Source organism: Thermicanus aegyptius DSM 12793, assembly GCF_000510645.1.
GTDB lineage: Bacteria > Bacillota > Bacilli > Thermicanales > Thermicanaceae > Thermicanus > Thermicanus aegyptius.
Map to the genome: position 1 here is coordinate 3,586,102 of NZ_KI783301.1, position 57,123 is coordinate 3,643,224.

Sequence of the window (57,123 nt, forward strand, 5' to 3'; positions counted from 1 at the left end):
CATGGGAAAGGGGAAGAAATTTTCTTGAGGGAAACCTCAGCGTTCCTTGAAAACCGGATACAGGCAAGAAGCGAAGAAAGCGGTGAAGGTTTGTGAAGCGGGAGGAATCCTGAGAACACAAGCCGGGAGGTTAAGGTAGGAAGGGCGCACGGTGGATGCCTAGGCACTAGGAGCCGAAGAAGGACGGGACGAACACCGAAATGCCTCGGGGAGCGGTAAGTACGCGACGATCCGGGGATCTCCGAATGGGGCAACCCACCGCCCGTCATGGGGCGGTATCCGCACCTGAATCCATAGGGTGTGAGAAGGCAGACCAGGGGAACTGAAACATCTCAGTACCCTGAGGAAAAGAAAACAAGAGTGATTCCCTCAGTAGTGGCGAGCGAACGGGGAAGAGCCCAAACCGATGGGGGAACCCATCGGGGTAGAAGGACCTCGAGAGAAGGGAAGGAAGGTTTGTAGGCGAAGCGATCTGGAACGATCCGGCGGAGGAGGTAAGACCCCTGTAGCCGAAACGGACCTGAACCCGCGAGGGATCCTGAGTACCACGGGGCACGAGGAATCCCGTGGGAAGCAGGGAGGACCCCCTCCCAAGGCTAAATACTCCCTAGTGACCGATAGCGAAGCAGTACCGTGAGGGAAAGGTGAAAAGCACCCCGGGAGGGGAGTGAAAGAGAACCTGAAACCGTGTGCCTACAAGCAGTCGGAGGGCGTTTATCCACCCCAAAAAGTGTTACTTTTTGGGGGTCCTGGAAAGCCTGACGGCGTGCCTTTTGTAGAATGAACCGGCGAGTTACGTTTGCATGCGAGGTTAAGCGGGGAACGCGGAGCCGGAGCGAAAGCGAGTCTGAAAGATCCGGGCCCCGCGAAAGTGCTTGCACTTTTGCGGGTGAAGGTAGGGCGGGAAGTATGCAGGCGTAGACCCGAAACCGTGTGATCTACCCATGTCCAGGGTGAAGGCGGGGTAACACCCGCTGGAGGCCCGAACCCACTCCCGTTGAAAAGGTAGGGGATGAGGTGTGGGTAGGGGAGAAATTCCAATCGAACACGGAGATAGCTGGTTCTCCCCGAAATAGCTTTAGGGCTAGCCTCAAGGGAAGAAAGCCGGAGGTAGAGCACTGATCGGGCTAGGGGTCCACCTCGGATTACCGAACCCAGTCAAACTGCGAATGCCGGACTTTTGGTTCTTGGGAGTCAGACCACGAATGCTAAGATCCGTGGTCAAGAGGGAAACAGCCCAGACCATCGGCTAAGGTCCCGAAGTACGTGCTAAGTGGGAAACGATGTGGCGTTGCGAAGACAACCAGGATGTTGGCTTAGAAGCAGCCATCATTGAAAGAGTGCGTAATAGCTCACTGGTCGAGTGACGCTGCGCGGAAAATGTAACGGGGCTCAAGCACGGCACCGAAGCCATGGATGCCGGGAGGCATGGTAGGGGAGCGTTCTTATCGCAGGGAAGCAGGACCGGGAGGACCTGTGGAGGGATAAGAAGTGAGAATGCCGGTGTGAGTAACGAAAAGATCGGTGAGAATCCGATCCGCCGAAAGCCTAAGGGTTCCTGAGGAAGGTTCGTCCGCTCAGGGTAAGTCGGGACCTAAGGCGAGGCCGAAAGGCGTAGTCGATGGAGAACAGGTGGAAAATCCTGTACCACCGATTCCCGATTGAGCGAAGGGGGGACGCAGGAGGATAGGAAGAGCGCGCGGCTGGAAGAGCGCGTCCAAGCAGTGAGGGAGGCAAAGAGGGAAATCCGTTTGCCGGATCCTGGGCTGTGATGGGGAGGGAAGTAAGAGTACCGAAGCTTCCGAATTCAGACTGCCAAGAAAAGCCTCTAGCGAGGGGAAAGGTGCCCGTACCGGAAACCGACACAGGTAGGCGAGGAGAGAATCCTAAGGCGCGCGAGAGAACTCTTGCCAAGGAACTCGGCAAAATGACCCCGTAACTTCGGGAGAAGGGGTGCCTGCGGGAGCAGGCCGCAGAGAAGAGGCCCAAGCGACTGTTTAGCAAAAACACAGGTCTCTGCGAAGCCGGAAGGCGAAGTATAGGGGCTGACGCCTGCCCGGTGCTGGAAGGTTAAGGGGAAGGGTGAAAGCTCAGAACCGAAGCCCCAGTAAACGGCGGCCGTAACTATAACGGTCCTAAGGTAGCGAAATTCCTTGTCGGGTAAGTTCCGACCCGCACGAAAGGCGTAACGACTTGGGCGCTGTCTCGGCAAGAGACTCGGTGAAATCGTAATACCTGTGAAGATGCAGGTTACCCGCGACTAGACGGAAAGACCCCATGGAGCTTTACTGCAGCCTGATATTGGACCTTGGTATGTTCTGTACAGGATAGGTAGGAGCCTAAGAAGCCGGTCCGCCAGGATCGGTGGAGGCGGCGGTGGGATACTACCCTGAAGATAGCGGGGTTCTAACCTACGCCCCTAAGGCGGGGTGGGGGAGCGTGTCAGGTGGGCAGTTTGACTGGGGCGGTCGCCTCCTAAAGCGTAGCGGAGGCGCCCAAAGGTTCCCTCAGCGCGGATGGAAATCGCGCGGCGAGTGCAAAGGCAAAAGGGAGCTTGACTGCGAGAGGGACGTCTCGAGCAGGGACGAAAGTCGGGCTTAGTGATCCGGTGGTACCGAGAGGAAGGGCCATCGCTCAACGGATAAAAGCTACCCTGGGGATAACAGGCTTATCTCCCCCAAGAGTCCACATCGACGGGGAGGTTTGGCACCTCGATGTCGGCTCATCGCATCCTGGGGCTGTAGTCGGTCCCAAGGGTTGGGCTGTTCGCCCATTAAAGCGGTACGCGAGCTGGGTTCAGAACGTCGTGAGACAGTTCGGTCCCTATCTGTCGCGGGCGTAGGAAATTTGAGAGGAGCTGTCCTTAGTACGAGAGGACCGGGATGGACGTACCGCTGGTGAACCAGTTGTGCCGCCAGGCGCATCGCTGGGTAGCTAAGTACGGAAGGGATAAGCGCTGAAAGCATCTAAGCGTGAAGCCCCCCTCAAGATGAGATTTCCGGTAAGACCCCTTGAAGAAGACGAGGTAGATCGGTCCGGGGTGGAAGTGCAGCAATGCATGGAGCTGACGGATACGAATCGGTCGACCCCTTAACCATAGAGGAGCGATCTTCGCTTTTTCCTGATCCGGTTTTGAGGGAATGGAAAGTTCCCGAAAGAAGCCGAAAGGCGAAAGAGAGAAGTCTGGTGACGATGGCGAAGAGGACACACCCGTACCCATCCCGAACACGGAAGTTAAGCTCTTCAGCGCCGAGGGTACTTGGGGGGCGACCCCCTGGGAGAGTAGGACGTTGCCAGGCAAAAAGAAAGACCGATGGTTCAATCCGATGATCATCTGGATTAGACCATCGGTCTTTTTGTTTTTCACTACTATGGTTTTGCACACTTAAAAGAAGGGTGTTCATCCGGTTTCAAAAGGTACAAATGTGGATGGTTCCTCGTCTACATCTGGTACAAGAATCCCTTATACATGAAGGGAAATGAAATAAATATGATAGAATAAGATTGAAAAAGAATGATTATGATTGATTTTATGAAAGCGCTGTGATACACTTATACCATGAAGAGGACCAGAGGAGGTGAAATGAATGCTGAGTGTCGATCGGCAACAAATCATTTTCGATCAGATCCGACGAAAAGGTTCGGTGCGGATTTCCCAGCTCATGAAGTCGTTGGCGGCCTCGGAGTCGACGATTCGGAGAGATTTGGAAGAACTGGAGCGTCAGGGGTTGATCAAGCGGGTTCACGGAGGCGCCGTCCTGGTACAGCATATGGCAATTGAGGCTTCCAACTACGACAAACAAGATTTGTTTGCAGAGGAGAAAGAACGTATTGGAAAATTTGCGGCATCTTTGGTAGAGGAACATTCGTCGATTCTCATTGACGCAGGGACTACGACGGCTGCGTTGGCAAGGGCTTTGAATACGCCCAATGTAAAGATTATCACCAACGCATTGAATATAGCTGAGATTCTTAGCTCGAAGAAATACACGGTATTAGCGGCAGGCGGTGTGATAAAGACGAATACGTATGCGATGGTTGGCGAAATAACGATCGAAACCATCCGGAATTTCCACGCGGACATCTGTTTTTTGGGAATGAACGGGATATCCGAGGAAACGGGATTGACCACACCGGACATGCAAGAAGCATGGGTAAAACGCGCCATGATGCGCGCGGCGGAAAAGGTTGTACTGCTTGCCGATAGTTCGAAGTTTGGGAAAACCACATTGACCCATGTCGGGGAAGTCGGCGAAGTGGATATCTTAGTTACAGACGAGGGATTGTCCGTTGAAGACCGCAATTGGTTGGAATCGAATGGTGTGACCGTCTTTTGTGTTTAATCATCCATCGGTATGTGAGTAACGATCGAGTCACCATGCTGTCCCGATCTCTTTCGATAAGCAGTTTGGGAAGATCAGCAACGCTAGGAGGAAAAGAATTGAAGATCATCACCGTAACGGTCAATCCGGCATTGGATTTGACAGTATACACCGACTCGTTGCGTGTCGGTGATGTCCATGCTGTTTCTTTCATACGAAAAGACAGCGGCGGCAAAGGGATCAATGTATCCAAAGTGTTGCACCGTCTCGGGGTTTCCACCATTGCGACCGGGTTTCTTGGCGGTTCCGTCGGACATTGGATTCGTTCCGACCTTTCCAGACAATCGATCCAACATCGTTTTTTGGAGATCGATGGGGAGACACGGACAAACGTCAAAATTATTACCCCGACGGAAGAGACCCAATTAAACGGAACGGGGGGCCTGATAACCAATCACGATCTGGACCGATTGATAGAACAATTGCATTCGCTGGTGCAACCGGGGGATGCGGTCGTGATTGCCGGAAGTATTCCGGGCGATGCCGATTATACCATGTACCGAACCATCATTGAATCGTTTGGCAAGGCGGATGAGCGGAGCATATTCATCGCCCTTGACACTTCCGGTCAGGCATTGACGGAGGCGGTACAAGCAAGACCCAATTTTGTAAAACCAAATGTTGAGGAATTGGAGCAATGGTGGGGGAGTCCACTTCGTTTGGAATCAGAGATTGCACACGCCGCACGCGAGTTAAGGTCCCAAGGGGGAGAGATCGTCTGTGTTTCGATGGGCGACAAAGGAACACTGTTGGTTACCTCCGAAGGTTTGTATCGGGCGATCCCGCCGGTCATTACGCCGAAGAGTACCATTGGCGCAGGAGATTCGATCGTTGCCGGTTTTGTCTCGCAATTTCACAAGAATAGGAAACCGCATGAGGCTCTTGTCTATGCCACCGCATGTGGCACTGCGACCGTCATGCACGCCGGTTCTGAAGTCTGTACGAAGGAAGAAGCGGAAGCGATTTTGCCGCAAATTCAACTACATGTAATGGAGGGAGAAGAGAGATGAATCTGTATGATTTGCTCACACCGGGACGAATTATCCTCCATCTGAGAGGAACGGATAAAGAAGCCGTGTTCCATGAGTTGGCGGATGTTTTAGTTGAGGAAGGAATTGTTCTGGACAAACAAGGTTTTATGAAAGCGGTATTGGACCGGGAACGTCAAGGTACGACCGGAATCGGCGATGGGATTGCCATTCCGCATGGACGTTCGGCTTTTGTACGCAGGCCGGCTCTCGCATTGGGAGTAAGCCGTAGGGGTGTCGCTTTTGACTCACTCGACGGAAAACCGGTTCATCTCGTCTTTATGATAGCGGTACCTGATCAAGCGGACGAAGAACATTTGTACATTCTCGCCGAACTTTCGCGTATGTTGCTGCAAGAGGAAATTCGCAACGGGCTGATGGAAGCGGAAACAAAACAGGAAATACTGGATATTCTCAGAAAACAGAGAAATGAGAATTCCGAAACCGAGAATCGGATGGGGGAACAGACGAAAAAATTGGTTGCGATTACCGCTTGCCCGACTGGAATCGCTCACACGTATATGGCGGCGGAAGCTTTAGAAAAAGCGGCAAAGGAGTTAGGATACGCGATTCGTGTCGAAACACAGGGATCGGTCGGCGCGGAGCACACATTAACGTCGGAAGAAATCGAAGAGGCGGACGCGGTCATCATCGCAGCCGACAAAAAGGTGGATTTGCAGCGATTCGCAAACAAACGGGTGCTGGAAACGTCGGTCTCCTCGGCGATCAAAGATGCGAAACGTCTGATCGAAGCGGCTCTGCAGGCATCGGAGCGGCCTCCCTTGGAGTATCAGGAACAAGTTCAGCGGGCTAAAGAACAGAAAAAAGATTCTATGCCCAACTTTTACAAACACTTGATGAACGGCGTATCCCACATGATTCCTCTGGTAACGGCAGGGGGGTTGTTGATCGCCATTTCATTCGCGTTCGGGATAACGGCGTTTAATGATCCCTCATCGCCATATTATACGATCGCTAAGGCACTCATGGACATCGGCGGAGGCTCCGCATTTGCGTTGATGGTACCGATTTTGTCCGGATTTATCGCGATGTCGATCGCCGATCGACCCGGTTTGGCGCCGGGATTGGTTGGAGGGATTCTGGCTTCCACTCTAGGAGCGGGCTTCCTAGGCGGAATTATCTCAGGATTTTTGGCAGGCTATGTAGCCAAATGGATTCGTGACGGTATCCGATTGCCGAAAAATCTGCAAGGCTTAATGCCGGTCTTGATCATTCCGTTTCTCGCGACCGCCATCGTCGGATTGGTAATGATTTTTATCATCGGTACGCCGGTTAAAGAAATGATGACGGGTTTAACCGATGGCTTGAAGAATATGGGAACGTCTGCCTCCGTCGGACTTGGATTGTTACTAGGGGCGATGATGGCTTCCGATATGGGGGGGCCGATCAATAAAGTGGCCTATACGTTTGCGACCGGTATGTTGGGCAGTCAAACCGATGCGGGTTACATGATCATGGCTGCAGTCATGGCGGCCGGGATGGTTCCACCGATCGGCATGGCGTTGTCGACGTGGATTGCGCCGAAAAAATACACGAAAGAGGAGCAGGAAGCGGGCAAGGCGGCTGCCGTGCTTGGAATTTCCTTCATTACGGAGGGGGCGATTCCGTTTGCGGCGCGCGATCCGTTCCGCGTCATCCCATCGATCGTGATCGGTTCGGCTGTAACGGGGGGATTGTCCATGTTGTTCCGGGCGACGCTTAGAGCACCGCATGGCGGAATTTTTGTCCTGGCGGTACCGAATGCGGTTGGCCACGTATTGCTATACGCGTTGGCGATTCTGATCGGTGCGGTCGTGACGGCGTTGATCGTCACATTTCTGAAAAAACCGGTCGATCAAGCGTAAACGTAGGACGAACTTGCCCAATGAGTGAATCACGATGGGAGAGGAAGGGTCATAAGCTTCTGATGCGAGAATGAGTCGTGTCAGAAGCTTTTTTTATCAACGGGGTTTTCCGTTATACCAATACATGGCGAGGGGGATAAAAGGAGGATTTTGTACGCGAACAAGAGAATGAAAAAAGGAGAGAATGAATAGAAGAAAGGAAAAGAGAAGAAAGGAAGAAGAAGATGCTCTTCGTACGACATGAATCTCTTCCCCTGTACATCAAAAGGTACCCTATAAGCGCCCTTTTTATCGGAATGGTGTTACTTTCCATGCTCGTAAAAGAGATCCTTTTAACCATCGGTTATGGATGGGTCGTCGATCTCGCCGTCCTGTCCCCTTCCCATGTGGTAGAGGGAGAGGTCTGGAGGCTAATCACCTATGTTTTCCTCCATAATGGCATGTTTCACCTCTTATTTAATCTTTTTTTCTTTTATCTCTTTGCTCCACCTTTAGAACGGATCTATGGCAAGGTAGGTTTCATTTTTATCCTCCTCGTGACCGCGTTGACCGGATCGCTCACGATTCTTTTCTTCGATCCCGCTCCAACCATTGGGGCATCGGGGATCGATTTTGGACTGATGGGAGTTTATTTTCATTTTATCGTTCGGAAAAAACGATTCCTTGATGAGTCATCTAAGCAAACGGTTCTTGTGTTCTTAGTCATCGGTTTTCTCTCTTCCGTTTTCATCCCCAATATCAGCATTATGGGCCACCTTGGAGGTTTTATCGGAGGTTACCTCATCCCTTTTTTGCTCAAGAGTCGAAGAAGTATCGCCTAGTAAGGCTCCGGAGGGTATGGTACAATGATAGGGATCGCAAAAGAAAGATAGGTGGCATCATTTGAAACAAACGGTTATTTTTGATATGGATGGGACCTTATTTCAAACAGAGCCTGTTGCATTGGCTGCATTTCGTCACACCTTTGAAAAATTAATACGAGAAGGGCTTTATTATGGGAATATCCCACCCGATTCCCTCATGCTGACGCAACTTGGGAAAACCATGGATGAAATGTGGAAAACCTTGCTGCCCGATTGCAGCGTGGAAGTTCATCGGTTGGCGGACGGATGGATGTTTGAATATGAGCGGGAGCTTATTTTCTCCCGTTATGGAAAGTTATACCCAGGGGTGGAGGAAACCGTAAAGGAACTGTATCAAAGGGGGTATTCTCTTTTTATTGCGAGCAACGGCCGTCCCGACTACGTAGAGGCGATTTTAAACACCTTTGAAATACGCCCTTTTTTTACAGATCTTTATACGGCGGGGAAGTATAAGACAAAGACCAAAGCGGATCTGGTCCATCTTTTGCTGAAGAATTATCCTGCAGAAAGAGGGTTTATGGTAGGGGATCGCCTCTCCGATGTGGAAGCAGGGAAGAAGAATGGACTGATCGTGATTGGTTGTGTTTTTGGCTATGCGGACCCGCGAGAATTGGCCGATGCCGATTATGTGATTTCTTCTATGAAAGAATTAATCCCCTTGGTGACCCGTTAAAACATTTCGTAAGAAACCTCACTTCAAACCGAACCATGATCGATCGTACGGTTGTAATCGATCGAAAAAATCCGGATTAGATCCTAAGGGAGACCCTCTCCGAATAAAAGAGAGGCTTTTTTTTTATACTTTTGGATAGAACCTATTGCAAAATCCTTGAATTGGAGTATACTATAATTAGTCAAAGATAGTCAAAGTCAGAACGAGTTTGGAGGTGGTTCTTTGAAAAATATTACCAACATCATCGAAGAATACCTTAAACAGATTCTGATGAAGAGTAACACCGGTTTTATCGAAATCCAACGAAGTCAATTGGCAGAGGAATTTAACTGCGTTCCGTCCCAGATCAACTATGTGATTACCACGCGCTTTACCCTGGAAAAGGGATACATGGTGGAGAGCAAGCGGGGCGGGGGGGGGTTTATCCGGATCCGTAAACTAAGCACTGAAGATAAAGATCAATTGTTAATGGAGACTTTTTCGCTCGTCGGCGAGGAAATAAGTCAAGTCGGGGCGGAAGGCATTTTGGAACGATTGTTGGAGGAGGGTTTTATCACCCGGAGGGAGATGGAAATGATTAAGGGAATGGTATCCCGTAATGTTTTAAGACTACCCACGTCGGTTCGAGATGAGATCCGTGCTCGACTGATGAAAACCGTCATCGCCACGCTGATTCGTTTTAAGGATGGTGAAGAGGAATGATCTGCCAACAATGTGGAGTAAGGCCGGCCACTTTCCATTTCACAAAGATCGTCAACGGCCAGAAAACAGAGATGCATTTATGCGAAATATGCGCCAGAGAGAGGGGCGAAATGATGCCGGGCAATCCGGACGCCTTTTCGATCCATAATCTCCTCTCCGGCCTTCTATCTTACAACCAACCCCATGCCAGCCAGGTAACATCGAGGCCTCTTCAGTGCCCCACTTGTGGGCTAACCTATCAGCAGTTTACCCAGAGCGGCCGTTTTGGGTGCAGCGGATGTTATCATGCCTTTGAGGAACAGCTGGAACCTCTCTTCCGCCGCGTTCACGGAAATACGATACACCGGGGGAAGGTTCCTCGGAGATCGGAGCATAAATTAGGTTTAAAGAGGAAATTGGAGGATTTGAAGAGATTGTTGGCAAGGAAGGTGGAACGGGAGGAATTTGAAGAAGCGGCCAAAATAAGAGACCAAATCCGTGAATTGGAAAGCCAGTCCAACGAGTGAGGGAGGGAGTAAATTGTCCGTTGATAAATTCATCCAAAAACCTTTAAGTGAAAACATGAAACAGGAGGCCCCTGATCATGATATTGTGATGAGTACCCGCGTCAGGCTTGCCCGGAATCTGAAGGATCTTCCTTTCCAACTTTTAATCACGGATTCACAGGCGGAGGAAGTGATCAAGAGGATGGAAGAGACCTTAAGAAGGAAGCCTCCCGCCTTTATTAAGTCTCTCGAGTTAATTCGCATTGATCCGCTTTCTCCGCTGGAGAGAAAGGTGCTGGTGGAAAAACATTTAATCAGCCCGTTTTTGGCCGAGGAGGCGAGGAAGGGTGCGGTTATCCTCAGTGATAATGAAGAGGTTAGCATCATGCTTAATGAAGAGGATCATATCCGAATTCAAACTTTATTGCCCGGATTTCAATTAGAGGAAGCTTGGGAACATGCGAATCTGATCGACGACTGGATTGAAGAGGAGATGGATTACGCTTTTGATGATCGGAGAGGGTACTTAACCAGCTGCCCTACCAATACGGGGGCCGGGATCAGAGCTTCCGTTATGCTTCATCTTCCCGCCCTGGTCATGACGAAACAGATTAACCGGATCTTAGGAGCTGTGAATCAGGTAGGCCTCGTAGTCCGTGGGGTTTATGGGGAAGGAAGCGAAGCTCAAGGGAATTTGTTTCAGATATCGAATCAGATCACACTCGGTTTAGCGGAAGAGGAGATCATTGATAACTTACGAGGTGTGGTTCGCCAAATAATTGATCATGAACGGGCGGCCCGGGAGATGCTTAAGAATTCGATGCCCCTTCAGCTTGCGGATCGAATTTACCGCAGCTTTGGACTCCTTCGCTATGCGCGAAGCATGGAGACGAAGGAAGCCACCTCTCTTTTGTCGGACGTTCTTTTAGGGGTAGACTTAGGATTGATTGAAGGAATTCCATCCGCAGAATTGAATGAACTCTGGGTGATGATACAACCCGGCTACGTTCAGACGTATTTTGCCCAACCCATGACGGCAGAAGAGAGAGATGAAAAGAGGGCTACGTTAATCCGTGAACAATTGCAAAAATATTTTATTTAAAACAACCGATCCTGGAGGTGTTAAAAAATGATGTTTGGAAGATTTACGGAAAGGGCACAACGGGTTCTCTCCCTGGCCCAGGAAGAAGCGGTTCGCCTCGGTCATAACAGCATCGGGACGGAGCATATTCTCCTCGGCCTCATCCGAGAGGGAGATGGCATTGCGGCAAAAGCCTTGATGAGCCTGGGACTTAGCCTGGAGAAGATCCAGGATGAGGTCGAAGCGCTCATCGGCCGAGGGCATGAGAAACCGACCAATACCCCCTACACCCCCCGAGCAAAAAAGGTTATCGAACTCTCGATGGATGAAGCTCGGAAATTAGGCCATACCTATGTGGGGACGGAGCATATTCTCCTTGGCCTCATTCGGGAAGGAGAAGGGGTAGCCGCACGGGTCCTGAATAACTTGGGAATTAGTTTAAACAAGGCTCGCCAACAAGTCCTTCAACTACTTGGGAACAGTGAAATGCTGGCAGGAAATCCGCAAGGATCCGTCAATAAACATGCGAATACGCCGACGTTAGATAGCCTTGCGAGAGATTTGACTGCCATGGCTAAGGATGGGGCCCTTGACCCGGTCGTAGGAAGGGAAAAAGAGATCGAACGGGTGATTCAGGTATTAAGCCGACGCACCAAGAACAACCCGGTCCTCATCGGTGAGCCGGGGGTCGGAAAGACGGCCATCGCCGAAGGTTTAGCTCAACGGATTGTGAATAATGAGATACCGGAAACATTAAGGGATAAACGAGTCATGACCCTCGATATGGGAACGGTGGTAGCCGGGACAAAATATCGGGGTGAGTTTGAAGATCGGCTGAAGAAGATCATGGATGAAATCAGGCAAGCTGGAAACGTGATCCTGTTCATCGATGAATTGCATACATTAATTGGAGCGGGAGGAGCGGAAGGAGCGATCGATGCTTCCAACATTTTGAAACCTGCTTTAGCCCGGGGCGAATTGCAGTGCATCGGGGCAACCACTTTAGATGAATATCGGAAATATATTGAAAAAGATGCTGCATTGGAACGCCGTTTCCAACCTATTAAGGTAGAAGAACCGACACAAGAGGATACGATTCAGATCTTGAAAGGGCTTAGGGATCGTTACGAAGCCCATCATCGGGTAAAGATTACCGATGAAGCCATCGAAGCGGCTGTTCGCCTTTCGGATCGTTACATTACCGACCGTTTCCTTCCCGATAAAGCGATTGACTTGATCGATGAGGCTGCTTCCAGAGTTCGCCTCAATGCTTATACCATTCCACCCAATCTGAAACAGATTGAAAAAGAACTGGAGGAAGTGAAGAAGGAGAAGGACGCTGCGGTACAGAGCCAAGAGTTTGAAAAGGCGGCCGCGTTAAGGGATAAGGAACAGCGCTTGCGGGATTCGTTAGAGCAAACGAAGAAAGAATGGAAGGAGAAGCAGGGACAAACCGATTCAGAGGTGACCCCGGAAGATATCGCCCAAGTGGTGGCCAATTGGACCGGCATTCCTGTCGTTCAACTGCAACAGGAAGAAACGGAGCGCCTGCTTCATATGGAAGATATCTTGCATAAACGGGTGATCGGGCAGGAAGAGGCGGTACGGAGTGTGGCCCGTGCCATACGACGCGCTCGGGCCGGCCTTAAAGATCCGAAACGGCCGATCGGTTCCTTCATTTTCCTTGGACCTACCGGGGTGGGGAAGACGGAATTGGCCCGTGCGTTGGCGGAGGCCATGTTTGGGGATGAGGAAGCCATGATCCGGATCGACATGTCCGAATATATGGAGAAACATTCCACCTCCCGGCTTGTCGGCTCTCCTCCCGGATATGTAGGATATGAAGAAGGGGGACAATTGACGGAGAAGGTACGGCGCAAGCCTTATTCGGTCGTGCTCTTTGACGAGATTGAGAAAGCCCATCCGGAAGTATTTAATATTCTGCTGCAGGTATTGGAGGATGGACGTTTAACGGATGGAAAAGGTCGTACCGTAGATTTTCGCAACACGATTATCATCATGACATCAAATGTCGGCCAGGAGCTCATTCGCAAGAATACCACCCTCGGGTTTACGGTTCATCAGCAAGAGGCCAATTATGAAAACATGAAGACCAAGGTGATGGAAGAACTAAAGAGGACTTTTCGGCCTGAATTCCTGAACCGGATTGATGAGATCATTGTCTTCCATGCTCTGGAAGAGGCTCAGATTAAAGAGATCGTTCGCTTGATGGCGGAAGAGATCAGGGCCCGCTTAAAGGAGCAAGGCATAGACTTTACGTTATCTGAAGAGGTTGTTTCCTGGATCGCGAAGCAGGGATTTGATCCCCAATATGGGGCGCGGCCGATTCGCCGTTCTTTGCAGCGGCAAATTGAGGACCGTCTTTCCGAGGAATTACTGAAGGGAACCATTCACAAAGGAGATGTGGTGCACTTTGACCTTAAGGGGGATGAAATCGTCGTAGCCAGCACCGACCAACAGGCGGTTTCCTCCTGATCTAGCGTTTTACATCCGGCAACGGTCCATTGAGTAGGTAGGAGGGGGCGGGAGCCTCCTCCCTTTTCATGCCCTCCTTTTCTCCTTCCTCCTCATCGATGTAAACCGATACTTCTCTTTATTCCTTCGATTAACGAATCCTCCTTGGAATTACGATATTAAAGAATGAAACGTTGTGGAAAAAAATATAAGATAAAGATGAAAGAAAAAAATGAACAGGGAAGGTTTTTAAACAAATGGGGAAAACCAAAAGTAAATTTGTCTGCCAGCAGTGTGGTTATGAATCGGCGAAATGGATGGGGCGTTGTCCCGGTTGTTCCGAATGGAATACCATGGTGGAAGAGAGGGAGGAAAAAGAAGAAAAACGATGGCTCTCCCACAGGATGGAAAAGCCCATTCCTTTCAACGAAGTAAAAGGGGAAACCGCTCCTAGAATTCAGATAGGGTTTAGGGAACTGGACAGGGTATTGGGTGGAGGCATCGTCCCGGGTTCATTTACGCTAGTAGGCGGTGATCCAGGGATCGGGAAATCGACCCTTCTTTTGCAAGCCACCCATCAGTTTGCCCGGGAAGGGCGGAAGGTTCTCTATGTCTCCGGGGAAGAATCGCCGGCGCAGATCCGTCTCAGGGGAGAACGGTTAGGGATTAAAAATGAGAATCTCTTTCTCATGGCAGAAACGAACGTCGAAACCATTATTGAAGAGGCAAAAAAATTAAAACCAACCCTTGTGATTATTGATTCGATTCAGACGATGTTTCTCCCTGAAATCTCCTCCGCACCCGGAAGTGTCTCCCAGGTTCGGGAAACGGCGGCTGCCCTCCTTCGATTTACAAAACGTGAAGAAATTGCTACCATTTTAGTAGGCCACGTGACGAAACAGGGAGAGATTGCGGGGCCGCGTATTTTAGAACATATGGTGGATACGGTTCTCTATTTTGAAGGAGAGGCTCATCACACCTATCGAATTCTGAGAACGGTAAAAAATCGTTTCGGTCCCACCCATGAGATGGGCGTGTTTGAAATGAAAGAGAAAGGGCTTGTAGAAGTACAAAATCCCTCCGAATTATTTTTATCTGAGCGGTCTCTGGCGGCTGCAGGTGCAAGCATTACCGCCACCATGGAAGGGACAAGACCCATTTTAGTAGAGATCCAAGCTCTCCTTTCGCCCACCCTTTTCCCGACTCCCCGCAGGGTGGCTACAGGCCTTGACTACAATCGTGTCGCGATGATCCTTGCCGTATTGGAAAAAAGAGCAGGGATCCTTCTGGGTTCCCAGGACGCTTATGTTAATGTGGTTGGAGGCATGAGGTTAAATGACCCGGCTGCCGATCTCGCGATTGCATTAAGTTTAGTTTCTAGCTACCGAGATCGCCCCATTCCTTACCATGATCTTCTGATTGGGGAGGTGGGATTGACGGGGGAGATCAGAGGGGTGCCCCGTGTTGAGCAGCGAATACAAGAAGCCTATCAGATGGGCATAAAAAGGGTGATTCTCCCGCGTATTAATCTTCAGGGGATCGAATTTCCGGGGGAAATGAAGGTGAGCGCTGTTGAGACGCTGACAGAGGCAATCGATGAAGTTTTAGGAAGGTAGGGGTAGCGATGATCGAAGGGAAGGCGGAAATGAATAAGGTGGACCCATATAAAGCCGATTCAGCAAAAATAGGGCACGGTAAAGGGGAATCGGCAAAGCCGGATCTCATTAAACAGGAATTGGGAAAAGGAGAACCGGGGAGGGCAGAACCAAAAAGCGAGGAGATTATGAATCAAGTATTGGCCATGATTGCTCCAGGAACGGAATTACGGGAGGGGTTGGAGAATATCCTGCGGGCGAAGACCGGTGGCCTTATCGTGGTTGGCGACACACCGGAAGTTCTTTCCCTTTGCGATGGAGGGTTTAATCTTCAATGCGATTTTTCACCGTCGCACATTTATGAACTGGCGAAGATGGACGGAGCGATCGTATTAAGTGAAGACGCGAAACGAATCATCTATGCCAATACGCAGCTCATCCCCGATTCTTCGATTCCCTCTTTAGAGACGGGTACGAGGCATCGGACTGCAGAAAGGACTGCGAAGCAGACGGGAAAACTGGTCATCGCCATCTCGCAAAGGAGAAATGTAATTACCATCTACAAAGGGAATCTTCGCTACACGTTGAAGGAAATCAGCGTGATCCTGGCGAAAGCAAACCAGGCCTTACAAACCTTGGAGAAATACAAAGCGGTCCTAGACCAAACCTTAAGCAACCTTTCCGCCTTGGAATTTGAGGAACTGGTTACCCTCCAGGAAGTGGCGATCGTCTTGCAACGAATCGAATTGGTTCTCCGTATTAAAGGGGAAATTCTTCGGTATATTCGAGAACTGGGGGTAGAAGGGCGGCTGATTCAGATGCAATTGGAAGAACTGGTCGCCAATGTGGATGAGGAGGCCATCATGCTGATTCGAGACTACATACGGGAAACAGATCAAAGAAAGCCGGAAGAGATTCTCATGGCCATGAAACAACTTACCTCGGAGGAAATCCTGGATCGCCTCAACATACTCCGCGTCCTTGGATATTCCGGAAACAATACGATACTGGATGAACCCATTCAGGCGAGAGGATACAGGCTTCTCCATCGCATCCCCCGACTGCCCATGGCCATCATTCAGAATCTCATCGTTCATTTTCAGTCATTAACTCGAATCGTTTCTGCCTCCATTGAAGAGCTGGATGAAGTGGAGGGAATAGGAGAAATCCGGGCTCGGGCCATAAAGGAAGGGTTTAAAAGGATTCAACAACAAGTTTTTTTGGAACGCCATCTCTAATTTGCTACCTCTATGAAACCTTTTTTGAAGACTCTGCGTAATTTAGATAGAAGGATTCCCAACCGGCGCCAAAAAATAAAATAGATATTGACGAGAAATGAAAAATAGTGTAAAATGACTATTTCTGAATTTGACACGGCCTGGAGTTTATGATATCCTGTTTATGGATATTCTTTCATAAGGAGGCCCTCATGTTGTTCAATATTGGCGATAAAGTGGTTTATCCCATGCATGGAGCGGGCATCATCGAATCAATTGAGGAGAAGGAGATCTTAGGCGAGACGAGGCGCTATTATGTGATGCGCATCCCTGTTGGCAATATGAAAGTAATGATTCCTATGGATAATGTGGAAAGCATTGGCCTCAGGGAAGTTAGCGACCATGAATCGGTCTTAAGGGTGGAAGATATTCTTACCAGGGAAGAAACGCCGATGTCCACCAATTGGAACCAGCGTTATCGTGCCAATATGGATAAGGTAAAAAGCGGAGACATTCTCGAAGTGGCAGAAGTTGTAAAAAACCTGACACTCCGCGAAAGACAGAAGGGTCTCTCAACGGGTGAAAGAAAGATGCTGGATAATGCGAGACAGATTCTCGTAAGTGAGCTGGTATTGGCGAAGGAGATGGATGCAGAACAGGCGTACCAATGGTTAGAAGATAAAATTCTTCACCGAAATGCGTCCCTGTGACGCGTTTTTTCCTTCTCTTTTTGGTCAATACTAGATGAGGAGGTGAACCAATGTGATTGTCAGAAGAACTGTCCAATTATTTTTCTTGATCTTAGGTGGTGTGCTGGGGTATCATCTGATTCCTCCCCTTTTTAAGATACTAAATCCATGGCTTAATCTCGGAGATCTGATGTATCAGGAATATATCGGAGCGGCCATTGGGGCTCTTATTTTTCTGGCGGCCGTTGTTTGGCTCTCAGATTCCTTTGTCCAGGCCTTTAAGTGGGTAGAGGATCGGATCATTCGAATTCACGTCTCGGATCTTCTCTTTGGGACATTAGGTCTAATCCTTGGCCTTATTATAGCCTTTTTATTATTTCTTCCTTTACAACAAATCCCCTATGTGAATACCTTCCTTCCTGTTTTTATTTCCGTGCTCCTCGGTTATCTTGGCTTCCAAGTAGGCTATAAGAAAAAGGATGAAATTCTCACCTTTTTATCCATGCCGAAGGGGAAAGATAAAGGGGAGGGAAAAGAGCGTCAGACGGAACTAAAGCTTCTCGATACGAGCGTCATCATTGACGGGCGGATTGCCGACATTTGCCATACCGGTTTCCTGGAAGGGACCTTGGTCATTCCCCAATTTGTTCTGGAAGAGTTACAGCATATTGCGGATTCTTCGGATGTATTGAAGCGGAATCGAGGTCGCCGGGGACTAGATATCTTAAATCGCATTCAAAAGGAAAAAAATGTTAAAGTAATCATCTACGAACAAGATTTTGAAGAGATACAGGAAGTGGACAGCAAGCTGGTTAAGCTTGCCAAAGTTTTGTCCGGCAAAGTCTTAACCAATGATTTTAACCTAAATAAAGTGTGCGAGCTACAGGGAATTCCCGTATTAAATATAAACGATTTAGCCAACGCTGTGAAACCCATCGTCTTGCCGGGAGAGGAGCTAACGGTTCAAGTGATCAAAGACGGGAAAGAACATGGGCAAGGCGTAGCATATCTGGATGATGGAACCATGATCGTCGTCGAAGGGGGAAAGGACTTCATCGGCGAACATGTGGATGTAATGGTAACCTCCGTTTTGCAAACCTCCGCAGGGAGAATGGTTTTTGCCAAACCGAAGTTGTTGGAGAAGGCTCTCTAAGCCCGATTTCGTTTTCAATAAAAGTGAGGGGTATTTTTGACAAAGAGAGAAGAAGAGCGGGAGAGAAAGAATGGGGAAGAGTTTTTAAACTCCGATCAGCATAGAACGGGTCTCGTGGTGGTGGCGGCAGGGAACAGCCGCAGGATGGGAGAAGGAATAAGGAAACCTTACTTGCCCCTTGGGCCCCATCCTCTCCTCATTCATACCCTGCGGGCATTTCAAGAGACTCAGGAGCTTACCAAGAAGGTGCTGGTCATACACCCGGAGGAGCGGGAACGGACGGAGAAACTCCTCCTGAAATACGGCATAGATGACTACGAACTTGCTGTCGGTGGTGAACTACGGCAGGAAAGTGTACAAAGAGGTCTTTCCTTACTCGGAGATGGGGTAGAATACGTCTTAATCCACGATGGAGCCAGGCCTTTTGTTTCCCCATCCCTTCTCAGGCGAATATTGAACCAGGTATGGTTGAGGGGAGCGGTGATCCCGGTCATCCCGGTCTTGGATACGGTGAAGAAGGTGGACGCTGAAGGAAGAGTGATTCATTCCGTCGACCGGGAGCTCTTAAGGGCTGCCCAGACTCCCCAGGCTTTTTCTCTCCCCCTCCTCAAAGAGGTGATGGAGAAAGTGGCGAAGACGGGAGAGATCTACACCGATGAAGCCTCGATGATGGAGAGCATGGGAATTCCTGTCTACACTGTAGAGGGAGAGAAGATCAATTTTAAGATTACCACACCGGAAGACCTCCTTGTTGCAGAAGCATGGGTGAAAGAAAGGTGGGGAAACTCTTGAGAATTGGCCACGGCTTTGACGTTCACGCCTTTTCACCCCGTCGCCCACTCATTCTAGGAGGGATCGAGATTCCCCATGAAAAAGGGCTGATCGGCCATTCCGATGCCGATGTTCTTCTACACGCCATTGCCGATGCGATTTTGGGCGCCCTGGCCATGGGAGATATCGGCAAGTTCTTTCCAGACACCGATCCTGCCTATAAGGGGGCGGATAGCAAGGAACTATTGCGACATGTTTGGAAGATGGCCAGGGAAAGGGGATATGTGTTAGGCAATCTGGATTGTACCATCCTAGCACAAAAACCTCGCATCGCTCCTTATATTCCAGCCATGAAACGTACCATAGCCGACATTCTTCAAGGGACTGAGGAGGAGATTAACGTAAAGGCGACGACGACCGAAAGGCTTGGTTTTGTGGGCAGAGAGGAAGGAATTGCCGCCGAGGCCGTCCTCCTTCTTCGCAGAGAAGGCACGTAAGGAATAAACCGAAAAAGATGCGGGTTTTTGTTGTGAAGGTTCGCACGTCTGAAAGCACCTCCTTCGTTTTTATGTAGGCGGTGCTTTTTCCTTATTCCAACGTTTACTTTTGCATGAGAAAGAGGTTAAATAGAGTAAGGATCCAGGGATATGACTTAAAGTAAAATCAGTCGCAGAACGTTGATCAGGGAAATCCACATCTTTGGGGGGATAAAGATTGGCGAATAACGTGCGAGTCAGATATGCTCCCAGCCCAACCGGGCATTTACATATTGGAGGAGCGCGTACGGCATTATTTAATTATCTTTTTGCGAAACGGTACGGGGGAAAATTTATCATCCGCATAGAAGATACCGATATGAAACGGCATGTGGCCGATGCGGAACGAAGTCAGTTGGACAACCTTCGTTGGCTGGGGATCGAATGGGATGAGAGCGTGGATAAAGATGGGGGGTATGGTCCTTACCGTTCCATGGAGCGTCTACATCTCTACCAACCCTTCTTGGAACGATTATTGGCTGAGGGAAAGGCGTATCCATGTTTTTGTAGCGAAGAGGAATTACTGGCGGAAAGGGAGGCGCAGCGAGCCGCTGGGGAAACACCCCGTTATTCCGGGAAGTGCAGTCTCCTTTCCCCAGAGGAAAGGGAGCGAAGAATGGCCGAAGGAATCCCCTACGCGATCCGTTTCCGTGTTCCTAAAGGGGTGGAGCTTTCTTTCACCGATTTGATCCGGGGGTTTGTTTCTTTTCGCTCCGATGATATCGGTGATTTTGTCATTGTAAAACAGGATGGAGCGCCGACGTATAATTTTGCCGTTACCATAGACGATATGCTGATGGAGATCTCCCACGTGATACGGGGTGAAGAACACCTTTCCAACACACCTCGCCAGCTTCTCATCTATCGGGCGCTCGGGGCAAAAGCGCCTGAATTCGCCCACCTGCCTCTCATCCTAAACCAAGATCGCCAGAAGATGAGTAAGCGGGATGAATCGATCATACAATTCGTGGAACAGTATCGGGAGATGGGGTATCTGCCCGAGGCCATCATTAACTTCTTAAGCCTCCTGGGTTGGTCTCCGGAGGGAGAACGAGAGATTTTTTCATTAAAAGAGCTGGAAGAAATTTTTAGCATTGAGCGGGTTTCCAAAAGTCCTGCCGTCTTTGACACGGATAAGCTGGCATGGATGAACAATCACTACATGAAGGAGGCCGATCCGGCCCTGATCACGGAGCAGGCTCTACCCCATCTTGTGAAAGCCGGATATATTGAAGAACCGATCACGGAGGAGAAGAGGAGATGGGTGGGGCAACTTGTGGCTCTCTATCAGGAAAAGTTGCATTACGCCGCAGAGATCGTTCCATTCACCAAGATGTTCTTTGAAGAACCTTCCTCGTGGGATGACGAAGCGATGGAAATCATGAACGGTTCGGGAGTGAGGGAGGTCCTTTCTTCCTTTCTTCGAAAACTGGAGGAGGAGAAGGGATTTACCCCTGAGAATGTGAAGGAATTACTAAAAGAAGTACAAAAGGAAACAGGCCAAAAGGGGAAAAATCTCTTCATGCCCATTCGTGTGGCGGCGACGGGAGAGGTGTATGGCCCCGACTTAAACCATACGCTCTCCCTCCTGGGAAGGGAGAACGTAAAGAAACGTCTCCTTGCTTCCTTGTCAAAGACCAAATAAGAAGTTACAATAGAACCAACTCCACAGAGGGATCGCTATAAAAGGGGAGGACGAGGATGCCTGCGCCTCATCGCTGTCCTAACCGTGGGATGAAGGAGTGGAGGCATGGCATGCGATCCGGCTTCATTTCGTGTTCCTTTTCTAAGGAGATTGGATGTAAGGATCATAAGGAGAATGCGAGGATCAGGAGAGTAACGCTCGGTTTCTTCCCAGAGAGGGCGAGAGGGTGGAACCGCCTAAGGAACCTATGCGTGAAATGCACCTGGGAGCAGGAAGCTGAAAAGTCTCTTCTCCGTGAGAGAGCCTAAGTAAGCCGCCCCGTTACCCGCGTTAAGGGATTAAGCGATGCCTACGATCGATTTTTGGGCATAAGCAGGGTGGAACCGCGGGAGTACCGTCTCTGGAGAAGAGACGGTTTTATTTTTTATAAGGGAGGGATGGGGATGCTAAGAAGAATAAGGGAAGATATTGAAGCGGTTTTAGACCGGGATCCGGCAGCGAGAAACTGGTTGGAGGTGATCCTCACCTATCCAGGACTTCATGCCCTCTGGGGATACCGGATCGCCCATTGGTTATGGAACCACAAACTTCGCCTGGTTGCCCGCCTCCTCTCCCTCTGGATGAGGTGGTTTACAGGCATTGAAATTCATCCGGCCGCCGTGATCGGGCGAAAATGTTTTATCGATCATGGAATGGGAGTGGTGATTGGCGAAACCTGTGAAATCGGAGACTCGGTCACGATCTATCAGGGAGTTACCCTTGGGGGGACCGGGAAGGAAACAGGGAAAAGGCACCCGACGATCGGAAATCATGTCCTCATTGCCACCGGGGCGAAGGTCTTAGGCTCCATTAAGGTGGGGGACTATGTGAAGATCGGTGCCGGTTCGGTCGTGTTAAAAGATGTTCCCCCCCATTCCACGGTGGTGGGCATACCAGGGCGAATCGTGATCCAGAATGGCCGCAGGGTGAAAGATGATTTTAACCAGATTAACTTGCCGGACCCTATTGCGGAAGATTGCGACGACCTCAGAAAAGAGCTTCAGCTGCTGCGGAAAGAGTTGGAAGAACTGCGGAGAGAGATGAAAGGGGTACTCAAACATGACATTACGAATTTATAACACGATGACCGGGGAAAAAGAAACTTTTATTCCTCAACGAGAGGGGGAAGTAGGCATCTATGTATGCGGTCCCACCGTCTATAACTACATTCATGTGGGAAATGGCCGGATGGCCGTCGTTTTCGACGTCGTTCGCCGGTATTTTCTCTACCGGGGGTACAAAGTTCGCTATGTCCAAAATTATACCGATGTAGATGATAAACTGATCCGTGCGGCCCAGGAGATGAAGCTTACCGTCCCTGAAGTGGCGGAACGGTTTATCGCCGCTTATCAAGAGGATCTAAGAGCCCTTGGTGTAAAACCGGCAGATGTTCATCCCCGGGTGACGGAACATATGGAGGAGATCATCCGTTTCATCAAAGGCCTGGTGGAGAAAGGGTTGGCCTATGAAGCGAAGGGGGATGTTTACTATCGGGTGAGCTCATTTCCGGAGTATGGAAAATTATCTCATCAATCCATCGAGGATCTCCGCTCAGGAGCTCGGGTAGAGATTGGGGAAAATAAAGAGAACCCTCTTGATTTTGCGCTGTGGAAAAAGGCGAAGGAAGGAGAGATCTCCTGGGAAAGCCCCTGGGGAGAGGGGCGCCCTGGGTGGCATATTGAATGCTCGGCGATGTCCATGAAATACCTGGGGGAAAGCTTTGACATTCACGGAGGAGGGAGAGATCTATGCTTTCCCCATCACGAGAATGAAATCGCCCAGTCGGAAGGGCTAACAGGTAAACCCTTGGCCCGCTACTGGATGCATAACGGCTATGTGAATATAAACCATGAGAAGATGTCCAAATCCTTGGGAAATGTCGTCTTAGTGAGAGATGTGATTAAAGAAGTCGGGGGAGAGGTTTTGCGTTTCTTCTACCTGAACAGCCATTACAGAAATCCGATTCACTTCAGTCGGGAGGTTTTGGAACAGGCGAAAAACGGATTAGATCGGATTAAAAATGCGGTCCAAAATCTCTCCTACCTTGAGCCCATGGGAGAGGAAGGCGAAGGAAGCGCATCACTGTTCGGCGACTTAGAAATTCTTCGTTATCGCTTCATCGAAAAGATGGATGATGACTTCAATACACCTGATGCCATCGCCGTCCTCTTTGACTTAGTCAAATTGGCCAACACCTATGGTACAAAACCCCGGTGGATGAAAAGTGAGGTAAAGGCGATTCTCTCCCTCTTCCAGGAATGGGGGGAGGTTTTAGGCCTATCCTTGAAAGAGTCAAAAGAGCTGCTCGACGAAGAAATTGAAAGGTATATTGCCATTCGGAATGAAGCCAGACTCGCCAGAGATTTCGCCAAAGCGGATGCGATCCGGGACTTGCTGAAAGAAAAAGGGATCCTTTTGGAAGATACGCCGCAAGGAATCCGTTGGCGCAGGGGGTAAAAATGGAGGGATATTTTCATAAAAATCCTTTGGAGCGGAATCCTGCCCTTTTAAACGCCCTTACCTTAGCTTATCTGGGGGATTCCGTTTATGAAGTTTACGTCCGTTATACCCTGATCGCCCAGGGAAAAGTAAATCCTCACCGCCTTCACCGTGAAGCGATCCGCTTTGTGGCGGCCAAAGGACAAAGTAGGCAATTGGAGCGGATCAAAGAAGAACTAACAACGGAAGAAGAAGCGATCGTCAGGAGAGCAAGGAATTCAAAGCCTAGCCATTCCCCTAAACATGCCGTGATGAAAGATTATCTCCAGGCAACCGCCTTTGAAGCTTTAATCGGTTATCTTTTTCTCACGGGCAAAAAAGAGCGGATGGAAGAGCTGATTGATCTGGGGATCGAAGAAATCCTGAAGGAGGCGGAATCGAAGTGAACTTAGAAGAAATCATCTACGGGAAAAATCCGGTGATCGAAGCGATTCGCTCCGGCAGGGCGATCAACAAAATCTGGGTCGCTGAAGGGATAAAACCGAGTGCCGTGAAGGGCATTTACGAAGAAGCGAAAAAAAGGGGGATCGTCATTCAACAGGTACCTCGGAGCAGGCTGGATCAGGCGGCGGAAACGAAAAATCACCAAGGCATCCTGATCTTTCTCGCCGCCCACTCGTATTATGAATTGGATGACTTATTACGCTTGACACGTCAAATGGACACGCCTCCCTTTTTCATCATGCTGGATGGCATTGAAGATCCCCATAACCTTGGATCAATCCTGCGTTCCGCCGACGGTGCCGGACTTCATGGGGTGATGATCCCGAAGCGGCGGGCCGCGCCCCTGACCCCTGCCGTGGCGAAAAGCTCTGCCGGAGCAATTGAATACGTTCCGGTTGCGCGGATTACTAATTTGTCGCAGGCGATCGATGAACTGAAAGAAAACGGGTTTTGGGTGATCGGGACCGATGCCAATGCAAAGACCGATTATCGGGAGGCTGATTACACCAGGCCTACACTCCTCGTGATTGGAAATGAAGGGAAGGGAATAAGCCGTTTGGTTAAAGAAAAGTGCGATTTCCTCGTAAAACTGCCCATGATGGGGAAGGTCTCTTCCCTTAATGCTTCGGTCGCCGCCGCCCTTCTCATGTATGAGGGAATGCGGCAGAGAAATCCGTTAAGGCGGTAGGAACGATGGAGGAAATCCTGATTGTTGATGGGTATAACATCATCGGGGCATGGCCTAAGTTACGCCAGCTAAAAGAATCAGGCCATTTAGAAGAAGCGAGAAGACAACTGATTGAAATATTGGCTGAATATCAATCTTTTAGTGGGAGGAAGGTCATCGTGGTCTTCGATGCCCATCAAGTTTATGGAAGGGAAAAGAGCCTTCGGATCCACCGGATTGATGTTTATTTTACCGGGGAAAAGGAGACGGCGGATGAATGGATCGAACGATTCGTCAAGAGAAAAAAAAGTAGACGGAATCAGCTTTTTGTAGCCACTTCCGACGAAACGGAACAAAGGGTCATCTTTGGGGGAGGGGCTCTTCGGATCTCTGCGAGGGAACTATTAAATGAAATGGAACGAGGAAAAGAGAAGATACGCGAGCAAATGGAAAAAGAGAGGGAAAAACCGGTGCCGGGGAGAAATGTGGCAGAACGTCTTCATCCCGATTTGGTAAAATTCTTAGAAAAATTCCGCCGCAACTAAGAGACCATTATTGACGGTTTAACTTAACATAAAGTATAATCTTTGTAACAAAGGCGTTTGGGGACAGGAGACACCGTGATGGAAGAGAAAAAACTCGCGCAAACGGAAATGGAACTGATTCCTGACGAAGAGATCGTAGAACGGGTTCGGGATGGAGATAACCAGGCTTTAGAATGGCTGATCGAAAGATACCGAAATTTTGTCCGCACAAAAGCCCGTTCCTATTTTCTCATCGGGGCGGACCGGGAGGACATTATTCAAGAGGGGATGATCGGTCTCTTTAAGGCCATTCGGGACTATAAGGGGGATAAATTAACCTCTTTTAAAGCCTTTGCCGAAATGTGCATTACCCGTCAGATGATTACGGCCATCAAAACGGCTACCCGCCAGAAGCACATCCCTCTAAACTCCTACATATCGTTGGACAAGCCCATGTACGAAGAGGACTCGGACCGGACTCTTTTGGACGTGATCGAAGCCACCCGACTTACCGATCCTGAGATGCTGATGATTTATAGGGAAGAATTTAATGATATGGAATATAAAATGAGTGAGATATTAAGCGAATTGGAAAAGAAAGTGTTGATGCTCTATCTTGACGGCCGCTCCTACCAAGAAATTGCCGTTGATTTGGACAGGCACGTGAAATCGATCGATAACGCCTTGCAGAGGGTGAAGAGAAAACTGGAGCGCTACCTTGAGTTTCGGGATGTCATCGGAAAACTGCAAACATGAAGGGGGAAACCAGGCGTTAAGCCTGGTTTTCCTCTTGGGAGGGAAAATAACTGTTGACATATACGCTTTACTTGTGATAATGTTTTTAAGGTATTCAAAAAAGTCCCTTAACAGATGGAAACGGTCAGGGAGGTGTCAATCCATTGCGCGTCATTGTAACGTTGGCATGTACAGATTGTAAACAACGGAACTATACCACGACTAAAGATAAAAAGAAACACCCGGATCGGTTGGAAACACGTAAGTATTGCAAATTCTGCAATCACCATACAATTCATCGAGAGACCAGATAAAGGGTGGGGGTGGTATTGTGGGCTTCTTGGCAAGGCTTGGGGCAAGTTTTAAAAGAACAGGGGTTTTTTTTAGGGATAGTTGGCAAGAATTAAAAAAAGTACGCTGGCCCTCTCGCAAAGAGATGGTAAGTTACACCATTGTGGTCCTCGTAACCGTCACGATGGTGGCGATCTTTTTTTATATCCTCGATATCATTTTCAGTACCGTGGTGAAATGGATTACCGGTTGAGAAACCGCCGGAAGAGAGAAAGGGAGATCCACAGGGATGGAAAAGCGCTGGTATGTGGTGCATACTTATTCAGGATATGAGAATAAGGTAAAAACCAATCTGGAGAAGCGGGTCGAATCGATGGAGATGGCCGATAAGATCTTCAGAGTAGTGGTTCCCGTGGAAGAAGTTCAGGAAAACAAGAACGGCAAGCAGAAAATCGTAGCCCGCAAGATCTTCCCTGGATATGTTTTGGTGGAAATGATCATGACCGACGACTCCTGGTATGTGGTTCGCAATACCCCGGGAGTAACCGGCTTTGTTGGTTCGACCGGTTCCGGCTCAAAACCGATTCCCCTATTGCCTGAAGAGGCGGAGCGAATTCTTCAATCCATGGGGATTGTGGATGCCAAACCGCAATTCGATGTTAACATCAATGAGACGGTTCGGGTGAAATCAGGCCCCTTCGCCGACCTCGTAGGGAAGGTAGAAGGGATCGAGCCGGAGAAGCAGAAGGTACGTGTCCTTGTCAACATGTTTGGGCGGGAAACGCCCGTCGAATTCGATTTCACACAAGTTGAGAGGATTTGACGACCTACCCCACCCCTTGATTTAAGAGGATCACTATGCTAATTTTATAATGTTTGCATCGTGGGAGGGACTTTCCCGCATACCACATTTTGCTTGAGGAGGTGTCGAACATGGCGAAAAAAGTGATTAAAGTGGTGAAATTACAGATTCCCGCGGGGAAGGCAAATCCTGCTCCGCCTGTGGGGCCTGCCCTTGGTCAAGCGGGTGTAAATATCATGGCATTTGTAAAGGAATTTAACGCTCGAACGGCTGAACAAGTCGGGTTGATTATCCCGGTGGAGATCACCGTGTATGAGGACCGTTCTTTTACCTTCATAACAAAGACTCCTCCTGCTGCGGTACTCCTGAAGAAAGCGGCCGGGATTGAATCCGGTTCCGGTGAGCCCAATCGGAAAAAAGTGGCCACTCTTAAAAGGGCTAAGGTTCGTGAAATTGCAGAGCTGAAGATGCCCGATCTCAATGCGGCCAGTGTAGAGGCGGCGATGAGAATGGTTGAGGGGACGGCGCGCAGCATGGGGATCGTAATCGAAGACTGATTGCGTCCAAGCGTGGGAGGGTTAACCCGTAAATACCACCAAAGGAGGATAGAAAATGGCAAAACACGGGAAGAAGTATTTAGAAGCCTTGAAGTTAGTGGATGTGAATAAGCTGTATGCTCCGGAAGAAGCCGTCGACCTGGTGAAGAAAACCGCTACGGTTAAATTTGATGCCACCGTCGAATTAGCGGTTCGCCTCGGTGTTGACGTGAAAAAAGCGGATCAGCAGATTCGCGGTGCGATCGTCCTACCCCACGGAACGGGAAAGACGGCGCGCGTTCTTGTCTTTGCCAAAGGGGAAAAAGCGAAGGAAGCCGAGCAAGCGGGCGCCGACTTTGTGGGAGATGATGACTTAATCAATAAAGTGGCGCAAGGTTGGTTTGATTTTGATGTCGTGGTAGCCACCCCCGATATGATGGGGGCGGTAGGTAAATTAGGACGCCTATTAGGTCCGAAGGGCCTTATGCCAAACCCGAAGACCGGGACGGTTACGTTTGACCTCGAAAGAGCAATCAAAGAGATTAAAGCAGGTAAAGTGGAGTACCGTACGGACAAAACAGGGAATGTTCATGTGCCGATAGGAAAGGTATCTTTCGATTCCCATAAATTGGTCGAAAACCTAAAAACCATCGTGGAACAATTAATACGCGTTAAGCCTGCGACGGCGAAAGGTATCTATCTCCGCAACATTACCCTGACCTCTACGATGGGACCGGGTATTAAAGTAGATCCAAACGCTTTTTGATCCAAAGGTTGACGTAATTCCGATGATCTGCTAAACTAATGCAGTCGTAAAAAAAGTGAATCATTCGCTGCCGTAGACAGAAGGGGTCGCAAGACTTAATCTTCCCTTCCGAGGTGGGTTTAATCTTAGGATGAAAAGCCCTCTTATGTCTATGGAGGGCTTTTACGTTTTATGAGGAGGTGTTTAGAACGTGCCGATCCGCGAGGAGAAAGTTGCAGTTGTTAATGAGATAAGGACAAAGCTAAAAGAGAGCCTCAGCACCGTCGTTACCGATTACCGGGGGCTTACCGTAGCCGAAGCAACGGAGCTTAGAAAACAACTTCGGGAAGCGGGGGTCGATTTTAAGGTCTACAAGAACACCCTCGCCCGCCGCGCTACCGCCGAAGTGGGAATGACGGAACTGGATCCTTATTTAATAGGACCTACCGCGATCGCTTTTAGTCATCAAGACGTGGTTGCCCCGGCGAAAATTCTGACGGAGTTTGCCAAAAAACATGAGGCCCTCCAGATTAAAGCGGGCGTCATCGAAGGGAAAGTGGTAACTCCGGAAGATTTGAAGGTGATTGCCGACCTCCCGCCCCGGGAAGGGCTTTTGTCCATGCTGCTTAGCGTCATGCAAGCGCCGCTTCGTAACCTGGCGTTGGCCATTAAAGCAGTGGCCGACCAAAAAGAGTCGCAACAAGCCTAAAACGGATCTTGTAGTAGTATAAATTTATGGAAAAATAGAGGAGGAATAGAGGATGGATAAGGCGCAATTTATTGATGCCATCAAGGGAATGACGGTCCTTGAATTAAATGAATTGGTTAAAGCGATTGAAGAAGAGTTTGGTGTAAAGGCTGCGGCGCCTGTTGCGGTGGCTGCGGCGGCCGGCGGCGCTGCCCCGGCAGAGGCTCAGGAGCAGACCGAATTTAATGTGATCCTCGCCAGCCCCGGCGGTTCTAAGATCAATGTGATTAAAGTGGTTCGTGAAATCACCGGGCTGGGCTTGAAGGAAGCGAAGGATTTGGTTGATAATGCTCCGAAACCCATTAAAGAAGGAGTGAATAAGGAAGAAGCGGAAGCGATCAAGGCGAAGCTGGAAGAAGCAGGTGCAACCGTAGAGCTAAAATAGAGAAACATGAAGGCGAGAGAGAGGGGAGCCCAAAGGGGGCTCCTCTTCTCCGTTTTCCCTTTAATCTTTGGAGGAAAGCGCGAGGTGCCATCGACATGGACCATTACTTTACCCCTCAGCCATCGGGAGAACATGAAATCAGGGAAATCTCGTACACCTTTCATGGGAAGGAGCTTATTTTTTATACCGATGCCGGTGTGTTTGCCCGAGATCATGTCGATTTCGGGACTTCGCTCTTAATACAAGAGATGGGAATCGATGAAGAGGATCTGGTCCTCGATTTGGGTGCCGGATATGGTCCGATCGGCATAGCTGCGGCGTGCCTGGCGAAAAAAGGAAAGGTCTACATGGTGGACATAAATGAGAGAGCGATCGGATTGGCCCGGCTAAACATAAAGAAAAACAGGTTGAACAACATTGAAGCTTTGGTGAGCGACGGTGTGAAAGAGTTGCCTGAAGGGCTGCTCTTTGATGTGATCTTAACCAATCCCCCCATACGGGCGGGGAAAGAGGCGGTCTTCAGATTTTATGAAGAAGCCTATGAGCGGCTGAAAAATGGGGGAAGATTTTGGGTGGTTATCCAAAAAAAACAGGGAGCGGAATCGACCGAAAAGAAATTAAAAGGACTCTTTTCCCGGGTGGAAAAGGTTGCACAAGCGAAGGGATATCGCGTCTATCGGGCAGAAAAAAATACGTTGGAGGAATAAACGCTTGACTTTCCATTTGTCAAGTGCTATATTTTAATAATGCGAAAACAATTCCTCAATCGGGAGGGCTCTTTTTGCCTTTTTTGAATACCGTACTATAGAATGGGGAAAAATGGGATATTGGAGCTTCCTTACCGTATCTGTAACAAAAGCTTAAGGGACTAGCTTTTGTTATTTTTTGCATTACCCATTTTTACTTTTCAATCATAAGGGGTGAAGGTTCTTGGCAGGAAAGTTGGTCCAATTCGGTCACAGAACACGCAGGACGTACTCACGGATCGAAGAGGTGCTAGAGCTCCCCAACCTTATTGAGATTCAGCACCATTCCTATCGTTGGTTTCTCGATGAGGGATTACGGGAACTCTTTCGGGATATCTCGCCAATCCAGGATTTTACGGGCAACTTGCATTTGGAATTTATAGATTATACCTTGGGGGAACCGAAGTATTCCGTGGATGAGTGCAAGGAAAGGGATGCTACCTATGCTGCTCCCCTCCGCGTCCGTGTCCGTTTAATCAACCGGGAAACGGGTGAGGTAAAAGAGCAGGAAGTTTTCATGGGAGATTTCCCGCTGATGACCGAGACCGGAACCTTTATCATTAACGGAGCCGAGCGTGTGATTGTTAGTCAGCTTGTCCGCTCTCCAAGTGTTTACTTCAGCGCGAAGGTTGACAAGAACGGCAAAACCACCTATGGAGCTACCGTGATCCCAAATCGGGGGGCTTGGCTCGAATATGAAACGGATATCAAAGATTTAATGTATGTACGTATTGATCGAACCCGAAAGCTTCCTGCCACCGTCTTATTAAGGGCTTTGGGTTTTTCAAGCAATGCTGAAATCGTTAACCTCTTAGGGGAAGACCCCTTTTTGCTAAATACACTGGAGAAGGATAATACCGATTCGGTGGAGAAAGCGCTTCTTGAAATCTATGAACGACTCCGTCCAGGGGAGCCGCCTACCGTTGAAAATGCAAAGAATCTTCTCTATTCCCGGTTCTTCGACCCGAAACGGTACGACCTGGCCAATGTGGGACGATATAAAATCAATAAAAAGCTTCATATCAAAAACCGCCTTCTTAATAATCGCATTGCAGAGACGTTGGTCGATCCTGAAACGGGAGAGGTCTTGGTCGAAGCAGGGCAGTTGATCGACCGGAGAGTTCTCGACCGCTTGCTTCCTTATTTGGAAAAAGGATTAAATACGATAAAGGTGAACTTAGCCCCTAGTGTCGTGGAAGAGAGTGAGATCTATCTCCAAGTGATTCATCTCTACTCGCGGACGGAAGAGGGCAAAGTGATTAAGGTGATCTCAAACGGGAACATCGGACGGGAGGTTAAGCATCTTACTCCTGCCGATATTATTGCCGCTTTAAACTATTTTATGAATCTGTTGCACGGAATCGGAACGACGGACGACATCGATCACCTGGGGAATCGGCGACTACGGTCGGTGGGCGAGTTGCTGCAAAACCAATTCCGGATCGGTTTGGCCCGAATGGAGCGGGTGGTTCGAGAGAGGATGTCAATTCAGGACATGGATGCCGTCACGCCACAGGCTTTGATTAACATTCGGCCTGTGATCGCCGCCATCAAGGAATTTTTCGGTTCAAGTCAATTATCCCAGTTTATGGATCAAACCAATCCTTTGGCCGAGCTTACCCATAAACGGCGCCTATCCGCATTAGGCCCCGGAGGTTTGACCCGGGATCGGGCAGGTTTTGAGGTGCGGGACGTGCATCCGTCCCATTATGGGAGAATGTGTCCGATTGAGACGCCGGAAGGACCGAACATCGGCTTGATCAACTCCCTTTCCACCTATGCCCGTATCAATGAATATGGCTTCATCGAGACTCCCTATCGCCGCATCGACCCGGAGACGGGGATTGTTACCAATCATGTGGATTATTTGACCGCCGATGAGGAAGATACGTATACGATTGCCCAAGCTAATGCGGCTCTAACGGAGGATGGTCGTCTGGCTGAAGAGATCGTCATCGCCCGGCGCCGTGGAGAAATCCTTACCGTCCCCCGGGAACAGATTGACTACATGGATGTGAGCCCCAAACAGGTTGTATCCGTAGCGACCGCCTGCATTCCCTTTCTAGAGAACGATGACGCCAACCGGGCCTTGATGGGTGCGAATATGCAGCGGCAGGCTGTTCCCCTCTTGGTTCCCGAGGCTCCCTTCGTTGGAACGGGCATTGAATACAGAGCGGCAAAAGATTCCGGTGTGGTCATCGTCAGCAAGCATTCAGGAGTGGTGGAACGGGTAACCGCCAGGGAGATCTGGATTCGAAGAACGGAGATGGTGGATGGCCATGAAGTGATGGGAGATCTAGACAAGTACCGGCTTCATAAGTTTGAGCGCTCCAACCAAGGCACCTGCCTTAACCAACGTCCCATCGTCCGCAAGGGGGATCGGGTGAAGGCGGGAGATGTGATCGCCGATGGGGCATCGACGGACCGGGGAGAATTAGCTTTAGGCCGAAATGTTCTGGTCGCCTTCATGACATGGGAAGGGTACAACTATGAAGATGCAATTCTCTTGAGCGAAAACCTGGTGAAAGATGACGTCTATACCTCGATCCATATTGAAGAATACGAAACGGAAGCCAGGGACACCAAGCTAGGACCTGAAGAGATCACCCGGGATATCCCGAACGTTGGGGAAGAAGCCTTGAAAAACTTGGATGAACGGGGGATCGTTCGCATTGGAGCGGAGATTAAGGATGGGGATATCCTGGTTGGTAAAGTAACGCCCAAGGGGATGACGGAGTTAACCGCAGAAGAACGCCTCCTTCATGCCATTTTTGGGGAAAAAGCCCGTGAAGTACGAGATACTTCGTTGAAAGTGCCTCATGGGGGAGCGGGCATTGTGGTAGACGTGAAGGTCTTTACCCGGGAAAATGGGGATGAGCTCTCCCCCGGGGTGAACCAACTGGTGCGGGTTTACGTCGCCCAGAAGAGGAAGATCTCCGTGGGTGACAAAATGGCGGGTCGCCACGGGAACAAAGGGGTTGTTTCCCGCATCCTTCCCGTGGAAGACATGCCCTTCCTCCCCGATGGAACGCCCGTTGATATTGTCCTTAATCCCCTGGGTGTTCCTTCCCGGATGAACATCGGGCAGGTGTTGGAGACCCATCTTGGGATGGCGGCTCGGGCATTGGGCCTTCACATGGCGACTCCCGTCTTTGATGGCGCGAAGGAAGAGGATATATGGGATGCATTGGAAGAGGCGGGTCTTGACCGGGATGGAAAAACCGTCCTTTATGATGGGAGAACCGGTGAACCCTTTGATCACCGGGTCACCGTCGGTGTCATCTACATGTTGAAATTGGCCCACTTGGTTGATGACAAGATTCATGCCCGTTCCACAGGCCCCTACTCCTTGGTCACGCAGCAGCCTTTGGGAGGGAAAGCCCAGTTTGGCGGTCAGCGCTTTGGTGAGATGGAGGTATGGGCGCTGGAAGCTTATGGAGCGGCCTATACCTTGCAGGAGATTCTAACGGTTAAATCAGATGATCGAGTGGGACGGGTAAAAACCTATGAAGCGATCGTGAAAGGGGAGAACATTCCCGAACCGGGAGTGCCGGAGTCGTTTAAGGTGCTTCTTAAGGAACTTCAAAGCTTAGGAATGGATGTTAAGATCCTCTCCAAGGATGAAAAGGAGATTGAAATAAAAGAGCTGGATGACGATGATGAGCCCCATGTGGAGAAAATGGTCTATCTAAGCACAGGTTCGGAAGAGTCAGAGGAGTAACGAGAATCGCCTGAAGAGGAGGTCTGCCCCTTGCTGGATGTAAATAATTTTGAGTTTATGCAGATCGGTTTAGCCTCACCGGAGAAGATCCGTTCCTGGTCCTATGGAGAGGTAAAAAAACCAGAGACCATTAACTATCGGACACTCCGACCGGAGAAAGAAGGGTTATTCTGTGAGAAAATTTTTGGCCCCACGAAAGATTGGGAGTGCCACTGCGGGAAATATAAACGCGTGCGCTATAAAGGGGTGGTCTGCGACCGCTGTGGGGTAGAGGTGACCCGCTCCACGGTCCGTCGGGAGAGGATGGGGCATATCGAACTAGCCGCTCCGGTCTCCCATATCTGGTTTTTTAAGGGGATTCCCAGCCGGATGGGTCTTGTCCTCGATATGTCCCCGAGGGCTCTCGAAGAGATCATCTATTTCGCCTCCTATGTGGTGACCGATCCAGGGTTAACCTCTCTGGAGAAAAAACAGCTTCTTTCCGAGAAGGAATACCGCAGCTATCGTGAGAAATTTGGCGATGCTTTTCAGGCCGGCATGGGCGCTGAAGCGGTGAAAAAGCTCCTCCAGGAAATTGATCTGGACAAAGAGGTGATGAGCCTTAAGGAAGAGCTGAAAAGCGCCCAAGGTCAACGAAGGAGCCGTATCATCCGCCGGTTGGAGGTCCTGGAGGCTTTCCGTAATTCGGGAAATCGTCCGGAATGGATGGTCCTTGATGTTCTGCCCGTCATACCTCCTGAACTTCGGCCGATGGTTCAGTTGGATGGGGGAAGGTTCGCCACCTCCGACCTTAACGATCTCTATCGGCGCGTTATCAATCGGAACAACCGTTTGAAACGGCTTTTAGACCTGGGAGCCCCCGACATCATCGTCCAGAATGAAAAACGTATGCTCCAGGAAGCGGTTGACGCCTTGATCGATAATGGACGCAGGGGACGGCCGGTGACCGGGCCCGGAAATCGTCCGTTGAAATCTCTCAGCCATATGTTGAAGGGAAAACAAGGACGTTTCCGCCAAAACTTGCTTGGGAAGCGGGTGGATTATTCAGGGCGTTCCGTCATTGTCGTCGGACCTAACTTGAAGATGACCCAATGTGGCCTGCCCAAGGAGATGGCTTTAGAACTCTTTAAGCCCTTTGTGATGAAGGAATTGGTCTCCCGGGGCCTGGCCCACAATATTAAGAGCGCCAAGCGGAAGGTGGAGAGGGTAAAACCTGAAGTATGGGATGTTTTGGAAGATGTGATTAAGGAACATCCTGTCCTCCTAAACCGGGCTCCTACATTGCACCGTTTAGGGATACAAGCCTTCGAACCCGTATTGGTGGAAGGCCGCGCCATCCGCCTGCACCCCCTCGTCTGTACGGCATACAACGCCGATTTTGACGGGGACCAAATGGCGGTTCACGTTCCCCTCTCTTCTGAAGCCCAGGCGGAAGCTCGCATTCTCATGTTGGCCGCACAGAACATCCTCAATCCGAAGGACGGGAAGCCGGTTGTTACTCCCACTCAGGATATGGTCCTTGGAAATTATTATATTACCATGGAGAAAGAGGGAGCCAAAGGGGAAGGAAAAGTCTTTTCCAGTGCTTCGGAGGCGATGTATGCGTATGAAAAAGGGGTCATCGAACTCCATGCCCGAATTGTCGTCCCGGTGAACACGCTAAACAAAACCTCCTTTACGGAAGAACAGATGAAAGCAAAGATCGTAACGACGGTGGGCAAGCTTTTCTTTAATGAGATCTTACCTCCGGAGTTTCCCTTTATTAACTCTCCTACGAAGGAGAATTATGAAAAAGGAGTTAATGAGAAGTTCCTCATCTATGATAAAGGCGTCAATTTCCATGAGGTGATCAAAGGCTTGCCTGTTCAGGAAGCGATCAAGAAGAAAGACTTGGGTCAAATCATCGCCCTCTGCTATGAACGGTTCGGGACGACGAAAACCTCCGAAATCCTGGACAACATCAAAAATTATGGCTATAAATTCTCCACTAAGGCCGGGATCACCGTTTCCGTTTCCGATATTATCATCCTGGAAGAGAAAAAGGAGATTCTGGAGAAAGCCGAAAAAGATGTTAACGTGATTCAGACCCAATACCGTCGCGGCTTGATTACCGAAGATGAACGGTATAACCGGGTTATCTCCATCTGGAGCCGGGCTAAAGATGAAATTCAGTCGAAACTGTTAAAAAGCCTGGATAAATTTAATCCGATTAATATGATGTCTACCTCGGGAGCCCGGGGAAACGCCTCCAACTTTACCCAGCTCGCCGGAATGCGTGGTTTGATGGCCAATCCATCCGGGAGGATCATCGAGCAGCCCATTAAGACAAGCTTCCGGGAAGGTTTAACCGTGTTGGAATACTTCATTTCTACCCATGGGGCGCGGAAAGGGTTGGCAGATACGGCGCTCCGCACCGCCGACTCCGGTTACCTCACCCGCCGTCTGGTTGATGTGGCCCAGGACGTAATCGTCAGGGAAGAGGATTGCGGGACGGACAAAGGAATGCGGGTATCGGCCATCCGGGTGGGGAGAGAGGAAATTACCAACCTTTATGACCGGATTACAGGCCGGACTTCTTTCCAAACCGTTCGTCATCCGGAAACCGGGGAAATCCTCGTGAAACGAAATGAGATCATCACCGACCAAATCGCCCAAAAAATCGTTGCTGCAGGGATTGAAGAGGTCACCATTCGCTCGGTGCTCACTTGTCGAACACGCCATGGGGTCTGTAAGAAATGTTACGGACGCAATTTGGCAACGGGGAGAGAAGTAGAGATTGGAGAAGCGGTAGGCACCATCGCCGCCCAATCCATTGGCGAGCCTGGCACACAGCTTACCATGCGTACCTTCCATACCGGGGGAGTGGCAGGAGATGATATCACCCAAGGTTTGCCACGTATTCAAGAGCTCTTTGAAGCCCGGAATCCAAAAGGGCAAGCCGTTATCACGGAGATTGACGGAGAAGTCGTCGAGATTCGGGAAGGAAAAGAGAAACGAGAAGTGGAGATTCACGGCGCCGTAGAGAACAAGATTTACGCGGTCCCCTATGGATCCCGTCTCAAAGTGGTTGAAGGACAGAAAGTAAATGCGGGGGATGAATTGACGGAAGGATCCATCGACCCGAAAGAACTTCTCAGGGTGAAGGGAACCCGGGGAGTACAGGAATATATCCTAAGGGAAGTACAAAAAGTCTACCGGATGCAAGGGGTAGAAATTAACGACAAGCACATTGAGATTATGATCCGACAAATGCTCCGCAAGGTGCGTGTGACAAACCCGGGCAGCACGGATCTCCTCCTAGGATCCTATGTAGATGTTTACGATTTTGAAGAGGCGAACCGTAAAGCCTTTAAAGAGGGAAGAGAACCGGCGGTAGCAAAGCCGGTCCTCCTGGGAATTACGAAGGCTTCGCTCGAAACCGATTCATTCCTCTCCGCGGCATCTTTCCAGGAAACGACTCGGGTTCTTACCGACGCGTCGATCAAAGGGAAGCGGGATGAGCTTTTGGGATTAAAAGAAAATGTGATCATCGGCAAACTGATTCCGGCAGGCACGGGAATGCCTAATTACCGCCATCTAGAGATTTATCCCACCGACTTCGCCCAACAGGAAGAAGCCAAAAAGACGACGGACCACGTGATGGGAACGGTGTAAACACGCTGCGGAGGGGGGCTCTAACCGTGGTGAACGGCCCCCCTGCCAGAGCGAGAAATGAAGCCTTCGTTGATCGACCCGTCAAAAAACCGCGAAAATGAAACATGAAAAAAAATTGACAAAAGGAATTTATCGATGGTAAACTATCATCGTGTGTGCATGACCTGTCGCTTTGGAGGATATTGCCATGTCTTATGAAAAAGTGAAACAGGCGAAAGAAAAAATCGTAGGTACCAAGAGAGTAATGAAAGCCATCGAAAAAGGCCAGGTCCTTGAAGTCATCATCGCAAGCGATGCAGAAAGCAGAGTAACGTCGCCCATCCTCGAACGTTGCCGGGAGAAGAACCTGACCGTTACCACCGTCGATTCGATGAAAAAGCTCGGTAGAGCATGTGGCATAGAAGTGGGGGCTGCCGTCGTAGCGCTTCCCATCACAACGGCTAGATCGTAACGTTATGGCGGTCCGGCCGTTTGTGATGAACTCTTCTTGCTGCCTTGATATGATTCGCCTGGATCTGTGGTCTTAAAATCAGAAGGAGGTGTGAAAAGATGCCGACGATTAATCAATTGGTACGCAAAGGGCGGGAGAAGCAAGCATATAAATCGAAATCCCCGGCTCTCCTTAAAAATTACGACAGTCTGCATAGAGAAGTGAAGGATCTCCCTTCTCCGCAAAAACGGGGGGTCTGTACGCGCGTGGGAACGATGACCCCGAAAAAACCAAACTCTGCGCTTCGGAAATATGCCCGTGTTCGCTTGTCGAACCAAATTGAAGTAACAGCTTACATCCCTGGAATCGGGCATAACCTGCAGGAGCACAGCGTCGTCTTGGTTCGTGGCGGTCGTGTGAAGGATCTTCCTGGCGTTCGCTACAAGATTGTTCGCGGAACATTGGATACGGCGGGCGTTGCCAATCGTCAGCAAGGCCGCTCCAAGTATGGCGCTAAGAAGCCGAAAGCAAAGAAATAAAACGGGCTTACCTTTATGAAACAGTTTCGACTTGATAAATTTTATACGAAGTAAGGAGGGAAAAGAAATGCCGAGAAAAGGACCCGTACCCCGTCGGGACGTTTTGCCGGATCCTGTGTATAACAGCAAGCTGGTTACCCGTCTCATCAATCGTCTTATGTACGATGGAAAACGTGGGGTGGCTGAGCGCATTCTATACGAAGCTTTTGAGATTATCCGGCAAAGAACAGGACGGGACCCGATGGAAGTATTTGAAGAAGCCCTGAAGAACATCATGCCGGTGCTGGAAGTAAGGGCACGCAGGGTCGGGGGCGCCAACTACCAGGTTCCTGTGGAAGTAAGACCTGAGCGCCGGACCACGCTTGGGCTGCGCTGGCTTGTCCAATATTCCCGCACCCGGGGAGAAAAGACGATGCAGGAACGTTTAGCTGCAGAGATCCTGGATGCTGCCAATAACACAGGGGGAGCCGTGAAAAAGCGGGAAGACACCCATAAGATGGCAGAAGCGAACAAAGCCTTTGCCCACTACCGGTGGTAATCGATCTGAGTGGGGCACAGCGCTTATGAAGTTTGAAAGAGGCTCTTTTATGAAGAGAAAGGAGTACCATCATGGCTAGGGAAGTTCCCTTAGAGAAAACCCGAAATATAGGGATTATGGCCCACATCGATGCAGGGAAGACCACCACGACGGAGCGGATCCTCTTCTATACAGGCCGCGTTCACAAAATCGGGGAGGTTCATGAAGGTGCTGCCACGATGGACTGGATGGAGCAGGAGCAGGAACGGGGCATTACCATTACCTCCGCTGCGACGACTACGTTCTGGAAAGGGCATCGCATCAATATTATTGATACGCCCGGTCACGTAGACTTCACCGTAGAGGTTGAGCGTTCCCTTCGTGTTCTTGACGGGGCGGTAGGTGTTTTTGACGCGAAAGGCGGGGTTGAACCTCAGTCCGAAACCGTGTGGCGGCAGGCGGACCGCTACGGCGTTCCCCGCATCGCCTATGTGAACAAAATGGACATCGTCGGAGCCGATTTTCTGGGCGTCGTGAAGCAGATGCGGGAAAGGCTCCATGCCAATGCCGTCCCCATCCAACTCCCCATCGGGGCTGAGGACACCTTCGTAGGGATGGTCGACTTGATCAAAATGGATGCCATCTATTACACCGATGATCTGGGAACCCGCAGTGAAGAGCGGGGAATTCCCGATGATATGAAGGAACTGGCGGAGGAATGGCACGGCAAGCTGCTGGAAGCCGTGGCTGAGCTGGATGAAGAGCTGATGATGAAGTATCTCGAAGGAGAAGAGATTACGGAAGAGGAGATTCGTCGGGCCCTGCGGAAGGGAACCTGCGAAGTGAAGATCACGCCCGTCCTCTGCGGTTCCTCCTATCGGAATAAAGGGGTTCAACCCATGTTGGATGCCGTGGTTGACTTTCTTCCTTCCCCCCTGGACGTTCCGGCGATCCGAGGGACCCTTCCGGATTCGGAAGAGGAATCCGTACGTCATTCCAGCGACGATGAACCTTTCTCCGCCCTTGCCTTCAAGATCATGTCCGACCCATATGTAGGAAAGCTAACTTTCTTCCGGGTCTATTCCGGTACGCTGAGCTCCGGCTCTTACGTTTTGAACTCAACAAAAGGGAAAAGAGAACGGATCGGCCGGATTCTGCAGATGCATGCCAACCATCGCCAAGAGATCGACATGGTCTATGCGGGCGATATCGCCGCGGCAGTAGGTTTGAAGGATACCACGACGGGGGATACCCTCTGTGATGAAAAGGCTCCGATCATCCTCGAGTCGATGACTTTCCCGGAACCGGTCATCAACATCGCCATCGAGCCCAAATCGAAGGCAGACCAAGATAAAATGGCCATCGCCCTTCAAAAACTGGCCGAGGAGGATCCCACTTTTAAAACGTGGACCGACCAAGAGACGGGACAAACCATCATCGCCGGGATGGGCGAACTCCATCTGGAAATCATCGTGGACCGGATGAGGAGGGAGTTTAAGGTAGAATCAAACGTGGGAGCCCCTCAAGTGGCCTACAAAGAAACCTTCCGTTCCAAAGCAAAAGTGGAAGGGAAATTTATTCGCCAATCCGGAGGACGCGGGCAATACGGACATGTCTGGGTGGAATTTGAACCCCTCGAGCGAGGCCAGGGCTTTGTCTTTGAAAATAAGATCGTCGGCGGAGTGGTTCCGAAAGAATATATTCCGGCTGTACAAGCGGGGATCGAAGAAGCGATGCAAAGCGGCGTCCTCGCAGGGTATCCTCTCATCGACGTGAAGGCAACCCTTGTGGACGGATCGTACCACGATGTGGACTCTTCCGAGATGGCCTTTAAGATTGCCGGTTCCCTCGCATTGAAAGAGGCAGGAAAGAAGTGTAATCCTGTTCTCCTAGAACCGGTCTTTAAGATCGAGGTGACGGTACCCGAAGAATATATGGGCGACATCATGGGAGATATCAATTCCCGTCGGGGTCGGATCGAAGGGATGGAAGCCCGTTCCGGAGCTCAGATCATCCGCGGGTATGTTCCGTTAGCGGAAATGTTCGGCTATGCAACGAATCTCCGGTCCCGAACCCAAGGACGTGGGTCCTACTCGATGCAATTTGACCACTACGAGGAAGTTCCCGCCAACATCGCGAAAGGAATTATCGAAAAGAACAAAGGGGAGTAATTCCAACGATCGTTTCGTTATATGGATTTGCGTGGTTTTGAACCTCCGCGCGAATCTCCACTATACTTTTAAAAATGAGTAGAACTATTAAGGAGGAAATCCAAAATGGCAAAAGCGAAGTTTGAACGTACCAAGCCCCATGTCAACATCGGAACCATTGGGCACGTTGACCACGGGAAAACCACTTTGACGGCGGCCATCACCACCATCTTGGCAAAGCAGGGGAAAGCGGAAGCGAAGGCTTACGACCAGATCGACAACGCTCCGGAAGAAAAGGCGCGTGGGATCACGATCAACACGACCCACGTGGAATATGAAACGGATAAGCGGCACTATGCCCACGTCGATTGCCCCGGACACGCCGACTATGTGAAGAACATGATCACCGGCGCCGCCCAGATGGATGGAGCGATCTTGGTCGTATCCGCTGCCGACGGCCCGATGCCCCAAACCCGGGAACATATCCTCCTGGCTCGTCAGGTAGGCGTTCCTTACATCGTCGTCTTCTTGAACAAGGTCGACATGGTGGATGACGAGGAGCTGCTGGAACTGGTAGAGATGGAAGTAAGAGATCTCCTCACCGAATACGAATTCCCCGGCGACGAGATTCCGGTCATTAAAGGATCTGCATTGAAAGCTTTGGAGAATCCGGACGGCGAATGGGCGCAATCGATCATCGATCTGATGAATGCCGTCGATGAATACATTCCGACTCCTGAACGGGATGTGGACAAACCGTTCCTCATGCCGGTGGAAGACGTGTTTACCATTACCGGACGTGGGACCGTGGCTACAGGCCGTGTAGAGCGCGGAGTGGTCAAAGTGGGAGACGAGGTGCAGATCATCGGACTTACCGATGAACCAAAGAAGACAACCGTAACCGGCGTAGAAATGTTCCGTAAACTCCTGGATCAGGCTCAGGCCGGGGATAACATCGGAGCGCTCCTGCGGGGAATTGAGCGTAAGGATGTCGAGCGTGGTCAGGTTCTTGCAAAACCCGGATCCATCACCCCCCATACCGTTTTCCAAGGGCAGGTTTACATTCTGACCAAGGAAGAAGGAGGACGCCACAAACCTTTCTTCAGCGGCTATCGTCCTCAGTTCTACTTCCGGACGACCGACGTAACCGGGAGCATTAAGCTTCCCGAAGGAACGGAAATGGTGATGCCCGGCGACAACGTCACCATGGAAGTAGAGCTGATTTCTCCCATCGCCCTTGAAGAAGGGACTCGCTTCGCTATCCGTGAAGGCGGCCATACGGTAGGTGCCGGTGCCGTTACCAAGATCATTAAATAACATTTCATAAACACGCATGAGTTCCAAAAAACAAACGAAGGCTGGTCATACGACCAGCCTTTCCTTTCTTTTTTTTTTACGTCTTCCTTTTCTAGCAGCAGCGGTTCACTTTACCGTTCGCATACCGATTTTTTAACGCGTACATATAGTACTCTTTTTCGCTCATCACCGGTTCATCGGGATGATGTTCGTTGTGATGTTTCAGGTAAAGCTCATAGTTCGGCATTCCGAAAATGGTCTTCACGTTGAGAGAAACCTGTTTTAACCATTCCTTCGTCAACCCTCTCACCCCTTTATTGAGGTAGTCGTTAAGCGGGAAGGAACATAAGGCGACTCCATGAGAGGTAAACTCTCCTTTTTGACCAACATGCGATACCAAAGGATGAGGGCATTCACGATGGTGATCAGGACGACCAGGATAAAGGCGGCATTTACCACCGCATCCACCCAGTCATTCACCACAATTTGATACATTACATTCATATTTTTCGCCGGGGGGAGCACCTCACCCTTAGCGATGGCCGCCTGAAACTTATTGGCATGGGCGATAAAACCGATGGCCGGTGAGGAGGAGAGGAGTTTCATAAAACCTGCGGATAGGGTGGTGATCGCCAGCCATACGAAGGGGATAAAGGTAACCCACGAATAGCTCGCCTTCCCCATTTTGATCAGGACCGTCGTGCCGATGGCCAATGCGATGGCCGCCAACATCTGATTGGAAATGCCGAAGAGGGCCCAGAGAGAGTTGATCCCTCCGAAGGGGTCCACCGCTCCTTGATAGAGGAAATAGGCCCACGCCAACGTGAAGAGTCCGGATGCGATCACATTATATCCATAGTGCTCCGTCTTGGCGAAAGGTTTATAGAAATTCCCGATCAAATCTTGCAGGATAAAGCGGCCGATCCTCGTACCTGCATCGATGGTCGTCAGGATAAAGACCGCCTCAAACAAAATCGCGAAATGATACCAAAACGCTTTTGCCCCTGCCAAGAAATTGGTAAAGATCTCCGCCATGCCCACCGCCAATGTGGGAGCTCCACCGGTGCGGGAGAGGATGGTTTTTTCTCCGATCTCTTTCGCCGTATTGGTAATTAGATCGGGGGAGACGGCAAAACCCCATTGGGAAATCTTTGCCGCCGCGGTCGCGGCATCCGTACCGATCACCGCTCCCGGAGAGTTAAGGGCGAAGTAGAGCCCCGGCTCCAAGGCTGCAGCGGCGATCATTGCCATCACCGCAACGGCGGACTCCATCAACATCGCCCCGTAACCGATCAACCGGGCATGACTCTCCTTTTCAATCATCTTGGGGGTTGTACCCGAAGAAACCAAGGAGTGAAAACCGGATACGGCGCCACAGGCAATCGTAATAAATAAGAACGGAAACAGCGGTCCGGAAAAGACGGGGCCGGTCCCATCGATGAAGCGGGTAACCGCAGGCATTCTCAGCTCCGGCAAAACGATGAGAATACCGACCGCCAGGAGAAGGATGGTTCCGATTTTTAGAAAAGAAGAAAGATAATCCCGGGGGGCGAGGAGGAGCCAGACCGGCAGGATGGAGGCGATAAATCCATAAACCGCAATAAGGATGGCGAGGGTGGGAGCGTCAAATGTGAAAAACTTAGCGATGGCCGGATCGGCAGCCACATACTGTCCGGCCCACAAAGAGATCATGAGAAGAACGAACCCGATGAGGGAACCTTCCAATACCTTTCCGGGACGGATGTAACGCATATAAATCCCCATGATGATGGCGATCGGAATCGTCATGGCGATGGTGAAAACCCCCCAAGGAGATTCGGCTAATGCCTTCACCACGACCAAGCCTAAAACGGCAACGATGATGATGAGAATGGCGAGGATACCGATGGAAGTAATCATCCCGCCCACCGCTCCCATCTCTTCCCTCGCAATTTGACCGAGTGATTTCCCGTTGCGGCGCATGGAAGCCATCAGGATGATCGCATCCTGCACCGCCCCCGCGAAGACGACCCCGATCAAAATCCAGAGAGTACCGGGGAGATATCCCATCTGTGCGGCGAGGATCGGCCCTACCAGTGGACCTGCTCCGGCGATCGCCGCGAAATGGTGGCCAAACAACACCCACTTGTTCGTCGGGACGAAATCCTTCCCGTCATGAATCACCTCCGCCGGAGTTGCCCGCTTATCGTCCAGCTGAAAAATTCTCCAGGCGATAAACCGGCTGTAAAAACGGTAAGCTACGGCATATGAAGCGGCCGCGGCGATGAGAAGCCATGCGGCGGAGATGGACTCGCCATTTGCCAGCGCGATGACACCGAATGCGATGGCCCCAAGAATGGAAATGGCGGTCCAAACGAAAATCGAGCGTACTCCCTTCCTCACCGGAATTCACTCCTTTACGTGAAAAATGTAATAGAATGCGCTTTCATTATATCATTTGCTTTGTATGGTGAAAATAGGAGAAAGTAATGGACAAGATATAAAATTAATTCACCTTAATGGGGAAGGTGCTCCGGAAATGTTTTAAAAGGAAAATTCCCCTTGATAAATGTCCTCATTTTCTATATAATGTTGAATTGTTGGCTTAACGACTGTGATGAAGTGGAAGGTTGCTGACACGCCCGGGCCATTTGTCTTGGGTGTCAGGGAATTTTCATGGAGAAGTCTATTGAAAAAATAGGCGTGAAGGAGGGGACACTATGGCGAAACAAAAGATTCGTATTCGTCTCAAGGCGTACGATCATCGCATCTTGGATCAATCGGCGGAGAAAATCGTGGAAACCGCGAAACGCTCCGGGGCTAAGGTATCCGGGCCGATTCCGCTGCCTACGGAAAAGGCGGTTTACACCATCTTGCGAGCCGTCCACAAGTATAAGGACTCCAGGGAACAATTTGAGATGAAAACCCATAAGCGGCTGATTGATATCATCAATCCCACGTCGCAAACGGTGGATGCTTTGATGCGTCTTGATCTTCCGTCCGGAGTCGACATTGAGATTAAGCTGTAATCCGATCTTTACCATCCAAAGAAAACAAAGGAGGTGCGCTTCCAATGACCAAAGGGATCCTAGGGAAGAAACTGGGCATGACCCAAGTCTTCGCCGATAACGGGGATGTAATTCCGGTTACCGTCGTTCAAGCGGGGCCTTGCGTAGTTCTTCAGAAAAAAGATCGAGAGACAGATGGTTATGAAGCGATTCAGTTAGGCTTTGAGGATAAAAAAGAGCATCGCGCCAATCAGCCGGAGAAGGGCCATGCTGCGAAGGCAAACACTACGCCAAAGAAATTTATCCGCGAAATCCGCGGTGTCGATATCGGTCAATATGAAGTAGGACAAGTGTTGGGGGCAGACCTTTTCACGGAAGGCGAATATGTCGATGTGGTGGGTACGAGCAAAGGGAAAGGATTTGCCGGCGCCATCAAGCGGCATAACCAAGCTCGGGGTCCGATGGCCCACGGTTCCGGCTACCACAGGGGAGCGGGTTCTCTGGGTTCCATCAACCCCAATCGCGTGTTTAAAGGGATGCCTGGAGCCGGAAGAATGGGTCATGAACGGGTGACCGTCCAAAACCTGACCGTGGTGAAAGTGATACCTGAGAAAAACTTGCTTTTTATTAAAGGAGCCATTCCTGGTCCGCGCAATAGTTTCGTCTTAGTCCGAAATGCGTTGAAGAAATGAGAGGAAGTTTCACAGAAAGGAGGATCATCATGCCGAAAGTAACCGTATATAACCAAAATGGCCAAACCGTCGGAGAGATGGACTTAAAGGATGAGGTTTTCGGGATTGAGCCGAATCCCCATGTCCTTCATCAAGCGGTCGTTCTTTACCAAGCATCTCTGCGCCAGGGGACTCATGCGACCAGAAATCGCGCTTTGGTCCGCGGGGGCGGTAAGAAACCGTGGCGTCAGAAAGGAACCGGACGGGCAAGACAGGGAAGCATCCGGGCGCCCCAATGGGTAGGCGGAGGAGTGGTCTTTGGCCCCACCCCACGCAGTTACACCTTTACCATGCCGAAGAAAATGCGCCGTCTCGCCATAAGGTCGGCTTTTTCATCCAAAGTGAAAGAAAACGAACTTCTCGTCCTTGATACCTTAAGCTTGGAGAAACCAAAGACGAAGGAATTCGTCCAGATCCTCAAGAATCTAAATGTAAATCGCAAAGCCCTCGTCATCATCGGAGAGAAGAATGAAACCTTAAGTCTATCGGCCCGAAATATCCCTGGGGTAAAACTGGTGCCGGCGACCGGTGTCAATGTATATGATCTCTTAAATGTGGATCGGGTGGTTATGACCAAAGATGCGGTAAACAAAGTAGAGGAGGTGTTCGCCTAATGAAAAACCCTCGCGACATCATCCTGAGACCGGTGATTACCGAACGCACCACGGACATGATGAATGAGAAAAAATACGTTTTTGAAGTGGATCCTCGCTCCAACAAGACCGAAATTAAACAAGCCGTCCAAGAAATTTTCGGTGTGAAGGTAATAAGCGTTCATACCCAGAATTATGCAGGCCGGTTTAAACGGTATGGACGGTATTCCGGATATACGGCCAAGAGAAAGAAAGCCATCGTCAAACTCTCCCCGGACTCGAAGCCGCTACAATTTTTTGAAGGGGTTTAAGATACGGGAGTAATTCGACAAGAAGGAGGGAATCACAATGCCGATTAGGAAATTTAAACCGACTTCACCGGGGCGGCGACAGATGACCGTCTCTACCTTTGAAGAAATCACGACCGATACCCCTGAGAAGTCTCTTTTAGCCCCCCTGCATAAGAAGGCGGGTCGAAACAACCAAGGGAAAATCACCGTTCGTCACCAAGGTGGCGGACATAAACGGAAATATCGAATCATTGACTTTAAGCGGGATAAAGATGGTGTGCCTGGAAAAGTGGCGACCATCGAATATGACCCGAACCGCACGGCCAATATCGCCCTGATTCATTATCTGGATGGGGAGAAACGGTATATCTTGGCTCCGCTGGGACTTAAAGTGGGCGATATGATCGAATCGGGTCCCCAGGCCGACATAAAAGTCGGAAATGCCCTTCCACTGGAGAACATTCCAATTGGTACGACCATCCACAACATCGAGTTAAAACCGAAAAAAGGCGGACAATTGGTGCGGGCGGCCGGGGCTGAGGCGCAGCTTCTAGGCAGGGACGGGGATTATGTAGTCATCCGCCTCTCCTCGGGAGAAGTCCGTAAAATCCGGAAAGAATGTCGCGCGACGGTAGGCCAAGTAGGGAATCTGGACCATGAATTGATCAATATCGGGAAGGCGGGGCGGAGTCGCTGGTTAGGCAAACGACCGGTTGTCCGTGGATCCGTCATGAACCCCGTTGACCATCCTCACGGAGGTGGAGAAGGCCGGGCGCCTATTGGTAGAAAGAGCCCGATGACGCCATGGGGCAAACCGACCTTGGGATACAAGACGAGGAAAAAGAAGAATCCTACAGACAAGCTGATTATTCGCCGTCGGAAGAAATAAAGGGATTTGTAGTCATCCGTCATTCTGAAGGGATAAAGCGTCAATCGAAAGGAGGGTTTTCTACATGGGACGCAGTCTTAAAAAAGGTCCTTTTGTCGATGATCATTTGATGAAAAAAGTTTTAGAGATGACGGCGAAGGGCGAAAAAAAAGTGATCAAAACCTGGTCGCGACGCTCCACGATCTTCCCTGAGTTCGTTGGACACACCTTCGCGGTTTATGACGGGAGGAAACATGTTCCCGTATACGTGACGGAAGATATGGTGGGTCACAAGCTGGGGGAATTTGCCCCGACCCGTACGTTTAAAGGCCACGCCGGTGAAGATAAAAAGACGAAGAAGTAATCGAAACGGCAAGTAAAGGAGGGTTGGTTTATGGAAAAAGCGAAAGCGATAGCCCGGTATGTGCGAATCGCCCCCCGTAAAGTACGTCTCGTGGTTGACCTCATCCGAGGCAAAGAAGTGGGAGAAGCGATGGCTATACTCAGGCATACTCCGAAGGCTTCCTCCCCTGTGGTGGAAAAATTATTGAAGTCTGCGATCGCGAACGCGGAAAATAACCACAAGATGGCACCGGAACGTCTTTATATTAGCGAGATTTATGTGGATGAAGGGCCTACGTTAAAGAGATTTCACCCCCGGGCGAAGGGAAGTGCTTCTCCCATCTTAAAGCGTTCCAGTCATATTACCGTCGTATTATCTGAGAAGAAGGAGGGATAACCGTGGGCCAAAAGGTAAGTCCAGTAGGTTTAAGGATCGGGATCATCCGTGACTGGGAGTCAAGATGGTATGCGGAGAAAGATTTCGCCGCACTGCTTCACGAAGACCTTAAAATTCGTAAATTCCTTGAGGAAAAACTGGCCGATGCAGGAATTTCCCACATCGAAATCGAGCGGGCAGCCAACCGCCTTAATTTAACCCTGCACACCGCGAAACCGGGAATGGTGATTGGTAAAGGGGGCCAAGAAATTGAAAACCTGCGCAACGCCATTTCCAAAATGACCGATAAGAAAGTGCATATTAATGTGAATGAGATTAAAAAGCCCGACCTGGATGCGAAATTGGTGGCCGAATCGATTGCGAAACAGTTGGAAAACCGCGTTTCCTTCCGGAGAGCGATGAAGCAAGCGATGCAGCGGGTTATGCGGGCAGGAGCTAAAGGGGTTAAAGTTGCGGTAAGCGGGCGCTTAGGAGGCGCAGAAATCGCCCGGACGGAAGGGTATTCCGAAGGAACGGTTCCCCTTCATACCCTTCGTGCCGACATCGACTTTGCGATTGAGGAGGCGCATACCACCTACGGCGTCATTGGTGTGAAAGTATGGATTTATCGCGGAGAGGTTCTTCCTGTAAAGGGGAAGGCGAAAGAGGCTGCGGAAGGAGGAAACTAATATGTTAATGCCGAAGCGCACCAAATACCGTAAGGAATTTCGCGGGCGCATGAAGGGTCGTGCAAAAGGTGGCACAGAAGTCGCTTTTGGCGAATATGGATTGCAAGCCCTTGAACCGGGTTGGGTCACCAACCGGCAGATTGAGGCGGCTCGTATTGCGATGACCCGGTATATCCGCCGTGGCGGTCAAGTGTGGATCAAAATTTTCCCTTCCAAACCGGTAACCCAAAAGCCCCTGGAAGTCCGGATGGGAAGCGGGAAGGGAAATGTGGAAAAGTGGGTTGCCGTTGTAAAGCCAGGCAGAGTCCTATTTGAAATCGGTGGAGTCTCGGAAGAAATCGCAAAGGAGGCTCTCCGCCTAGCCATGCACAAGCTCCCGGTTAAATGTAAATTTGTAAAGCGGGAAGAAACGGGTGGTGAAGTAAATGAAAGCTAAGGATTTGCGCAATATGACTTCCGCCGAGATTCAGCAGAAAATCGACGGATATAAAGAAGAACTCTTCAACCTCCGCTTTCAATTGGCGACAGGGCAACTGGATAATCCTCACCGGATCAGCGAAGTGAGGAAGAACATTGCCAGAGCCAAAACCATTCTCCGTGAGCGGGAATTGGGGATTAGACAATAAGGGAAGGAGGATTAGGAATATGGCAGAAGGACGCAAATTACGCCGCACCTTCGTGGGCAAGGTGGTTAGCGATAAGATGGATAAGACCATTGTGGTCTTGGTCGAAACGCATAAGCGCCATCCTCTTTATGGGAAGAGGGTGAAATACTCCAAGAAATTTAAGGCGCATGATGAGCGAAACGAAGCAAAAATAGGGGATACGGTTATGATCATGGAGACTCGGCCCTTATCCCGTGACAAACACTTTCGTCTGGTGAAGATCGTGGAAAAAGCCGTCATCGTTTAATGGCATGACTGAAACTGAAAGGAGGGAATCCCTATGATTCAACCGCAAACCTACTTGGTTGTAGCGGACAACACCGGAGCCAAAGAACTGATGTGCATTAAAGTCTTGGGCGGCACCGGTAGGAAATACGCCAATATCGGGGATATCATTGTGTGCTCTGTGAAAAACGCAACACCCGGTGGCGTTGTTAAAAAAGGAGATGTCGTAAAGGCCGTCGTGGTTCGTTCCGTAAAAGGGGTGCGGCGTCCCGACGGTTCCTATATTCGGTTTGATGAAAATGCCGCAGTAATTGTAAAAGAGGATAAAAGTCCCCGTGGGACACGTATTTTTGGACCGGTCGCCCGGGAACTTCGGGAACGGGATTTTATGAAGATCATATCCCTGGCGCCGGAAGTACTTTAAGGCCGATATGAAGGAGGTGCACCTATGCGAAATCTCCATGTGAAAAAAGGAGATCAGGTGATGGTCATCACCGGCAAAGATAAGGGAAAGAAAGGGCGTGTCATCGCCGCTTACCCGAAAGAAAACCGAGTCTTGGTGGAGGGGGTCAATCTGGTGAAAAAGCACCAGAAGCCGAATCCTTCCAATCCTCAAGGGGGCATTATTACCAAGGAAGCTCCCATCCATGTTTCCAACGTTATGCCGATCGATCCTAAGACCGGACTTCCCACACGTGTTGGATATAGAATTCTGGAAGATGGAACGAAGGTAAGAATTGCGAAAAGATCCGGCGAAGTTCTGGATAAGTAAGCGTGAAAGGAGGGAATCCCATGGCCGCCAGATTAAAAGAACGATATGAAAAAGAAGCCGTCCCGGCTCTCATGAAGAAATTTAACTTTAAGAATCCGATGCAGGTGCCAAAGATTGAGAAAGTGGTCATCAACATCGGTGTCGGCGATGCGGTCCAAAATGCAAAACTTCTCGATGCAGCGGTGAATGACCTGACCCTCATCGCGGGACAAAAACCGGTGATCACCAGAGCCAAAAAATCGATTGCAGGCTTTAAGCTGCGTGAAGGAATGCCGATCGGAGTGAAAGTAACCCTTCGCGGCGAGCGAATGTACCATTTTCTTGATAAACTATTTCATGTGGCCCTCCCCCGTGTACGGGATTTCCGTGGGGTCTCCCCGAAGGGGTTTGACGGAAGAGGGAACTACACCTTAGGGATCAGAGAACAGCTCATTTTCCCTGAGATCGATTATGATAAAGTGGAAAAAATTCGAGGCATGGACATCGTGATTGTGACCACGGCTCCCAATGATGAACAAGCTGCGGGTCTGTTGGAAGAATTGGGTATGCCTTTCCGCAAGTAGCGCCTCACTATCCTAAACAAAGGAGGGAGATCGTTTCATGGCGAAGAAATCCATGATCATAAAATCGCAACGGAAGCAAAAATATGCGGTCCGGGAATATACCCGCTGCGAACGATGTGGAAGACCCCATGCGGTTTACCGTAAATTTAAGCTATGCAGGATTTGCTTTCGGGAATTGGCCTACAAAGGACAAATCCCCGGTGTGAAGAAGGCAAGTTGGTAATTAGAATCCAAGGGAAGGAGGGCATTTCAATGGTAATGACCGATCCAATCGCAGATATGCTAACCCGTATTCGCAACGCGAATATGGTGCGCCATGAAAAAGTGGAGATTCCATCCTCCAATATGAAAAGGCAAATCGCCGAGATTCTGAAGAAGGAAGGATTCATCCGCGACTACGAGGTCATCGAGGACTCAAAACAAGGCCTTCTTCGCCTGTTCCTCAAATATGGACCCAATAATGAGCGCGTCATCAGCGGTTTAAAACGCATCAGTAAACCGGGATTGCGCGTCTACGTGAAAACAAATGAGATTCCCCGCGTATTAGGAGGATTAGGGATCGCTATCCTCTCTACCTCCAAAGGGGTTATGACCGACAAAGAAGCCAGGGCCGCTCAAACGGGTGGCGAAGTCATTGCTTACATCTGGTAATCGTGAATAGGAGGTGTTCATATGTCGCGCATAGGCCTTAAACCGATCACCCTTCCTTCCGGCGTCCAGGTTACCCAAGAGGGAAATACGCTTACCGTCAAAGGTCCAAAAGGATCATTAACCCGGACGTTTCATCCGGATATGAAGATAACGGTCGAAGGGGATCGCATTACCGTCGCTCGCGCCAGCGAAGATAAATTTCACAAATCTCTTCACGGCACCACCCGAGCCCTTTTAGCCAATATGGTGACAGGCGTTACGGAAGGCTATCAAAAAGCCCTGGACATCGTGGGTGTCGGGTACCGGGCAGCAAAACAAGGAAACAAACTGGTCCTTACGTTAGGATATTCCCATCCGGTGGAGTACCAGCCCGAGGAGGGGATCGAGATCGAAGTTCCCAGTGCAACGAAAGTGATCGTAAAAGGGATTAACAAAGAGCGCGTGGGGGAAGTAGCTGCCAAGATCCGCTCCTTCAAAGAACCCGAACCCTATAAAGGGAAAGGGATCAAATACGAAAATGAAGTAATTCGCCGTAAGGAAGGGAAAACAGGCGGCAAGAAGAAGTAAGGTAAAGCGACGCGTGGAAAGGAGTGACATCCGTTGATTACGAAAACCGACAAAAATAAGGAACGCAAGGTTAGGCATTTGCGGATCCGCAGGAAACTTCACGGGACTCACGAACGGCCTCGACTCAATGTGTTCCGTTCCAATAAACACATTTACGCCCAATTGATTGACGACCAAGCCGGCGTAACCCTCGTATCCGCCTCTACGCTAGACCCCGAATTAAAAGGCGAGATTGAAAATGGCGGGAACATCGAAGCCGCTGAGAAGGTGGGGGCTCTGATTGCGAAGAGAGCTTTAGAAAAAGGATTCACCCAGGTTGTATTTGACCGAGGGGGATACCCTTATCACGGCAGAGTGAAGGCATTGGCAGATTCCGCCCGTGAAGCGGGGCTTCAGTTTTAAAAAAAGGAGGGTGAAGCATGCAGAAACATCGAATTGATCCGAACACGTTGGAATTGGAAGAGAAAGTGGTTCATATCAACCGGGTAGCCAAGGTAGTAAAGGGAGGACGCCGTTTTAGTTTTAGCGCCCTTGTCGTAGTCGGTGACCGGAACGGGCATGTGGGCGCAGGGATCGGCAAAGCCTCCGAAGTTCCGGACGCGATTCGCAAAGGGATTGAAGATGCGAAGAAGAACTTAATCCAAGTTCCGCTAAAAGGAACCACCGTACCTCATGAAGTGATCGGGCACTTTGGAGCGGGCAATGTCCTCATCAAACCGGCTTCGGAAGGTACTGGAGTGATTGCAGGCGGTCCGGTTCGTGCCGTTCTGGAATTGGCCGGGGTGAAAGATGTCCTCTCAAAATCGTTAGGATCCTCCAATTCCATCAACATGGTAAAGGCGACCGTAGAAGGCTTGAGCCGAATGAAGAAAGCGGAAGAAGTGGCCAAACTTCGTGGGAAGACCGTACAGGAAATCCTCGGTTAAAGGAGGAGATACACATGGCAAAATTGGAGATTACCTTAAAAAGAAGCTTGATCGGACGTCCGGAAAAACAACGGATTACCGTGAAAACCCTGGGACTTAAAAAAGTGAACCAAACGGTAGTCCATGAAGACAACCCCGCCATTCGCGGCATGATTAAAAAGGTATCCCATCTTGTAGAAGTGAAGGAAGTTTAACAAAGGCAAACCTGTCAAACAAGGAGGTGCAAGGCATGAGACTTCATGAACTAAAACCGGCAGAAGGGTCGAAGCACGCCAGGAAACGGGTCGGTAGGGGAATCGGCAGCGGTTTAGGAAAGACCGCCGGAAAAGGGCATAAAGGGCAAAAGGCACGTTCCGGTGGCGGCGTTCGTCCGGGATTTGAAGGAGGGCAGCTCCCCTTAACCCGGCGGCTTCCAAAGAGAGGCTTTAAGAATCCCTTCCGTAAAGAATATACCTATGTGAACGTGGAAGAACTGAATCGGTTCACAGAAGGCACGGAAGTGGACCCCGCACTTCTCATCGAAACAGGCATCGTGAAAAACGTTCGCGATGGCATTAAGATTCTGGGAGACGGGGAATTAACCGTGAAACTGTCTGTAAAAGCCCATAAATTCTCCAAATCGGCGGTAGAAAAAATTGAGGCCCTGGGCGGAAAGGCTGAGGTGATCTGATGTTTCAGACCATCGGCAACATCTTTCGGGTTGCGGATCTAAGGTCGAGGATTCTCTTCACCCTCCTCATGCTGGTCGTCTTTCGTCTGGGGAGCTTCGTTCCCGTGCCAGGGATCAATGTGGCCAAACTGAAAGAAGGTATCCAAAACAGCAACTTTTTTGGCTTTCTCGATACCTTTACCGGCCAAGCCCTTTCCAATTTCTCCATCTTCGCCATGGGGATTATGCCGTACATTACCGCTTCCATTATCGTTCAACTTCTGAGCATGGACGTCATTCCCAAGTTTGCCGAATGGGCGAAAGAAGGGGAGACAGGGCGAAGGAAACTGGCTCAATTTACCCGTTATGGAACGGCTCTTCTCAGTCTAATCCAAGCTGTAGGTCTTTCCATCGCCTTTAACCGTTCCTTCGGGATGATCGTGAATCCCACGTTCTTCTCTTATCTGGTCATCGCAGTCACCCTAACGGCAGGGACCGTCTTTCTCATGTGGCTTGGAGAGCAAATCACCGAGAAAGGGATTGGTAACGGAATCTCCATCATTATTTTTGCAGGCATCGTGGCCGGCATTCCCGGCGCCATCGAACAAACTTATGTGGCCAAGTTTACCGGCACACAAGTAAACTATTTCCTAAACGTCGTTATCCTCCTCATCATGGCCATCGTGGTGGTGGCCATCATTGCAGGGGTCATCTTTATTCAACAGGGTGTGCGGAAGATTCCCATCCAGTATGCCAAACGGGTGGTGGGACGCAGAATGTATGGGGGGCAATCAACTCACCTCCCCCTGAAAGTAAATTCCGCTGGAGTGATTCCGGTGATCTTCGCCATCTCCATCGTCATTTTCCCATCCACCATCGCCGGTTTTTGGCAGGGGAACCCCGTTGCCAATTGGGTGATCAATAATTTTACAATCCAGGCTCCCTTAGGAATGTTTATCTATGTTCTCCTCATTATCGCCTTCAGTTATTTCTATACCTTTGTTCAAATTAATCCGGTGCAAATGGCGGAGAACATGCAGAAAAATGGAGGGTTTATCCCCGGCATTCGACCGGGGAAGAATACCGCCGTCTACATCACCCGAGTTCTGAACCGAATTACGTTAACGGGTGCGATCTTCCTCGCTGCCGTAGCCGTTCTGCCTGTCTTCTTCACCACCGTTGCAGGATTGCCCCACGCGGTTCGGATCGGAGGAACCTCCCTTCTCATAGTCGTCGGTGTTGCCCTCGAAACGATGAAACAAATCGAAAGTCAACTGATCAAGCGGCACTATGAAGGCTTTATCAAGAAGTAGGGGAGGGAATCCATTTGAACACCATCGTAATGGGGTTGCCGGGAGCAGGAAAGGGAACTCAGGCGGCGCTGATCGTAGAGCGTTACAAGATTCCCCACATTTCCACCGGTGACATGTTCCGCCAAGCGGTTAAAGAGGGAACGGAACTAGGAAAGAAAGCGAAAGAGTATATGGAGCAAGGTTTGTTGGTTCCCGATGAAGTAACCATCGGGATTGTCAAAGAACGCTTGTCTAAACCGGATACGGCCCGGGGCTTTCTCCTTGACGGTTTCCCTCGAACCACTCGTCAAGCCAAGGCGCTGGATGACACGCTGGTGGAACTCGGCAAGAAACTGGATGCGGTCATTCATATCGAGGTTCCATTGGAACTATTGGTAACGCGCCTTACGGGGCGGAGAATCTGTAAAGAATGTGGTGCCACGTATCATATCACCTTCAATCCTCCTAAAAAAGAAGGCATCTGCGACCGTTGCGGCGGGGAGCTCTATCAAAGGGCCGACGATAAAGAAGAGACGGTGGCAAAACGCCTTCAGGTGAACCTAGAGCAAACAACACCACTTCTTCATTATTATGAAGAGAAAGGGATTCTTCACAACATCGATGGGAAAAAAGAGATCGAAGAGGTGTTTCAAATGGTCGAAACTGTGTTAAGAGGGGTTCACCAATGATCGAAATAAAAACCCAGGCAGAACTCGAGATCATGCGGGAAGCAGGCCGCATTGTGGCCAAGACGCATGAGGTATTGGCGAAGGTGATCGAACCGGGGATCACGACGAAGGAACTCGATGCCATCGCCGATCGAGAGATCCGCAAATGGGGAGCCACTCCATCCTTTAAAGGGTATAACGGTTATCCTGCCAGCATTTGTACTTCAGTGAATGAGGAGTTGGTACATGGCATTCCGGGCCATCGAAAATTGAAAGAAGGCGACGTGATTAGTCTGGATATCGGAGCCTATTACATGGGTTACCATGGAGATTCTGCCTGGACCTACCCTGTCGGCAAGATCTCGGAAGAAGATCAGAAACTTCTCCGGGTGACAGAAGAATCCCTCTACAAAGGATTAGAACAGGCTAAGCCAGGCAATCGTCTTACCGACATCTCCCATGCCATACAGGTTTACGTGGAAGCAAACGGCTTCTCGATCGTCCGTGAATATGTAGGGCACGGAGTGGGTAAGAATTTACACGAAGATCCGCAAATCCCTAATTATGGTCCTCCAGGCCATGGGCCCAGGCTTAAACCGGGGATGGTCATGGCGATAGAACCTATGGTAAATGCCGGAGAG

Annotated in this window: 63 protein-coding genes, 2 rRNA genes and 2 other annotated features (1 of these 67 only partly in view); of the genes, 63 read left to right on the forward strand and 2 right to left on the reverse strand. The window is 50.0% G+C overall.

Going from position 1 to position 57,123, the window contains the following annotated elements:
• Positions 1 to 128 precede the first annotated feature (128 nt).
• The 39 genes from THEAE_RS0119035 to tuf all read left to right on the forward strand — a co-directional run bounded on the left by THEAE_RS0119035 (position 129) and on the right by tuf (position 42,649).
• Positions 129 to 3,098 (forward strand): 23S ribosomal RNA (locus THEAE_RS0119035).
• A gap of 84 nt (positions 3,099 to 3,182) precedes the next feature.
• Positions 3,183 to 3,299, forward strand: a 5S ribosomal RNA gene (gene rrf, locus THEAE_RS0119040).
• A 288-nt stretch (positions 3,300 to 3,587) separates the two neighbouring features.
• Positions 3,588 to 4,343: a DeoR/GlpR family DNA-binding transcription regulator gene (locus THEAE_RS0119045; protein ID WP_028988501.1), complete on the forward strand. Its 756-nt coding sequence runs from the start codon at positions 3,588 to 3,590 to the stop codon at positions 4,341 to 4,343.
• Positions 4,344 to 4,441: 98 nt separating this feature from the next.
• On the forward strand, positions 4,442 to 5,392 hold the full coding sequence (gene pfkB / locus THEAE_RS0119050; RefSeq protein WP_028988502.1) for a 1-phosphofructokinase: 951 nt from the start codon (positions 4,442 to 4,444) through the stop codon (positions 5,390 to 5,392).
• Entirely contained in the window at positions 5,389 to 7,275 is a 1,887-nt protein-coding gene (locus THEAE_RS0119055; protein ID WP_005583543.1) for a PTS fructose transporter subunit IIABC, read from the forward strand. The genes pfkB and THEAE_RS0119055 overlap by 4 nt, the downstream gene beginning before the upstream one ends.
• Before the next feature lie 224 nt (positions 7,276 to 7,499).
• A complete protein-coding gene (locus tag THEAE_RS0119065) occupies positions 7,500 to 8,096 on the forward strand; it encodes a rhomboid family intramembrane serine protease (protein ID WP_005583542.1) in 597 nt (198 codons plus the stop codon).
• A 61-nt stretch (positions 8,097 to 8,157) separates the two neighbouring features.
• Entirely contained in the window at positions 8,158 to 8,811 is a 654-nt protein-coding gene (locus THEAE_RS0119070; RefSeq protein WP_028988503.1) for an HAD family hydrolase, read from the forward strand.
• 222 nt (positions 8,812 to 9,033) lie between these two features.
• On the forward strand, positions 9,034 to 9,513 hold the full coding sequence (locus THEAE_RS0119075; protein ID WP_005583541.1) for a CtsR family transcriptional regulator: 480 nt from the start codon (positions 9,034 to 9,036) through the stop codon (positions 9,511 to 9,513).
• Positions 9,510 to 10,019, forward strand: coding sequence for a protein-arginine kinase activator protein McsA (gene mcsA, locus THEAE_RS0119080; RefSeq protein ID WP_005583540.1), 510 nt, complete (start codon positions 9,510 to 9,512; stop codon positions 10,017 to 10,019). Before THEAE_RS0119075 ends, mcsA begins: the two co-directional genes overlap by 4 nt.
• A 13-nt stretch (positions 10,020 to 10,032) precedes the next feature.
• Positions 10,033 to 11,100 (forward strand): protein arginine kinase, encoded by a 1,068-nt coding sequence (gene mcsB / locus THEAE_RS0119085; RefSeq protein ID WP_005583539.1) that lies wholly within the window; start codon positions 10,033 to 10,035, stop codon positions 11,098 to 11,100.
• A gap of 27 nt (positions 11,101 to 11,127) precedes the next feature.
• A complete protein-coding gene (locus THEAE_RS0119090) occupies positions 11,128 to 13,575 on the forward strand; it encodes an ATP-dependent Clp protease ATP-binding subunit (RefSeq protein ID WP_028988504.1) in 2,448 nt (815 codons plus the stop codon).
• A gap of 236 nt (positions 13,576 to 13,811) precedes the next feature.
• Positions 13,812 to 15,170, forward strand: coding sequence for a DNA repair protein RadA (gene radA, locus THEAE_RS0119095; protein WP_005583538.1), 1,359 nt, complete (start codon positions 13,812 to 13,814; stop codon positions 15,168 to 15,170).
• Between the two features lie 167 nt (positions 15,171 to 15,337).
• Positions 15,338 to 16,387, forward strand: coding sequence for a DNA integrity scanning diadenylate cyclase DisA (disA, locus tag THEAE_RS0119100; RefSeq protein ID WP_039945564.1), 1,050 nt, complete (start codon positions 15,338 to 15,340; stop codon positions 16,385 to 16,387).
• A gap of 191 nt (positions 16,388 to 16,578) precedes the next feature.
• Positions 16,579 to 17,076 carry a CarD family transcriptional regulator gene (locus tag THEAE_RS0119105; RefSeq protein ID WP_005583536.1) on the forward strand — a complete coding sequence of 166 codons (498 nt, stop codon included), beginning with the start codon at positions 16,579 to 16,581 and terminating at the stop codon, positions 17,074 to 17,076.
• 55 nt (positions 17,077 to 17,131) lie between these two features.
• Positions 17,132 to 18,208, forward strand: coding sequence for a PIN/TRAM domain-containing protein (locus THEAE_RS0119110; protein ID WP_028988507.1), 1,077 nt, complete (start codon positions 17,132 to 17,134; stop codon positions 18,206 to 18,208).
• Between the two features lie 36 nt (positions 18,209 to 18,244).
• The gene (gene ispD / locus THEAE_RS0119115) at positions 18,245 to 19,000 is read left to right on the forward strand and encodes a 2-C-methyl-D-erythritol 4-phosphate cytidylyltransferase (protein ID WP_052330172.1); all 756 of its coding nucleotides are present in this window, start codon (positions 18,245 to 18,247) and stop codon (positions 18,998 to 19,000) included.
• Positions 18,985 to 19,476, forward strand: coding sequence for a 2-C-methyl-D-erythritol 2,4-cyclodiphosphate synthase (gene ispF, locus THEAE_RS0119120; protein ID WP_245605591.1), 492 nt, complete (start codon positions 18,985 to 18,987; stop codon positions 19,474 to 19,476). The genes ispD and ispF overlap by 16 nt, the downstream gene beginning before the upstream one ends.
• A 217-nt stretch (positions 19,477 to 19,693) precedes the next feature.
• Complete coding sequence (gene gltX / locus THEAE_RS0119125; protein ID WP_028988510.1) at positions 19,694 to 21,160, forward strand: glutamate--tRNA ligase; 1,467 nt, start codon at positions 19,694 to 19,696, stop codon at positions 21,158 to 21,160.
• Between the two features lie 170 nt (positions 21,161 to 21,330).
• Positions 21,331 to 21,565 (forward strand) — a binding site (T-box leader).
• Positions 21,566 to 21,603: 38 nt separating this feature from the next.
• Positions 21,604 to 22,278, forward strand: a complete 675-nt coding sequence (cysE, locus tag THEAE_RS0119135) for a serine O-acetyltransferase (RefSeq protein WP_005583531.1) — start codon at positions 21,604 to 21,606, stop codon at positions 22,276 to 22,278.
• Entirely contained in the window at positions 22,259 to 23,656 is a 1,398-nt protein-coding gene (gene cysS / locus THEAE_RS0119140) for a cysteine--tRNA ligase (RefSeq protein ID WP_028988512.1), read from the forward strand. Before cysE ends, cysS begins: the two co-directional genes overlap by 20 nt.
• Before the next feature lie 2 nt (positions 23,657 to 23,658).
• Complete coding sequence (locus tag THEAE_RS0119145) at positions 23,659 to 24,084, forward strand: Mini-ribonuclease 3 (RefSeq protein WP_051430696.1); 426 nt, start codon at positions 23,659 to 23,661, stop codon at positions 24,082 to 24,084.
• Positions 24,081 to 24,830 (forward strand): 23S rRNA (guanosine(2251)-2'-O)-methyltransferase RlmB, encoded by a 750-nt coding sequence (rlmB, locus tag THEAE_RS0119150; RefSeq protein WP_028988514.1) that lies wholly within the window; start codon positions 24,081 to 24,083, stop codon positions 24,828 to 24,830. Before THEAE_RS0119145 ends, rlmB begins: the two co-directional genes overlap by 4 nt.
• 5 nt (positions 24,831 to 24,835) lie before the next feature.
• Positions 24,836 to 25,354: an NYN domain-containing protein gene (locus tag THEAE_RS0119155; protein WP_028988515.1), complete on the forward strand. Its 519-nt coding sequence runs from the start codon at positions 24,836 to 24,838 to the stop codon at positions 25,352 to 25,354.
• A gap of 78 nt (positions 25,355 to 25,432) precedes the next feature.
• A complete protein-coding gene (sigH, locus tag THEAE_RS0119160) occupies positions 25,433 to 26,089 on the forward strand; it encodes an RNA polymerase sporulation sigma factor SigH (protein ID WP_005583527.1) in 657 nt (218 codons plus the stop codon).
• A 143-nt stretch (positions 26,090 to 26,232) separates the two neighbouring features.
• Complete coding sequence (rpmG, locus tag THEAE_RS22775) at positions 26,233 to 26,382, forward strand: 50S ribosomal protein L33 (protein WP_084213622.1); 150 nt, start codon at positions 26,233 to 26,235, stop codon at positions 26,380 to 26,382.
• 17 nt (positions 26,383 to 26,399) lie between these two features.
• Positions 26,400 to 26,612 carry a preprotein translocase subunit SecE gene (gene secE / locus THEAE_RS0119165; protein WP_028988516.1) on the forward strand — a complete coding sequence of 71 codons (213 nt, stop codon included), beginning with the start codon at positions 26,400 to 26,402 and terminating at the stop codon, positions 26,610 to 26,612.
• A gap of 36 nt (positions 26,613 to 26,648) precedes the next feature.
• Positions 26,649 to 27,182, forward strand: coding sequence for a transcription termination/antitermination protein NusG (nusG, locus tag THEAE_RS0119170; protein WP_005583525.1), 534 nt, complete (start codon positions 26,649 to 26,651; stop codon positions 27,180 to 27,182).
• Between the two features lie 110 nt (positions 27,183 to 27,292).
• Complete coding sequence (gene rplK, locus THEAE_RS0119175; RefSeq protein ID WP_005583523.1) at positions 27,293 to 27,718, forward strand: 50S ribosomal protein L11; 426 nt, start codon at positions 27,293 to 27,295, stop codon at positions 27,716 to 27,718.
• Between the two features lie 55 nt (positions 27,719 to 27,773).
• Positions 27,774 to 28,463 carry a 50S ribosomal protein L1 gene (gene rplA / locus THEAE_RS0119180; protein WP_005583521.1) on the forward strand — a complete coding sequence of 230 codons (690 nt, stop codon included), beginning with the start codon at positions 27,774 to 27,776 and terminating at the stop codon, positions 28,461 to 28,463.
• 52 nt (positions 28,464 to 28,515) lie between these two features.
• Positions 28,516 to 28,638 (forward strand) — a sequence feature (ribosomal protein L10 leader region).
• A 15-nt stretch (positions 28,639 to 28,653) separates the two neighbouring features.
• Positions 28,654 to 29,151 (forward strand): 50S ribosomal protein L10, encoded by a 498-nt coding sequence (gene rplJ / locus THEAE_RS0119185; RefSeq protein ID WP_005583520.1) that lies wholly within the window; start codon positions 28,654 to 28,656, stop codon positions 29,149 to 29,151.
• Between the two features lie 52 nt (positions 29,152 to 29,203).
• Positions 29,204 to 29,575, forward strand: coding sequence for a 50S ribosomal protein L7/L12 (rplL, locus tag THEAE_RS0119190; protein ID WP_005583519.1), 372 nt, complete (start codon positions 29,204 to 29,206; stop codon positions 29,573 to 29,575).
• 95 nt (positions 29,576 to 29,670) lie between these two features.
• Positions 29,671 to 30,282 carry a class I SAM-dependent methyltransferase gene (locus THEAE_RS0119195; RefSeq protein WP_005583518.1) on the forward strand — a complete coding sequence of 204 codons (612 nt, stop codon included), beginning with the start codon at positions 29,671 to 29,673 and terminating at the stop codon, positions 30,280 to 30,282.
• A gap of 223 nt (positions 30,283 to 30,505) precedes the next feature.
• A complete protein-coding gene (rpoB, locus tag THEAE_RS0119200) occupies positions 30,506 to 34,042 on the forward strand; it encodes a DNA-directed RNA polymerase subunit beta (RefSeq protein WP_028988517.1) in 3,537 nt (1,178 codons plus the stop codon).
• A gap of 30 nt (positions 34,043 to 34,072) precedes the next feature.
• On the forward strand, positions 34,073 to 37,696 hold the full coding sequence (rpoC, locus tag THEAE_RS0119205) for a DNA-directed RNA polymerase subunit beta' (RefSeq protein ID WP_028988518.1): 3,624 nt from the start codon (positions 34,073 to 34,075) through the stop codon (positions 37,694 to 37,696).
• A gap of 187 nt (positions 37,697 to 37,883) precedes the next feature.
• Complete coding sequence (locus THEAE_RS0119210) at positions 37,884 to 38,147, forward strand: 50S ribosomal protein L7ae-like protein (RefSeq protein ID WP_005583516.1); 264 nt, start codon at positions 37,884 to 37,886, stop codon at positions 38,145 to 38,147.
• Positions 38,148 to 38,245: 98 nt separating this feature from the next.
• Positions 38,246 to 38,665, forward strand: a complete 420-nt coding sequence (gene rpsL / locus THEAE_RS0119215) for a 30S ribosomal protein S12 (protein WP_005583515.1) — start codon at positions 38,246 to 38,248, stop codon at positions 38,663 to 38,665.
• Between the two features lie 67 nt (positions 38,666 to 38,732).
• The gene (rpsG, locus tag THEAE_RS0119220) at positions 38,733 to 39,203 is read left to right on the forward strand and encodes a 30S ribosomal protein S7 (protein WP_005583514.1); all 471 of its coding nucleotides are present in this window, start codon (positions 38,733 to 38,735) and stop codon (positions 39,201 to 39,203) included.
• Between the two features lie 71 nt (positions 39,204 to 39,274).
• The gene (gene fusA, locus THEAE_RS0119225) at positions 39,275 to 41,353 is read left to right on the forward strand and encodes an elongation factor G (protein ID WP_028988519.1); all 2,079 of its coding nucleotides are present in this window, start codon (positions 39,275 to 39,277) and stop codon (positions 41,351 to 41,353) included.
• Positions 41,354 to 41,458: 105 nt separating this feature from the next.
• A complete protein-coding gene (tuf, locus tag THEAE_RS0119230) occupies positions 41,459 to 42,649 on the forward strand; it encodes an elongation factor Tu (RefSeq protein WP_005583512.1) in 1,191 nt (396 codons plus the stop codon).
• Positions 42,650 to 42,740: 91 nt separating this feature from the next.
• Here tuf and THEAE_RS0119235 read toward each other — a convergent pair whose 3' ends face one another.
• Both THEAE_RS0119235 and THEAE_RS0119240 read right to left on the reverse strand, forming a co-directional pair.
• On the reverse strand, positions 42,741 to 42,938 hold the full coding sequence (locus tag THEAE_RS0119235) for a YbdD/YjiX family protein (RefSeq protein ID WP_005583511.1): 198 nt from the start codon (positions 42,936 to 42,938) through the stop codon (positions 42,741 to 42,743).
• Positions 42,935 to 45,010 carry a carbon starvation CstA family protein gene (locus THEAE_RS0119240; RefSeq protein WP_028988520.1) on the reverse strand — a complete coding sequence of 692 codons (2,076 nt, stop codon included), beginning with the start codon at positions 45,008 to 45,010 and terminating at the stop codon, positions 42,935 to 42,937. The genes THEAE_RS0119235 and THEAE_RS0119240 overlap by 4 nt, the downstream gene beginning before the upstream one ends.
• 317 nt (positions 45,011 to 45,327) lie before the next feature.
• On the opposite strand from THEAE_RS0119240, the gene rpsJ reads away from it, so the two are divergent.
• The 24 genes from rpsJ to map form a co-directional block, all read left to right on the forward strand.
• Entirely contained in the window at positions 45,328 to 45,636 is a 309-nt protein-coding gene (rpsJ, locus tag THEAE_RS0119245) for a 30S ribosomal protein S10 (RefSeq protein WP_005583509.1), read from the forward strand.
• A gap of 44 nt (positions 45,637 to 45,680) precedes the next feature.
• On the forward strand, positions 45,681 to 46,307 hold the full coding sequence (rplC, locus tag THEAE_RS0119250; protein WP_028988521.1) for a 50S ribosomal protein L3: 627 nt from the start codon (positions 45,681 to 45,683) through the stop codon (positions 46,305 to 46,307).
• Between the two features lie 29 nt (positions 46,308 to 46,336).
• The gene (gene rplD / locus THEAE_RS0119255) at positions 46,337 to 46,960 is read left to right on the forward strand and encodes a 50S ribosomal protein L4 (protein ID WP_005583507.1); all 624 of its coding nucleotides are present in this window, start codon (positions 46,337 to 46,339) and stop codon (positions 46,958 to 46,960) included.
• Positions 46,960 to 47,250: a 50S ribosomal protein L23 gene (gene rplW, locus THEAE_RS0119260; protein WP_005583506.1), complete on the forward strand. Its 291-nt coding sequence runs from the start codon at positions 46,960 to 46,962 to the stop codon at positions 47,248 to 47,250. The genes rplD and rplW overlap by 1 nt, the downstream gene beginning before the upstream one ends.
• A gap of 37 nt (positions 47,251 to 47,287) precedes the next feature.
• The gene (rplB, locus tag THEAE_RS0119265) at positions 47,288 to 48,118 is read left to right on the forward strand and encodes a 50S ribosomal protein L2 (protein ID WP_005583505.1); all 831 of its coding nucleotides are present in this window, start codon (positions 47,288 to 47,290) and stop codon (positions 48,116 to 48,118) included.
• A 64-nt stretch (positions 48,119 to 48,182) separates the two neighbouring features.
• A complete protein-coding gene (gene rpsS / locus THEAE_RS0119270; protein ID WP_005583504.1) occupies positions 48,183 to 48,461 on the forward strand; it encodes a 30S ribosomal protein S19 in 279 nt (92 codons plus the stop codon).
• 30 nt (positions 48,462 to 48,491) lie between these two features.
• Positions 48,492 to 48,836: a 50S ribosomal protein L22 gene (rplV, locus tag THEAE_RS0119275; RefSeq protein WP_005583502.1), complete on the forward strand. Its 345-nt coding sequence runs from the start codon at positions 48,492 to 48,494 to the stop codon at positions 48,834 to 48,836.
• A 2-nt stretch (positions 48,837 to 48,838) separates the two neighbouring features.
• Positions 48,839 to 49,504 carry a 30S ribosomal protein S3 gene (gene rpsC / locus THEAE_RS0119280; protein ID WP_005583500.1) on the forward strand — a complete coding sequence of 222 codons (666 nt, stop codon included), beginning with the start codon at positions 48,839 to 48,841 and terminating at the stop codon, positions 49,502 to 49,504.
• A 1-nt stretch (position 49,505) separates the two neighbouring features.
• Positions 49,506 to 49,940, forward strand: a complete 435-nt coding sequence (rplP, locus tag THEAE_RS0119285; protein ID WP_028988522.1) for a 50S ribosomal protein L16 — start codon at positions 49,506 to 49,508, stop codon at positions 49,938 to 49,940.
• Entirely contained in the window at positions 49,930 to 50,130 is a 201-nt protein-coding gene (gene rpmC / locus THEAE_RS0119290; RefSeq protein ID WP_005583496.1) for a 50S ribosomal protein L29, read from the forward strand. The genes rplP and rpmC overlap by 11 nt, the downstream gene beginning before the upstream one ends.
• Before the next feature lie 19 nt (positions 50,131 to 50,149).
• Positions 50,150 to 50,416, forward strand: a complete 267-nt coding sequence (gene rpsQ, locus THEAE_RS0119295) for a 30S ribosomal protein S17 (protein ID WP_005583495.1) — start codon at positions 50,150 to 50,152, stop codon at positions 50,414 to 50,416.
• A 33-nt stretch (positions 50,417 to 50,449) separates the two neighbouring features.
• Positions 50,450 to 50,818, forward strand: a complete 369-nt coding sequence (gene rplN, locus THEAE_RS0119300; protein WP_005583494.1) for a 50S ribosomal protein L14 — start codon at positions 50,450 to 50,452, stop codon at positions 50,816 to 50,818.
• A 24-nt stretch (positions 50,819 to 50,842) separates the two neighbouring features.
• Positions 50,843 to 51,166, forward strand: coding sequence for a 50S ribosomal protein L24 (rplX, locus tag THEAE_RS0119305; RefSeq protein WP_005583493.1), 324 nt, complete (start codon positions 50,843 to 50,845; stop codon positions 51,164 to 51,166).
• A gap of 20 nt (positions 51,167 to 51,186) precedes the next feature.
• Positions 51,187 to 51,729, forward strand: a complete 543-nt coding sequence (rplE, locus tag THEAE_RS0119310) for a 50S ribosomal protein L5 (RefSeq protein ID WP_005583492.1) — start codon at positions 51,187 to 51,189, stop codon at positions 51,727 to 51,729.
• Positions 51,730 to 51,766: 37 nt separating this feature from the next.
• Entirely contained in the window at positions 51,767 to 51,952 is a 186-nt protein-coding gene (locus tag THEAE_RS0119315) for a type Z 30S ribosomal protein S14 (RefSeq protein ID WP_028988523.1), read from the forward strand.
• A gap of 29 nt (positions 51,953 to 51,981) precedes the next feature.
• Complete coding sequence (rpsH, locus tag THEAE_RS0119320) at positions 51,982 to 52,380, forward strand: 30S ribosomal protein S8 (RefSeq protein ID WP_028988524.1); 399 nt, start codon at positions 51,982 to 51,984, stop codon at positions 52,378 to 52,380.
• A 21-nt stretch (positions 52,381 to 52,401) separates the two neighbouring features.
• Entirely contained in the window at positions 52,402 to 52,947 is a 546-nt protein-coding gene (gene rplF, locus THEAE_RS0119325; protein WP_028988525.1) for a 50S ribosomal protein L6, read from the forward strand.
• A gap of 33 nt (positions 52,948 to 52,980) precedes the next feature.
• Positions 52,981 to 53,349, forward strand: a complete 369-nt coding sequence (rplR, locus tag THEAE_RS0119330; protein WP_028988526.1) for a 50S ribosomal protein L18 — start codon at positions 52,981 to 52,983, stop codon at positions 53,347 to 53,349.
• Between the two features lie 17 nt (positions 53,350 to 53,366).
• Positions 53,367 to 53,873: a 30S ribosomal protein S5 gene (gene rpsE, locus THEAE_RS0119335; protein WP_028988527.1), complete on the forward strand. Its 507-nt coding sequence runs from the start codon at positions 53,367 to 53,369 to the stop codon at positions 53,871 to 53,873.
• 14 nt (positions 53,874 to 53,887) lie between these two features.
• Positions 53,888 to 54,067, forward strand: a complete 180-nt coding sequence (gene rpmD, locus THEAE_RS0119340) for a 50S ribosomal protein L30 (protein ID WP_028988528.1) — start codon at positions 53,888 to 53,890, stop codon at positions 54,065 to 54,067.
• A 35-nt stretch (positions 54,068 to 54,102) separates the two neighbouring features.
• Complete coding sequence (gene rplO, locus THEAE_RS0119345) at positions 54,103 to 54,543, forward strand: 50S ribosomal protein L15 (protein WP_028988529.1); 441 nt, start codon at positions 54,103 to 54,105, stop codon at positions 54,541 to 54,543.
• Complete coding sequence (gene secY, locus THEAE_RS0119350; RefSeq protein WP_005583486.1) at positions 54,543 to 55,835, forward strand: preprotein translocase subunit SecY; 1,293 nt, start codon at positions 54,543 to 54,545, stop codon at positions 55,833 to 55,835. The genes rplO and secY overlap by 1 nt, the downstream gene beginning before the upstream one ends.
• A 14-nt stretch (positions 55,836 to 55,849) precedes the next feature.
• The gene (locus THEAE_RS0119355) at positions 55,850 to 56,503 is read left to right on the forward strand and encodes an adenylate kinase (RefSeq protein WP_028988530.1); all 654 of its coding nucleotides are present in this window, start codon (positions 55,850 to 55,852) and stop codon (positions 56,501 to 56,503) included.
• A protein-coding gene (gene map / locus THEAE_RS0119360) for a type I methionyl aminopeptidase (protein ID WP_005583484.1) crosses the window boundary here: on the forward strand, positions 56,500 to 57,123 show its 5' portion. The gene runs 123 nt beyond the window's last position; the window shows 624 of its 747 coding nt (coding positions 1–624); its start codon is at positions 56,500 to 56,502; its stop codon lies off the right edge, out of view. The genes THEAE_RS0119355 and map overlap by 4 nt, the downstream gene beginning before the upstream one ends.

Bases quoted from the DNA above. Each gene is read 5' to 3' on its own strand.
- THEAE_RS0119045 (WP_028988501.1), top strand. From the start codon at position 3,588: ATGCTGAGTGTCGATCGGCAACAAATCATTTTCGATCAGATCCGACGA.
- THEAE_RS0119055 (WP_005583543.1), top strand. From the start codon at position 5,389: ATGAATCTGTATGATTTGCTCACACCGGGACGAATTATCCTCCATCTG.
- THEAE_RS0119065 (WP_005583542.1), top strand. From the start codon at position 7,500: ATGCTCTTCGTACGACATGAATCTCTTCCCCTGTACATCAAAAGGTAC.
- mcsA (WP_005583540.1), top strand. From the start codon at position 9,510: ATGATCTGCCAACAATGTGGAGTAAGGCCGGCCACTTTCCATTTCACA.
- THEAE_RS0119090 (WP_028988504.1), top strand. From the start codon at position 11,128: ATGATGTTTGGAAGATTTACGGAAAGGGCACAACGGGTTCTCTCCCTG.
- radA (WP_005583538.1), top strand. From the start codon at position 13,812: ATGGGGAAAACCAAAAGTAAATTTGTCTGCCAGCAGTGTGGTTATGAA.
- disA (WP_039945564.1), top strand. From the start codon at position 15,338: ATGAATCAAGTATTGGCCATGATTGCTCCAGGAACGGAATTACGGGAG.
- THEAE_RS0119105 (WP_005583536.1), top strand. From the start codon at position 16,579: ATGTTGTTCAATATTGGCGATAAAGTGGTTTATCCCATGCATGGAGCG.
- cysE (WP_005583531.1), top strand. From the start codon at position 21,604: ATGCTAAGAAGAATAAGGGAAGATATTGAAGCGGTTTTAGACCGGGAT.
- cysS (WP_028988512.1), top strand. From the start codon at position 22,259: ATGACATTACGAATTTATAACACGATGACCGGGGAAAAAGAAACTTTT.
- THEAE_RS0119145 (WP_051430696.1), top strand. From the start codon at position 23,659: ATGGAGGGATATTTTCATAAAAATCCTTTGGAGCGGAATCCTGCCCTT.
- THEAE_RS0119155 (WP_028988515.1), top strand. From the start codon at position 24,836: ATGGAGGAAATCCTGATTGTTGATGGGTATAACATCATCGGGGCATGG.
- sigH (WP_005583527.1), top strand. From the start codon at position 25,433: ATGGAAGAGAAAAAACTCGCGCAAACGGAAATGGAACTGATTCCTGAC.
- nusG (WP_005583525.1), top strand. From the start codon at position 26,649: ATGGAAAAGCGCTGGTATGTGGTGCATACTTATTCAGGATATGAGAAT.
- rplK (WP_005583523.1), top strand. From the start codon at position 27,293: ATGGCGAAAAAAGTGATTAAAGTGGTGAAATTACAGATTCCCGCGGGG.
- rplA (WP_005583521.1), top strand. From the start codon at position 27,774: ATGGCAAAACACGGGAAGAAGTATTTAGAAGCCTTGAAGTTAGTGGAT.
- rplL (WP_005583519.1), top strand. From the start codon at position 29,204: ATGGATAAGGCGCAATTTATTGATGCCATCAAGGGAATGACGGTCCTT.
- THEAE_RS0119195 (WP_005583518.1), top strand. From the start codon at position 29,671: ATGGACCATTACTTTACCCCTCAGCCATCGGGAGAACATGAAATCAGG.
- THEAE_RS0119210 (WP_005583516.1), top strand. From the start codon at position 37,884: ATGTCTTATGAAAAAGTGAAACAGGCGAAAGAAAAAATCGTAGGTACC.
- rpsL (WP_005583515.1), top strand. From the start codon at position 38,246: ATGCCGACGATTAATCAATTGGTACGCAAAGGGCGGGAGAAGCAAGCA.
- rpsG (WP_005583514.1), top strand. From the start codon at position 38,733: ATGCCGAGAAAAGGACCCGTACCCCGTCGGGACGTTTTGCCGGATCCT.
- fusA (WP_028988519.1), top strand. From the start codon at position 39,275: ATGGCTAGGGAAGTTCCCTTAGAGAAAACCCGAAATATAGGGATTATG.
- tuf (WP_005583512.1), top strand. From the start codon at position 41,459: ATGGCAAAAGCGAAGTTTGAACGTACCAAGCCCCATGTCAACATCGGA.
- rpsJ (WP_005583509.1), top strand. From the start codon at position 45,328: ATGGCGAAACAAAAGATTCGTATTCGTCTCAAGGCGTACGATCATCGC.
- rplC (WP_028988521.1), top strand. From the start codon at position 45,681: ATGACCAAAGGGATCCTAGGGAAGAAACTGGGCATGACCCAAGTCTTC.
- rplD (WP_005583507.1), top strand. From the start codon at position 46,337: ATGCCGAAAGTAACCGTATATAACCAAAATGGCCAAACCGTCGGAGAG.
- rplW (WP_005583506.1), top strand. From the start codon at position 46,960: ATGAAAAACCCTCGCGACATCATCCTGAGACCGGTGATTACCGAACGC.
- rplB (WP_005583505.1), top strand. From the start codon at position 47,288: ATGCCGATTAGGAAATTTAAACCGACTTCACCGGGGCGGCGACAGATG.
- rpsS (WP_005583504.1), top strand. From the start codon at position 48,183: ATGGGACGCAGTCTTAAAAAAGGTCCTTTTGTCGATGATCATTTGATG.
- rplV (WP_005583502.1), top strand. From the start codon at position 48,492: ATGGAAAAAGCGAAAGCGATAGCCCGGTATGTGCGAATCGCCCCCCGT.
- rplP (WP_028988522.1), top strand. From the start codon at position 49,506: ATGTTAATGCCGAAGCGCACCAAATACCGTAAGGAATTTCGCGGGCGC.
- rpmC (WP_005583496.1), top strand. From the start codon at position 49,930: ATGAAAGCTAAGGATTTGCGCAATATGACTTCCGCCGAGATTCAGCAG.
- rpsQ (WP_005583495.1), top strand. From the start codon at position 50,150: ATGGCAGAAGGACGCAAATTACGCCGCACCTTCGTGGGCAAGGTGGTT.
- rplN (WP_005583494.1), top strand. From the start codon at position 50,450: ATGATTCAACCGCAAACCTACTTGGTTGTAGCGGACAACACCGGAGCC.
- rplX (WP_005583493.1), top strand. From the start codon at position 50,843: ATGCGAAATCTCCATGTGAAAAAAGGAGATCAGGTGATGGTCATCACC.
- rplE (WP_005583492.1), top strand. From the start codon at position 51,187: ATGGCCGCCAGATTAAAAGAACGATATGAAAAAGAAGCCGTCCCGGCT.
- THEAE_RS0119315 (WP_028988523.1), top strand. From the start codon at position 51,767: ATGGCGAAGAAATCCATGATCATAAAATCGCAACGGAAGCAAAAATAT.
- rpsH (WP_028988524.1), top strand. From the start codon at position 51,982: ATGGTAATGACCGATCCAATCGCAGATATGCTAACCCGTATTCGCAAC.
- rplF (WP_028988525.1), top strand. From the start codon at position 52,402: ATGTCGCGCATAGGCCTTAAACCGATCACCCTTCCTTCCGGCGTCCAG.
- rpsE (WP_028988527.1), top strand. From the start codon at position 53,367: ATGCAGAAACATCGAATTGATCCGAACACGTTGGAATTGGAAGAGAAA.
- rpmD (WP_028988528.1), top strand. From the start codon at position 53,888: ATGGCAAAATTGGAGATTACCTTAAAAAGAAGCTTGATCGGACGTCCG.
- rplO (WP_028988529.1), top strand. From the start codon at position 54,103: ATGAGACTTCATGAACTAAAACCGGCAGAAGGGTCGAAGCACGCCAGG.
- secY (WP_005583486.1), top strand. From the start codon at position 54,543: ATGTTTCAGACCATCGGCAACATCTTTCGGGTTGCGGATCTAAGGTCG.